Source organism: Falsiroseomonas sp. (assembly GCF_051859025.1).
In the GTDB taxonomy this organism is placed as follows: Bacteria; Pseudomonadota; Alphaproteobacteria; order Acetobacterales; family Acetobacteraceae; genus Falsiroseomonas.
Genome location: NZ_JBHYGL010000039.1, coordinates 169847 through 226528 on the forward strand (window position 1 = coordinate 169847; position 56682 = coordinate 226528).

The 56682-nt window shown below is 70.2% G+C and carries 50 protein-coding genes (2 of these 50 only partly in view); 25 read left to right on the top strand and 25 right to left on the bottom strand.

Annotation, left to right across the window (positions count from 1 at the left end):
- From ACTIE5_RS26730 to phnD, 4 genes are all read left to right on the top strand, one after another.
- Positions 1 to 1081: the 3' portion of an amidohydrolase family protein gene (locus ACTIE5_RS26730; RefSeq protein WP_439552781.1), read on the top strand. It extends 416 nt beyond the left edge of the window; 1081 of the gene's 1497 nt are visible here — the last part of the coding sequence; its start codon lies beyond the left edge, outside the window; the stop codon is at positions 1079 to 1081.
- 13 nt (positions 1082 to 1094) lie between these two features.
- Positions 1095 to 1874: an SDR family NAD(P)-dependent oxidoreductase gene (locus tag ACTIE5_RS26735; RefSeq protein WP_439552782.1), complete on the top strand. Its 780-nt coding sequence runs from the start codon at positions 1095 to 1097 to the stop codon at positions 1872 to 1874.
- Positions 1875 to 2001: 127 nt separating this feature from the next.
- The gene (locus tag ACTIE5_RS26740; RefSeq protein WP_439552783.1) at positions 2002 to 3441 is read left to right on the top strand and encodes a dihydroorotase; all 1440 of its coding nucleotides are present in this window, start codon (positions 2002 to 2004) and stop codon (positions 3439 to 3441) included.
- 87 nt (positions 3442 to 3528) lie between these two features.
- Positions 3529 to 4497 (top strand): phosphate/phosphite/phosphonate ABC transporter substrate-binding protein, encoded by a 969-nt coding sequence (gene phnD / locus ACTIE5_RS26745; RefSeq protein ID WP_439552784.1) that lies wholly within the window; start codon positions 3529 to 3531, stop codon positions 4495 to 4497.
- 43 nt (positions 4498 to 4540) lie between these two features.
- Here phnD and ACTIE5_RS26750 read toward each other — a convergent pair whose 3' ends face one another.
- Complete coding sequence (locus tag ACTIE5_RS26750) at positions 4541 to 5536, bottom strand: Bug family tripartite tricarboxylate transporter substrate binding protein (protein ID WP_439552785.1); 996 nt, start codon at positions 5534 to 5536, stop codon at positions 4541 to 4543.
- A 312-nt stretch (positions 5537 to 5848) separates the two neighbouring features.
- On the opposite strand from ACTIE5_RS26750, the gene ACTIE5_RS26755 reads away from it, so the two are divergent.
- A complete protein-coding gene (locus tag ACTIE5_RS26755; protein ID WP_439552786.1) occupies positions 5849 to 6589 on the top strand; it encodes an aspartate/glutamate racemase family protein in 741 nt (246 codons plus the stop codon).
- 1 nt (position 6590) lies between these two features.
- On the opposite strand, the gene ACTIE5_RS26760 is transcribed toward ACTIE5_RS26755, so the two are convergent.
- The 4 genes from ACTIE5_RS26760 to ACTIE5_RS26775 form a co-directional block, all read right to left on the bottom strand.
- A complete protein-coding gene (locus ACTIE5_RS26760) occupies positions 6591 to 6992 on the bottom strand; it encodes a hypothetical protein (protein ID WP_439552787.1) in 402 nt (133 codons plus the stop codon).
- A 305-nt stretch (positions 6993 to 7297) separates the two neighbouring features.
- Positions 7298 to 8122, bottom strand: a complete 825-nt coding sequence (locus tag ACTIE5_RS26765; RefSeq protein WP_439552788.1) for a cold-shock protein — start codon at positions 8120 to 8122, stop codon at positions 7298 to 7300.
- 115 nt (positions 8123 to 8237) lie between these two features.
- The gene (locus ACTIE5_RS26770; RefSeq protein WP_439552789.1) at positions 8238 to 9533 is read right to left on the bottom strand and encodes an NAD(P)/FAD-dependent oxidoreductase; all 1296 of its coding nucleotides are present in this window, start codon (positions 9531 to 9533) and stop codon (positions 8238 to 8240) included.
- The gene (locus tag ACTIE5_RS26775) at positions 9530 to 9949 is read right to left on the bottom strand and encodes an AtzH-like domain-containing protein (protein ID WP_439552790.1); all 420 of its coding nucleotides are present in this window, start codon (positions 9947 to 9949) and stop codon (positions 9530 to 9532) included. The genes ACTIE5_RS26770 and ACTIE5_RS26775 overlap by 4 nt, the downstream gene beginning before the upstream one ends.
- A gap of 195 nt (positions 9950 to 10144) precedes the next feature.
- On the opposite strand from ACTIE5_RS26775, the gene ACTIE5_RS26780 reads away from it, so the two are divergent.
- From ACTIE5_RS26780 to ACTIE5_RS26800, 5 genes are all read left to right on the top strand, one after another.
- Positions 10145 to 11413, top strand: coding sequence for a family 1 glycosylhydrolase (locus tag ACTIE5_RS26780; RefSeq protein ID WP_439552791.1), 1269 nt, complete (start codon positions 10145 to 10147; stop codon positions 11411 to 11413).
- A 217-nt stretch (positions 11414 to 11630) separates the two neighbouring features.
- Positions 11631 to 12473 carry a transporter substrate-binding domain-containing protein gene (locus ACTIE5_RS26785; protein ID WP_439552792.1) on the top strand — a complete coding sequence of 281 codons (843 nt, stop codon included), beginning with the start codon at positions 11631 to 11633 and terminating at the stop codon, positions 12471 to 12473.
- 2 nt (positions 12474 to 12475) lie between these two features.
- Positions 12476 to 13798, top strand: coding sequence for an ABC transporter substrate-binding protein (locus ACTIE5_RS26790; RefSeq protein WP_439552793.1), 1323 nt, complete (start codon positions 12476 to 12478; stop codon positions 13796 to 13798).
- Complete coding sequence (locus ACTIE5_RS26795; RefSeq protein ID WP_439552794.1) at positions 13791 to 14588, top strand: substrate-binding periplasmic protein; 798 nt, start codon at positions 13791 to 13793, stop codon at positions 14586 to 14588. The genes ACTIE5_RS26790 and ACTIE5_RS26795 overlap by 8 nt, the downstream gene beginning before the upstream one ends.
- A 50-nt stretch (positions 14589 to 14638) precedes the next feature.
- Complete coding sequence (locus ACTIE5_RS26800) at positions 14639 to 15430, top strand: substrate-binding periplasmic protein (RefSeq protein ID WP_439552795.1); 792 nt, start codon at positions 14639 to 14641, stop codon at positions 15428 to 15430.
- 17 nt (positions 15431 to 15447) lie between these two features.
- Here ACTIE5_RS26800 and ACTIE5_RS26805 read toward each other — a convergent pair whose 3' ends face one another.
- Complete coding sequence (locus ACTIE5_RS26805; protein ID WP_439552796.1) at positions 15448 to 16152, bottom strand: hypothetical protein; 705 nt, start codon at positions 16150 to 16152, stop codon at positions 15448 to 15450.
- 229 nt (positions 16153 to 16381) lie between these two features.
- On the opposite strand from ACTIE5_RS26805, the gene ACTIE5_RS26810 reads away from it, so the two are divergent.
- Entirely contained in the window at positions 16382 to 17461 is a 1080-nt protein-coding gene (locus ACTIE5_RS26810; protein ID WP_439552797.1) for a glycosyl hydrolase family 8, read from the top strand.
- A gap of 58 nt (positions 17462 to 17519) precedes the next feature.
- On the opposite strand, the gene ACTIE5_RS26815 is transcribed toward ACTIE5_RS26810, so the two are convergent.
- The 14 genes from ACTIE5_RS26815 to ACTIE5_RS26880 all read right to left on the bottom strand — a co-directional run bounded on the left by ACTIE5_RS26815 (position 17520) and on the right by ACTIE5_RS26880 (position 36335).
- On the bottom strand, positions 17520 to 18317 hold the full coding sequence (locus tag ACTIE5_RS26815) for an FAD binding domain-containing protein (protein WP_439552798.1): 798 nt from the start codon (positions 18315 to 18317) through the stop codon (positions 17520 to 17522).
- A 12-nt stretch (positions 18318 to 18329) separates the two neighbouring features.
- On the bottom strand, positions 18330 to 20711 hold the full coding sequence (locus ACTIE5_RS26820) for a xanthine dehydrogenase family protein molybdopterin-binding subunit (protein WP_439552799.1): 2382 nt from the start codon (positions 20709 to 20711) through the stop codon (positions 18330 to 18332).
- 96 nt (positions 20712 to 20807) lie between these two features.
- A complete protein-coding gene (locus ACTIE5_RS26825) occupies positions 20808 to 21314 on the bottom strand; it encodes a (2Fe-2S)-binding protein (RefSeq protein WP_092960688.1) in 507 nt (168 codons plus the stop codon).
- A 119-nt stretch (positions 21315 to 21433) separates the two neighbouring features.
- Positions 21434 to 22477, bottom strand: a complete 1044-nt coding sequence (locus ACTIE5_RS26830; RefSeq protein WP_439552800.1) for an ABC transporter ATP-binding protein — start codon at positions 22475 to 22477, stop codon at positions 21434 to 21436.
- On the bottom strand, positions 22474 to 23466 hold the full coding sequence (locus ACTIE5_RS26835; RefSeq protein ID WP_439552801.1) for an ABC transporter ATP-binding protein: 993 nt from the start codon (positions 23464 to 23466) through the stop codon (positions 22474 to 22476). The genes ACTIE5_RS26830 and ACTIE5_RS26835 overlap by 4 nt, the downstream gene beginning before the upstream one ends.
- Before the next feature lie 5 nt (positions 23467 to 23471).
- Entirely contained in the window at positions 23472 to 24404 is a 933-nt protein-coding gene (locus ACTIE5_RS26840) for an ABC transporter permease (protein WP_439552802.1), read from the bottom strand.
- Positions 24401 to 25342: an ABC transporter permease gene (locus tag ACTIE5_RS26845; RefSeq protein WP_439552803.1), complete on the bottom strand. Its 942-nt coding sequence runs from the start codon at positions 25340 to 25342 to the stop codon at positions 24401 to 24403. Before ACTIE5_RS26845 ends, ACTIE5_RS26840 begins: the two co-directional genes overlap by 4 nt.
- 118 nt (positions 25343 to 25460) lie before the next feature.
- A complete protein-coding gene (locus tag ACTIE5_RS26850) occupies positions 25461 to 27065 on the bottom strand; it encodes an ABC transporter substrate-binding protein (protein ID WP_439552804.1) in 1605 nt (534 codons plus the stop codon).
- A 148-nt stretch (positions 27066 to 27213) separates the two neighbouring features.
- On the bottom strand, positions 27214 to 28809 hold the full coding sequence (locus ACTIE5_RS26855) for an ABC transporter substrate-binding protein (RefSeq protein WP_439552805.1): 1596 nt from the start codon (positions 28807 to 28809) through the stop codon (positions 27214 to 27216).
- A complete protein-coding gene (locus ACTIE5_RS26860; protein WP_439552806.1) occupies positions 28809 to 30368 on the bottom strand; it encodes an ABC transporter substrate-binding protein in 1560 nt (519 codons plus the stop codon). Before ACTIE5_RS26860 ends, ACTIE5_RS26855 begins: the two co-directional genes overlap by 1 nt.
- A 61-nt stretch (positions 30369 to 30429) precedes the next feature.
- A complete protein-coding gene (locus tag ACTIE5_RS26865) occupies positions 30430 to 32022 on the bottom strand; it encodes an ABC transporter substrate-binding protein (RefSeq protein WP_439552807.1) in 1593 nt (530 codons plus the stop codon).
- 105 nt (positions 32023 to 32127) lie between these two features.
- Positions 32128 to 33729 (bottom strand): ABC transporter substrate-binding protein, encoded by a 1602-nt coding sequence (locus ACTIE5_RS26870; RefSeq protein WP_439552808.1) that lies wholly within the window; start codon positions 33727 to 33729, stop codon positions 32128 to 32130.
- Positions 33730 to 33936: 207 nt separating this feature from the next.
- Positions 33937 to 35475: an aldehyde dehydrogenase family protein gene (locus ACTIE5_RS26875; protein WP_439552809.1), complete on the bottom strand. Its 1539-nt coding sequence runs from the start codon at positions 35473 to 35475 to the stop codon at positions 33937 to 33939.
- On the bottom strand, positions 35475 to 36335 hold the full coding sequence (locus ACTIE5_RS26880; RefSeq protein ID WP_439552810.1) for an NAD(P)-dependent oxidoreductase: 861 nt from the start codon (positions 36333 to 36335) through the stop codon (positions 35475 to 35477). The genes ACTIE5_RS26875 and ACTIE5_RS26880 overlap by 1 nt, the downstream gene beginning before the upstream one ends.
- A gap of 147 nt (positions 36336 to 36482) precedes the next feature.
- Here ACTIE5_RS26880 and ACTIE5_RS26885 point away from each other — a divergent pair, with 147 nt between their 5' ends.
- From ACTIE5_RS26885 to ACTIE5_RS26900, 4 genes are all read left to right on the top strand, one after another.
- Complete coding sequence (locus ACTIE5_RS26885; protein WP_439552811.1) at positions 36483 to 36947, top strand: GtrA family protein; 465 nt, start codon at positions 36483 to 36485, stop codon at positions 36945 to 36947.
- A gap of 125 nt (positions 36948 to 37072) precedes the next feature.
- Positions 37073 to 38569, top strand: coding sequence for an exopolysaccharide biosynthesis polyprenyl glycosylphosphotransferase (locus ACTIE5_RS26890; RefSeq protein ID WP_439552812.1), 1497 nt, complete (start codon positions 37073 to 37075; stop codon positions 38567 to 38569).
- 31 nt (positions 38570 to 38600) lie between these two features.
- Positions 38601 to 39590, top strand: coding sequence for a glycosyltransferase family 2 protein (locus tag ACTIE5_RS26895; RefSeq protein ID WP_439552813.1), 990 nt, complete (start codon positions 38601 to 38603; stop codon positions 39588 to 39590).
- Positions 39591 to 39601: 11 nt separating this feature from the next.
- Entirely contained in the window at positions 39602 to 40621 is a 1020-nt protein-coding gene (locus ACTIE5_RS26900) for a glycosyltransferase family 2 protein (RefSeq protein WP_439552814.1), read from the top strand.
- 24 nt (positions 40622 to 40645) lie between these two features.
- On the opposite strand, the gene ACTIE5_RS26905 is transcribed toward ACTIE5_RS26900, so the two are convergent.
- A complete protein-coding gene (locus ACTIE5_RS26905) occupies positions 40646 to 41404 on the bottom strand; it encodes a WecB/TagA/CpsF family glycosyltransferase (protein ID WP_439552815.1) in 759 nt (252 codons plus the stop codon).
- 92 nt (positions 41405 to 41496) lie between these two features.
- Complete coding sequence (locus tag ACTIE5_RS26910; RefSeq protein ID WP_439552816.1) at positions 41497 to 42789, bottom strand: outer membrane beta-barrel protein; 1293 nt, start codon at positions 42787 to 42789, stop codon at positions 41497 to 41499.
- A 139-nt stretch (positions 42790 to 42928) separates the two neighbouring features.
- On the opposite strand from ACTIE5_RS26910, the gene ACTIE5_RS26915 reads away from it, so the two are divergent.
- From ACTIE5_RS26915 to ACTIE5_RS26940, 6 genes are read left to right on the top strand one after another with little or no spacing between them, the layout of a single operon-like run.
- Positions 42929 to 43318, top strand: a complete 390-nt coding sequence (locus tag ACTIE5_RS26915; RefSeq protein ID WP_439552817.1) for a hypothetical protein — start codon at positions 42929 to 42931, stop codon at positions 43316 to 43318.
- A gap of 16 nt (positions 43319 to 43334) precedes the next feature.
- Positions 43335 to 45083: a type I secretion system permease/ATPase gene (locus ACTIE5_RS26920; RefSeq protein WP_439552818.1), complete on the top strand. Its 1749-nt coding sequence runs from the start codon at positions 43335 to 43337 to the stop codon at positions 45081 to 45083.
- Positions 45080 to 46501, top strand: coding sequence for an HlyD family type I secretion periplasmic adaptor subunit (locus ACTIE5_RS26925; protein WP_439552819.1), 1422 nt, complete (start codon positions 45080 to 45082; stop codon positions 46499 to 46501). Before ACTIE5_RS26920 ends, ACTIE5_RS26925 begins: the two co-directional genes overlap by 4 nt.
- Before the next feature lie 34 nt (positions 46502 to 46535).
- Positions 46536 to 46841 carry a hypothetical protein gene (locus ACTIE5_RS26930; RefSeq protein ID WP_439552820.1) on the top strand — a complete coding sequence of 102 codons (306 nt, stop codon included), beginning with the start codon at positions 46536 to 46538 and terminating at the stop codon, positions 46839 to 46841.
- A gap of 10 nt (positions 46842 to 46851) precedes the next feature.
- The gene (locus ACTIE5_RS26935) at positions 46852 to 47859 is read left to right on the top strand and encodes a glycosyltransferase family 2 protein (RefSeq protein WP_439552821.1); all 1008 of its coding nucleotides are present in this window, start codon (positions 46852 to 46854) and stop codon (positions 47857 to 47859) included.
- A complete protein-coding gene (locus ACTIE5_RS26940) occupies positions 47856 to 48776 on the top strand; it encodes a cellulase family glycosylhydrolase (protein WP_439552822.1) in 921 nt (306 codons plus the stop codon). Before ACTIE5_RS26935 ends, ACTIE5_RS26940 begins: the two co-directional genes overlap by 4 nt.
- Here the strand turns inward: ACTIE5_RS26940 and ACTIE5_RS26945 are convergent.
- Positions 48759 to 49817, bottom strand: coding sequence for an acyltransferase family protein (locus tag ACTIE5_RS26945; RefSeq protein WP_439552823.1), 1059 nt, complete (start codon positions 49815 to 49817; stop codon positions 48759 to 48761). The two genes, ACTIE5_RS26940 and ACTIE5_RS26945, sit on opposite strands and share 18 nt — an antisense overlap.
- Before the next feature lie 75 nt (positions 49818 to 49892).
- Between ACTIE5_RS26945 and ACTIE5_RS26950 the strand changes: the two genes are divergently transcribed.
- Together ACTIE5_RS26950 and ACTIE5_RS26955 are read left to right on the top strand one after the other, a co-directional pair.
- Complete coding sequence (locus ACTIE5_RS26950) at positions 49893 to 51257, top strand: O-antigen ligase family protein (protein ID WP_439552824.1); 1365 nt, start codon at positions 49893 to 49895, stop codon at positions 51255 to 51257.
- Positions 51254 to 52300 carry an acyltransferase family protein gene (locus ACTIE5_RS26955; protein WP_439552825.1) on the top strand — a complete coding sequence of 349 codons (1047 nt, stop codon included), beginning with the start codon at positions 51254 to 51256 and terminating at the stop codon, positions 52298 to 52300. Before ACTIE5_RS26950 ends, ACTIE5_RS26955 begins: the two co-directional genes overlap by 4 nt.
- Before the next feature lie 57 nt (positions 52301 to 52357).
- Here the strand turns inward: ACTIE5_RS26955 and galE are convergent, their stop codons facing one another.
- Complete coding sequence (galE, locus tag ACTIE5_RS26960; RefSeq protein WP_439552826.1) at positions 52358 to 53359, bottom strand: UDP-glucose 4-epimerase GalE; 1002 nt, start codon at positions 53357 to 53359, stop codon at positions 52358 to 52360.
- Positions 53360 to 53364: 5 nt separating this feature from the next.
- Positions 53365 to 55632 carry a polysaccharide biosynthesis tyrosine autokinase gene (locus tag ACTIE5_RS26965; protein WP_439552827.1) on the bottom strand — a complete coding sequence of 756 codons (2268 nt, stop codon included), beginning with the start codon at positions 55630 to 55632 and terminating at the stop codon, positions 53365 to 53367.
- A 208-nt stretch (positions 55633 to 55840) separates the two neighbouring features.
- Between ACTIE5_RS26965 and ACTIE5_RS26970 the strand changes: the two genes are divergently transcribed.
- Positions 55841 to 56413 carry a polysaccharide biosynthesis/export family protein gene (locus tag ACTIE5_RS26970; protein ID WP_439552828.1) on the top strand — a complete coding sequence of 191 codons (573 nt, stop codon included), beginning with the start codon at positions 55841 to 55843 and terminating at the stop codon, positions 56411 to 56413.
- A gap of 32 nt (positions 56414 to 56445) precedes the next feature.
- Positions 56446 to 56682, top strand: the 5' end (the start) of a protein-coding gene (gene mepA / locus ACTIE5_RS26975; protein WP_439552829.1) for a penicillin-insensitive murein endopeptidase. The gene runs 579 nt beyond the window's last position; only the first 237 of its 816 coding nucleotides appear in the window; it begins with the start codon at positions 56446 to 56448; its stop codon lies beyond the right edge, outside the window.

Below are 56682 nucleotides of genomic sequence, written 5' to 3' on the forward strand. Positions count from 1 at the left end.
TGCCTACGCCACCGTCGGCCTGCGCGCGATCCTGGCGCCGATGGTCAGCGACCTCACCTTCTTCCAGGCGACGCCCGGCCTGCCCGAATCCCTGCCCGACAGCCTGCGTCCGCGGGCCGAGGCCATGCGCATGCCCGCGCCGCAGCAGATCCTGGACGCGATCGCCGCCGCGGCGAAGTCCTGGTCCTATGGCTCGAAGGGCATCGTGCTGGGCTGCGCGCCCACCATCCCCCTGCATTGCACCGACGACTTCATGAAGGGCTGCCGGACGCTCGCCGCCGAGCACGGCATGCGGATGCAGACCCATGTCGCCGAAAGCCGATTCCAGGCGGCCGGTGGCGTGTTGCGCTACGATGGCGCGACAATGCTGGAACACATGGACCGGCTCGGCCTGGTGGGGGATTGGTTCAGCGTCGCCCATGGCGTCTGGCTGACGGACAGCGACCTCGACCTGCTGGCGAAGCGCGGCGGCGGCCTTTCCCACAACCCCGGCGCCAATATGCGCCTCTCCTCCGGCATCGCCCCGGCGCGCAAGGCCATCAGGGCCGGCGTGACGGTCGGCATCGGCACGGATGGATCCTCCTCCTCCGATAACCAGAACATGTTCGAATCCATGCGCCTGGCCGCCTTCGCTTCCCGCCTCTGGGAGGATTCGGAGGATGACGACTGGCTCGGCACGGCGGAGACGGTGCGCCTCGCGACCGCCGGTTCCACGAAGCTCCTCGGCCTCGATGGCGGGGTGATCGAGGCGGGGCGCGCCGCGGACCTCGTGCTGCTCGACCTCGACCACATCAACTGGGCGCCGCTCAACGATGCCGCCAACCAACTGGTCTGGACCGAGGATGGCGCCGCCGTCGTCGATGTGATGATCGGCGGCGAATGGAAGCTGCGGGACCGCAAGGTGCTGGGCCTCGATGAGGCGAAGCTGGCGGCGGAGGCGAACGAGGCCGCGGAGCGGCTGCGCGGCGTGAACGCCGAGGTGAAGGCCTGGTGCCACGAGGTGGCGCCGCATGTCGCCTGCCATTGCCGGTCCCTCGCCAAGGGCTGGACCAAGTCGAAGCGCCTGTTGCGCGCGGAATAAGGGAATCGCCGTGATGCTGCTGAAGGACCGCGTGGCCGTCGTGACCGGCCCCGCCAAGGGAATGGGCGCCGCCTGCACCAAGCTGCTGGCCGAACATGGCGCAGATCTCGCGCTGGTCGGCCGCGACACCAAGGCGATCGAGGAAGTCCAGGCGGAATGCCGCGCCCTGGGCCGCCGGGCGGAGATTTTCTTTTGTGACCTGATGGATTCCGCCAGCGTGGACACGATGGCGACGTCGGTGCTCTCCGCCTTCGGCCGCTGCGACGTCCTGGTCAACATCGCCGGCGGCCGAGGCCCCCTCGGCAAGACGTTCTGGGAGACGACGCCGCAGGAATTCGACGATATCCTGCGCCTGAACGTCACCGGCTGCTTCATGACGATGCGCGCCTTCGCGCCCAGCATGATCGCGGCGAAACGGGGCAAGATCGTCAATGTCGGCGGCACCTTCGGCCTGCGCGGCCGCGCCGGGCGCAGCGCCTATTCCGCCAGCAAATGGGGGCTGCGCGGCATCACCAAATCAGCGGCGCTCGAACTCGGGCCCTACGACATCAATGTGAACTGCGTCTGCCCCGGCATGGTGGAAGGCCCGCGCTTCGAACAGGTGCGCGCGACCATGGCGCGGAAGGAAGGCATCAGCATCGAGGATGCCCGCCGCAAGCACGCTTCCGAATACGCGCTTCAGCGGATAAGCACCGACATGGACGTCGCGAATGCCGTGCTGTTCCTGGCCTCCGACATGTCCCGCCAGACCACGGGCCAGGACCTCGCCGTCGATGGCGGCTGGGTGATCTGAACCTTTTCCAAGCCCTCAAACGCCGGGCGCGCGCATCCGCGCGCTTGGCTTCGCGGCACTTGCCGCGGGCCGCATTCGCGGCCTCGGCCCGCATCGCGGGCCGCCCAGGAAGGAACCGCACGACGCCATGACCGACACTACCTTCCTCGCAGATCTCCTCATCACCGGCGGCACGGTGGTGAATGAGACCGGCCGCTTCACCGCCGATGTCGCGGTGAAGGACGGCCTCATCGCCTTCGTGGGCCACCCGGCCTTCGCGCCCAAGGCCGCCACGACCATCGATGCGCGCGGAAAATTCGTCATCCCCGGCGCCATCGACGTCCACACCCATATCCGCGAACCCGGCATGGAGCAGAAGGAGGATTGGCGCACCGGCACCCGCGCCGCCGCCGCCGGTGGCGTCACCACCGTCTTCGACATGCCGAACACCGAACCCGCCATCGCGACGGTGGAGGCCTTCAACGCCAAGCGCCAGGCCGCCGAACGCCAGGCCATCGTCAACTACGGCCTCTACGGCATTCTCGACGAACGCTCGATCGACCATCTGCCGGCGCTGGCAGAGGCCGGGGTGATCGGCTTCAAGCTCTTCTACGGCAACACCACCGGCAACAACCCCGCCCCCAATGACGGCGCGGTGCTGGAGGGGTTCGAGATCCTGGCCGAACTCGGTCTCCGCTGCTCCATCCATGCCGAGAACTCCCCGATCCTGTTCTGGCGGGAGAACCGGATGAAGGCGGCGGGCCGCGACGACGCCTTTGCGCATCTGGCCGCCCGCACGGATGTCGCCGCGCTGGAAAGCCTCAACCGCTCCATCACCCTGTCGGAATGGACGGGCGCGCGCATCCACATCGTCCATGAAAGCTGCATGCGCAGCATTCCCATCATCCGGGACGCCAAGGCGCGCGGCGTGCCCATCACGGTGGAGACTTGCCCGCAATACGTGATCATCGCGGCGGAGGATCTGACCGACGACGCCGCCCGCATCGGCCGCCTCAACCCACCGATCCGGGAAGGACGGCAGCGGGAGCCAATCCTGCAGGCGCTGCTGGACGGCACGATCGACATCCTCGGCACCGACCACGCGCCGCATGCGATGGAGGAGAAGCAGCGCCCGTCCTTCTGGGACAATGCCTGCGGCTTCCCGGGCGTCGAGACCTCCATGCCCCTCATGCTGACCTTCGTGCATGAGGGGCGGATGACGATGGAGCAGTATGTCCGCATGGCCGGCAGCGGGCCCGCCAAGGCCTTCGGCCTCTATCCCCGCAAGGGCGTCATCCAGCCCGGCGCGGATGCCGACATCGCCATCGTCGATCCCGCGAAGCGCGGTACCATCCGCGGCGCAGACCTCCACAGTGAACGCAGCCGCTTCACGCCCTTCGAGGGGATGGAGACGGTCGGCGCCCCCGTCGCCACCATCGTCCGCGGCCGCGTGGTGATGCAGGACGGCAAGGTGCTGGATGCGCCGGGCTGGGGAAGGATGGAACGGCCCGCGATGCCGAAGCCGGAGCCCCGCAACCTGGCCGCCTCCACCAGGGCGATCCTCCGGCCGGATTCGTATTCCTGGTAGCGGCAAGCCGCCGATTCCGCCCTGGCGGATCGGCGGTCCTGTCGCAATATGGTCAACGAACCGTCATCCCAGCCGGAGCCGCTCGCCATGCCCTTCCCCCGCCGCTCCCTCCTGGCCGCGAGCCTGCTCGCGCCCATCGCCGCCGGCGCGCAGACGCCCGCCGCCCGCTTCCCCATGCCGGAGCGGGGCCGCCGCCCCTGGGCGCAGCAGATCAGCACGCTGCGCATCGGCGTCCTGGGCGGAGAGAATGAGGCCGACCGCATCGGCCGCTATGGCGGCTATGCGCGGCTGATCGAGGAGACCTTCGGCGTCCCCGTCCGTCTCTTCCAGGCCAGCGACTATGGCGGCGTGGTCCAGGCCTTCGCCGGCCGGCACATCGAGATCGCGAGCATGTCGCCCGCCGCCTATGCCGCCTCCTGGATGGAATCCAACGGCAATGTCGAGCCCATCCTGAAGACGCAGGAGGCCGATGGCAGCACCAGCTACATCGCCGTGATGTACACCCGCGCCGACAGCGGCATCACCAGCCTGGAACAGATGCGCGGCCGGTCCATGGCCTGGGCGGACCCGAACAGTGCCAGCGGCTTCCTGATCCCCCGCGCCGCACTCCGCCAGGCCGGCGTGAACCCGGAAGCCTTCTTCGGCCGCACCGGCTTCGCCGGCGGGCATGAACAGGCCATCGTCGCCGTGATGGGCCGGCAATTCGATGCCGGCGTCACCTGGGCATCCGGCGTCGGCAATGCGGAGGATGGCTTCAACCGCGGCATGCTGCGCGCGACGGCGGAGAAGGGGATGATCAACATGCGTGACATCCGCATCATCTGGCGCAGCGGCCCGATCGAGAACGGCCCGATCGTCGTCCGCAAGGATCTGCCCCAGTCCTTCAAGGACGACATGGTGGCCTTCCACCTGGCCCTGCCCGCCGCGGCGCCGGAGATCCACCGCGCGGTGGAACGCGGCAACGTCATCGGCTGGGTGCCCGCGCGGCATGAGGAATACGAGCTTTTCCTGCAGATGCGCCGGGAAGAAGCCGCGGAGCGCCGCCGGCGTAACTGAGGCGCCTTGGCGGGGGGCGGCACGCAGCCGCCCCCCGGCCCGATCAATCGACCGTCGCCCGCGCGTCCCGCACCACCTGCGCCCAGCGCGCCACGTCACGCTCCTGCACCGCACGGAACTCGGCGGGGGTGCGGACCGTCGGCGGGTCGATGCCCTGGGTGTCGATCAGCCAGCGGCGGAACTCAGGCTCCTCGATGATCTTCACGATCTCCTCGTTCAGCCGGCGCGTGATCGCCTCCGGCAGGCCGGGCGGGCCGAAGACGCCGTACCAGGTCGTGCTCTCGAAATCCGGCAGGCCACAGGCCTCCGCCACCGTCGGCACATCAGGCAGAGCTGCGATGCGCGCCCGCGTCGTCACCGCCAGGCCGCGCACTGCGCCCTGCTGGATCATGCCCATGGCGGGCCCGACCTGGTTGAAGAAGAAGTCGGTCTGCCCGCCCAGCAGCGACGTCACCGCCCCCGGCTGCCCCGGGAAGGGCACATGCACCACGTCCAGCCCCGCCCGCGCCGCGAACAAGGCGCCCGCGAGGTGGGTGGAGGCGCCATTCCCCGTGCTCGGATAGTTCAGCGCCCCAGGCCGCGCCTTCGCATCCGCGACCACGTCCTGGCAGGTCCGGTAATTCGGCCGCCGCTCGATGCTCGTCGTCATGATGTTCGGCACGTCGCCGAGATGCGCGATCGGCGTGAAGTCCGTCATGACGTTGAAGGGCAGCCGCCGGTAGAGCGCCTGGTTGATGGCGTGGGTGCCGGCGGTGGCGAACAGGATCAGGTAGCCATCCGGCCGTGCCTTGGCGACGACGTCGGACGCGATATTGCCCCCCGCGCCCACCCGGTTGTTCACCACGACGGGCTGGCCGAGTGCCCGGCTCAACGGCCCCGCCAGGCGGCGCTGGTAGATGTCCACGCCCGACCCGTTGGGGAAGCCCGCCAGGAACTCGATCGGCCGGTTCGGCCAGGGTGCCTCCTGCGCCATGGCCGCCGGCGAGGCGCAGCCCAGCAGCGCGAGGAAGGGGGCAAGCAGGCGTCGACTGATGCTCATGGTGACTCCCGGCCCGAGGCGCCTCAGGCAATGATCTCAAGCTCCGCGGCCGTCGGGGCAGGAACGCCGGGGGATGACGACGGCCAAGGGGCCGCTGTCGCTTCCATCGGTGTCCCGCCACAGGCGACCGCGGTCGATTTGATAGATGAACCGGACACCGGCGCCGGGCGCAACCCCGCTTCTCGTGTGCGCCGTGGACGAGCCTCGATCATCGCGGCCAAGCGGCAATCGGCACGCGATGGCGGTTCGTCGTTGTCCGCCCGCCGCGGTGGCCTGCTTGCCGGACGGCACGCGCCGCGCGACGCTTCGTGCATGAACAGCCCTTCCCCTGCCCCGCGGATCGCCCGCGGTGGCCGATCCATCTATGGCGCACCACTCGGCATCCTGATGCTGGAGGCGCGCTTCCCCCGAATTCCCGGCGACATGGGAAACGGCACGACCTGGCCGTTTCCCGTGCTGTTCCGCGTGGTCCGCGGCGCCAGCCCCGAACGCGTGGTGCTCAACGGCGCCCCAGGCCTGCTGCCCGCCTTCATCGACGCGGCGCGGGACCTGGTGGACCTGGGTGCGGAGGCCATCACCACGAATTGCGGCTTCCTGTCCCTGTTCCAGCGCGAACTCGCCGCCGCCGTCCAGGTCCCGGTCGCGACCTCATCGCTCATGCAGGTGCCCTGGGTGCAGGCCACCCTGCCGGCGGGCAAGCGGGTCGGCGTCATCACCGTGAACAAGGCGTCGCTGACGCCGGCGCATCTGGAGGCCGCGGGCGTCCCGCTCGACACGCCGGTGGAAGGCACGGAGGGGGGGCGGGAGTTCTTCCGGGTGCTCATCCAATCCGCCAAGGTGGACATGGATGTGGATCTGGCGGAGCAGGACATCCTGGCCGCCGGCCGCGCCCTGGTGGCCCGCCATCCGGAGGTCGGCGCCATCGTGCTGGAATGCACGAACATGCCGCCCTACGCGGCCGCGCTGCAGGCGGAGATCGGCCTGCCGGTCTATGACATCTACACGATGATCAACTGGTTCCACGGCGGGCTGAGGCCACGCCGCTTCGGCTGACCTACCGGTCCGTCTGACGCTGCATCAGGGAAGCCAGGCGCTCGACCTCCGTCTGCGGATCGGCGTCGGTGATGGGGGGCGGCTCTGTTCCCTCCGCCTCTCGCGGGTCGGGGCTGGATGGCTCCCCGGGCTGGTCGAGCACCCGCAGCACCTGGTCGCGCAGCACCGGGAGTTCCCCTGCCTCCCGCGCCCGTTCCGCCGCGATGGCGACGATGCCGGCCACGGCGCGGGCCAGGACCAGCGTCGGCGTATCCGCGCCTGGCGCGGCAGGGGCCGGGTTCCAGCCATCGGGGGTTGCCATGTCGCGCCACCGCAGGGCGCCGAAGGTGTCCTGGCGGCGGGCGGCCCGGAGCGCGGGACCGATGCCGCTGCCGGGGGAGCCTGGGAATGGCGTCACGTTCATCGCGGGTTCCCTTCGGGTTTTTCCCCGGGCCGGGACTGCCCCGGGGCCCTCGGAACGTTCCGGGGACCGACCTGAGATTTGCGCGGCGGTGGTAAACCGTTCGTAAAGAAAAACAGCCTCTGACGCCGACGAATCGCGAAAGTGGTTAACAGATCGAAAAATAACCGCGCTCCCGCGCCGCCACCCTGCTCATGGCAAGAAAAAAGCCCCGGCCGCCTGCGCGACCGGGGCTCCAAGCCCTCTCATGAGAGGGCCGGATCGTGCGGTTCAGGCTCGCCCACGTTCCCGCGACGAGCCTTCGCGCCCTATTCCTTCAGGTTGACGGCCTGGCGGCCGCGCTGGCCGTCACGAACGTCCAGGTTCACCTTCTCACCCTGCTGAACGTCGGCCTTGCCGGCACGCTGCAGGACGGAGGAGTGCAGGAACACGTCCTGGCCACCATCGTCCGGGGTCACGAAGCCGAAGCCGCGGACCTGGTCGAACCACTTCACCGTGCCACCCACGGCATAGGTCGGGCCACCTTCGTCGCCACGGCCACCGCCGCCATCGCGACGCGGCGGGGGACGGTCGCCGAAGCCACCGCGGGGGGCGCCGAAGCCGCCACCACCACCGCCGAAGCCGCCGCCACCACCGAAGCCACCACCGCCGCCGCCGAAGTCACGGCGCGGGGGACGGTCGCCGAAGCCACCACCACCGCCGCCGCCGAAATCACGGCGCGGGGGACGGTCGCCGAAGCCACCGCCGCCGCCACCGCCGCCGAAATCACGGCGCGGGGGACGGTCGCCGAAGCCACCACCACCACCGCCGAAATCACGGCGCGGGGGACGGTCGCCGAAGCCGCCCGGCCGCGGCGGGCGATCGCCGCCACCGCCGCCGCCGCCGCCGGCACCCTTGATGACGGAGTAGATGCGCGTGACCAGGCGCCGGCCCTGACGGTCCGTCCCGATCTCGCACGTCAACTTGTCACCGGTATCCGGCGGCTCGATGCCCGCCTCGGTCAGCGCCGAGGCGTGGAAGAAGACGTCCTGCCCATCGGGACCGAGGACGAAGCCGAAGCCCTTGCGGGCATTGTACCACTTCACTTCGGCTTCGACGGACCCGGCGCCGCCCTGTTCGTTGTCGGGAAACACGATGTTATGCGATCCGTACTTGTGGACACGACCCGACACGATGCAGGGCCGCCACCATGCAAGATGGCATCCCGGCGCAAGGAAAACCAGCAAAATTGCGGCCGGGAACTCTTTGTCAAGAGAATCGAGCAGGCCGGAACGCTTCAACGGCCACTTCGGGTCGCCGCCCCGCCAGCAACGCCATCACAAGCCGCGCCGTCCGCGGCGCCGCCACCAGCCCCACATGCCCGTGTCCGAAGGCCAGCAACACATCGGGCGACGCGCCGGAAGCCCCGATGCAGGGAAGCCCGTCCGGCATGGAAGGCCGGTGCCCCATCCACACCTTCACGCGATCGGCCGGCAGATCCCTCGGCAGGCCCGGGAAGCTGCGCAGCAGGTGGTCGCGCAGGATCTCCGCCCGCTTCCAGTTCGGCGCCGCCTCCAGCCCCGCGATCTCGACCTGCCCGGCACAGCGCAGGCCCTTGTCCGTCCAGGTCACGGACATCTTGCCATCATAGGGCATCAGGGGGGTCCGCGGCCCCACCGGCGGGTCCACCACCATCGCGTGGTAGCCACGCTCCGTCTCCAGCGGCACGCGAGACCCCGCGGCGGCGGCCAGCTTCCGTGAATAGGCGCCGGCGCAGATCACCGCCTTGTCGCAGGCAACCTCGCCCGCCTCCGTCTCCACCGCGCGCAGGCGTCCGTCCTGGATCCGGAAGCCCGTCGCCGCCTGGCGCCGCAGTTCCGCCCCTTCCGCCCGCGCCTGCGCGACCAGCGCGGCCACATAGGCGCCGGGGTCGCGGCAATGCCCGCCTTCCTCCACCAGGGCGGCGAAGGTGTAGCGGCGATCAAGGTCGGGTTCCCGCTGCCGCATCTCATCGGCACCGAGTTCCAGCCACTCCACCCCGACCTTGCGCCGGATGCGCCAGGCCATGGCCTCGCTCTCGAACTGCGCGCGGTTCTCGTAGATGTAGGCCAGGCCGCGGCGCTCGATCAGGTGGCCGACGCCGGCCTCCTCCGCCAGTTCCTTGTGCAGCGCCGGCGCGTCCACCAGCAGCGGACGCAGGGCACGGGCCGTCGCCTCCACCTTCTGCTCCGTCCAGCCGGCCCAGAGGTATCGCGCCAGCCAGGGCAGCACGCGCGGCAGGTAGGACCAGCGGATGGCCAGCGGCCCCAGCGGGTCCGCCAGGAATTTCGGCACCTTCTTCCAAAGGCCGGGGGATGAGGGCGGGATCACCGACATGGGGCTGAGCCAGCAGCCATTCCCATAGCTCGCCGCCTGTTCGCCGCCGGGCTCGCCGGGTTCCAGGATCGTCACCCGGAACCCCTCCCGCAGCGCCGCCAGCGCCGTCGCCGCGCCTACGATGCCGGCGCCGATCACCACCAGGTGCGGCCCGCCGCCCGGCACCACCTGCATGTCAGCGGCGCTCATGGCTTCCCCCCGGCCGGCTTCTCCTGCCGGCCCGGATCGACGCCCGCCAGCAGCGACACATGGGCGGACACCACGCGCCAGCCCTCGCCGGGGATGCGCGCCATGATCTTCGTCTCCCGCCCGACCAGCCCGGTGCCCACCCGTTCGTATTCCAGATGCGTCGCCACGACGTCCGGCCCGAAGGCCGTCATCTGCACCCGCTTCTGCACCCGCCGGGCATAGGCCTTCACCCCCGCCCGGAAGGCGCGGATGGCGTCATGGCCATAGAGGATTTCCGTGATCCCGAATCGCACCGTGCGCGGATCGGCCCAGAAGATGGCGTCCAGCTCCTCCGTCCGGTTCGCCATCAGCGCAGCCTCGTAGCGGTCGAAGACGGCCCGCGCCTCCGCGATCACCGCCGGGTCGTCGATCCGCACGCCATGCTCTCCCCTATCGTCCGTACGCCAGCCTGCCCCCAAGGGGCCCCGATGCAAAGGGACCGCCTGGAGAGGCAAAGAATCAGCTTCACTTGATCGTGAAAAATATCGTACACAATAGGCTGTGACCGGAGGGAACCCGGCACGGCCCGCCAGCCACCCTTCCACCGGCCACCGTCAACGGACACCCGGACCATGCTCGACGCCGCGATCAGCCTCGAAGCGCCCCTCCGTCCCCAGCTCGCGCCCCATCATGGCTTCCTCTTCGCCACGGGGATCGAGAATAGTGCCCCCACCATCGATGGCGGGCGCATCCGCCGCGACCAGCTGCGCGAATGCGGCCACTACGACCGCTGGCAGGAAGACCTGGCGCTGGTGAAGGAGCTGGGCTGCGACGCGCTCCGCTACGGCCCGCAACTCCACACCACGCTGCGCGGCCCCGGCCTGCATGACTGGGCCTTTGCCGATGCCGGCTTCGCGGAACTCCGCCGCCTCGGCATCCGCCCGATCGTCGATCTCTGCCATTTCGGCGTGCCCGACTGGATCGGCGATTTCCAGAATCCGGACTTCCCCCGGCTTTTCGCGGATTACGCCGGCGCCTTCGCGCGCCGCTTCCCCTGGGTACAGCTCTACACCCCGGTGAATGAGATGTTCATCACCGCCGTCTTCTCCGCCCGCTATGGTTGGTGGAACGAGCAGAAGACGGATGACCGCAGCTACGTCACCGCCATCAAGAACATCGTCCGCGCCAATGTCCTGGCGATGCGGGAGATCCTGAAGCACCGCCCCGACGCCATCTTCATCCAGTCCGAATCGACGGAGGCCTTCCACGCGGAATGCCCCCGCGCCGTCCCCCACGCCGATTTCCGCAATGCGGAGCGCTTCCTGACGCTCGACCTCAACTACGGCCGCCGGGTGGACAGCACGATGTACGAATTCCTGATGGACAGCGGCATGACGCGGGAGGAGTACCATTTCTTCCAGCGCGAAGCCCCGCCCCTGAAGCGCCACTGCGTCATGGGCAATGACTGGTACCAGACCAACGAGCATCTGCTGAACGCCGATGGCCATGGCCGCTGGGCCGGGGAGGTCTTCGGCTACGACACCGTGACGCGGGACTACCACGCCCGCTACGGCCTGCCCGTCATGCACACGGAAACCAACCTCGATGAAGGCCCGCGCGGCGACGAGGCCGAGCATTGGCTGTGGAAGCAGTGGTCCGGCATCCTGCGCCTGAAGCGCGAAGGCATCCCCGTGCTCGGCTTCACCTGGTATTCGCTGACGGACCAGATCGACTGGACGCATGCGCTGCGCGAGCAGCGCGGCGATGTGAATCCTCGCGGCCTCTATGACCTCGACCGCAAGCCCCGCCGCGTGGGCCTGGCCTATCGTCGCCTGATCGAGTCCTGGCGGGACGTGCTGCCGACGCAGAGCCTCTGCCTGCAGGTGCCACTCGCGGCCTGATCCGGCACGGCCAAGCCGAAACCCGATCCGCCACCGGCCGCGATCCGGGGCGCGCTTGCCGCGCCCTTGGAGGCCAGTCGCAGAAAGCATGGGATCGTCGCCGGTTTGATACGCATCAATTGCGGCAGTGTCGTGCCGCCTTTACACTCCAGGCGACACCGGTTGGCGGCCCCAGCGGCCAAGACCGGCATTCCGATCTCGCCCGGACACACGCCGCTTGCGCTCGCCCACCTCCATGCCGGGCCCATCCTCCCGCCCCCTGCGGCGGCGTGCGCTTTTCCAGCTGGCGCTCCCGGCGCTGCTCCTGCCCTTTCGGGCGCATGCCCAGGCCGATGGCGATGGGTCCCTGGCCCGGCCCCGGTCTCGCGGCCGCCTGATCGTCGCGATCGGCCCCTCCATGGCGCTGCCGGCCGAACCGCGCGGTGCCGGCTACCGGCTGCACGACCCCTTCAACACCGCGGCCGCCGCCATGATCGCGGAGGAACTGGGCATGGTTGCCGAGGTCATCGCCCTGACCGGCACGGGCATGCTGCCCGCCCTGCTGTCGGGCCAGGCCGACATCGCGCTTCCCGCCCTGCTCACCCGCCGCACGGCAAGCCGTGTCATGCTGTCCCACCCGCATGCGATCCTGGATGCGGTGATCCTGTCCGCCCTGCCCGGGCGGCTGCGCGGCCCCGATGCGCTGGCGGGCCTGCGCGTCGGCCTGCTGGAAAGCCACGCCTATGCCTTCGGCAGGGATGCCGGGCTGCCCGGCCATGCCCTGGTCAGCCTGCTGCCCGACCTGCCGGCGATGGAGGAAGCCCTGCTGGCGCGGCAGGTGGAAGCCGCGCTGCTGCCCGCACCCCAGGCGCGCGCGCTGGTGGCGCGCAACCCGGGCTCCGGCCTTGCCGCCCGCTTCGCGCTTCGCCCCTTCACCTATGCGGCCGCGGTCCGCTTCGGCGACCATGACCTGCTGCGCGCGGTGAATGCCTGCCTCGCCGACGCCCTGCATGACGGCAGGCTGGCCGCGCTGTTCCGGCGCGAAACCGGGCTCGTCCTTCCACCGCTCGCCCCGCTCTGACCATGCATCTCCCGCGCCGCTTCCTCGCCCCGCTGACCCTCTCCACGCTGCTGGCGCCCTCGACGCCGCGCGCGCAGCCCCAGCCGGCACCGGGCCGGCCCGTCACCCTCTTCGCCTGGTCGGCGGTGGAGCCGCTGCTGCGGCCGGAGATCGCCGCCTTCGAACGGGCCAGCCAGCGGCGCCTCCGCCTGCTGCACCTCCCCTGGGCGGCCTACCGGGAAGCCCTCGCCTCCCGCCTCATGGGGGAGGCGGAGATCGATGTCTGCGCCATGTCGGACCTGTGGCTGCCGGAATTCGCCCATCGCGGCTGGCTGGCGCCGCTGGATGGCCTGCCGGGCGCGGAGGCCATCGCGGCCGAAACCCGCCCCGCCTGCAACCAGGGCATGACCTGGCGCGGCCGCCGCTACGGCGTTCCCTACTACACCGACAGCATCGTCTTCCTCTGCAACCGCGCCATCCTGGACCGTGCCGGCATCGCCGCCCCGCCGGAAAGCTGGGATGAGGTGGTGGACCAGTCGCTGTTCCTGCAGCGCCGGGGCCTGGTGCGCCACGCCCTCGCTTTGCCCCTCGCCCCCGATCCCTGGCTGACGGAGATCCTCACCGCCCTCGTCTATGCCTTCGGCGGCAGCCATGTGGATGCAGACCTCGATCCGGTTATGCAGGAGGAGGACAGGGGCGCGGTCCGTGCCATGCGCTTCCTGCGCGATGCGATCCACCGGGACGGCATCCTGCCTCCCACCACGCCGCGGCTTTCGGAACCCGATATCCTCGACGCCATGGCGGATGGCGAAGCCGCCTTCTGCCTGGCGCCCAGCTACCGGCTGCGCAGCCTGAACGACCCCGCGCAATCCGCCGTCGCCGGCAGCATCCGCGTGGCGATGATGCCCCGCGGCGGCCCCCGCGGCACCCAGGAAAGCTGCGGCTGGGTCCGCTTCTTCGCCGCCACGCCCAGCGCCCTGGCCTCCGCCCCCCGCCGCGCGGGCGTGGAGGCGGTGATGGCTTTCCTGGCCGGCCAAGGCCCGGGGGAGCCCCACGCCATGCAGAAGACCCTCCTGCTCGAAGGCGGCCTTCCCTTCTGCGCCCTGCCGCTGCTGGCGGACCCGGCGGTGGAGGCCGAGCAGGCGCGCTGGTCCGGCGACAGCGCCATCCTCCGCCGCCAGGCCATGCTGTCCCGCCCCAAGGATCTGTTATCCCCCTGGCTGAGCGACTGGATCAGGGCCACCGTGCCGGATGTCGCGGCCATGCTGGCGGGGCAGGCGGCGCCGGAGGATGCGCTGCCCCGCATGGCCGCCGCCTGGGCCACCCTGAAGGCCAGTCATGGCTGAACCCCGCCGCCGCGCCCTGCTCGCCGCCCTTGCCGCCACGCCGGCGATCCTGGCCCGCGCGGCGCGGGCACAGCCATCCCCGGCGCCGATCCGCGTCCCGGTGCTGGAAAGGCTGCGCGCCGGCATCGACCTGGAAGGCACTGCCACCGCGCATGACGGCGCCACCACCGGGCCCGGCGGCCTGGCGGTGGAAGTCGGCGAATTCATCGCCGATGGCCTGGGCGTGACGCTCGACCTGGTGCGGACCACCGCCACGACCGCGGTGGCGGATCTGTGCGCCGGCCACTTCGACCTGCTGCTCAACGCACCCCCCCTGACCATCGAGGCGGCGCGGGAGATGCTCTACGCCGATCCCTATGCCGCGCTGGACCTGGTCGCGATCGCGCCGCGCCCGCTGCAGCTGCGTTCCATTGCCGCGCTCCGCGGCCGCCGCGTGGCGGCCCAGGCGGGGCATGCGTTGCACCTGCTGCCGTCCCGCGTGCCGGTGGACCGGATGGAGGTCATCGCCCTGCCGGACCTGCCAGCCCTGGCGGCCGCGCTGGCGGACCGGCGGTCGGAGGCGGCCATCGTCACCTCCCCGATCGCCAGCGCGATGGTGGCGATGCACCCGGCGCTGGAGGTGAAGCTGACACTCGGCACGGTCTGGGTCGCCCCCGCCTGCCGCTTCGGGGACCACGACCTGCTGCAGGCCGTGAACACCATGCTCTACATCGCGCGCCAGGAAGGCACGCTGCAAGCGCTGCACCAGGCGGCCTATGACCGGCCGCTGCCCCGGCCCCCTTTCTTTTGATGGCCCCCCTCCGCCCGATGCCCCACCCCCTGCCCCGCCGGATGCTGCCGATGCTGGCCGCCGGCCTGCTCGCCCCCGGCCTGCTCGCACCCCGCATGGCGCAGGCGGCCGGCGAGGCAACCGGCACGCTCGGCCGCATCCTGCGAACCGGCATCGTCCGGGTCGGCGTCTGGCTCGAAGCGCCCCCCTGGGGCAGCTACGACCACAACGGCACGCCCGATGGGGCGGAGGTCGCGCTGGCCCGGCTGCTGGCCCGCGATCTCGGCGTCCGCCTCCGCCTCCAACGCCTGGGGGTGCGCGACCGACTCCCGGCGCTGGAGGAGGACCGCGTGGACATCCTGGCCGCGCTGGTTCCGGTGGTGCCGGCCACCCGCCGCCATGTCGCCTTCGCCTCCCCGCATGGCGATCTCGTCGTCTCCGTCGCCACCCGCCGGGGCAGCCCCGTGCGATCAGTGGCCGATCTCGCCGGGCTTCGCGTGGCACTGCCGGACAACACCTTCGCGGCGGAGGAAGCGCGCACCCTTCTGCCGCCCGACACGACGCAATTGCTGATGCGCGACCTGGTCGCCTGCATCGACGCGGCCGCCCATGGGCGGGTGGATGCCGCGGTCAGCTATGGCTGGCTGCTGCGGGACCTGTCGCTGTCCCGCCCCGACCTCGATATCGAACCGCGCTTCACGCTGGCGCACGCGCACCACGCGCTCGCCATGCGGCTCGGCGATCCGGACCTGCTGCGCTTCGTGAACACCTTCCTCCATCTGCGCGGCGCCGACGGCTCGCTCGCGGAGATCCACGAACGCTACCTCCGCGGCACGCCGGATGTGGGGCCGGTCTTCCGGTAAGCCGGCCCGCGCCGGTGTCAGCGCTGCTGACGGATGCCCAGCCTCCGCCGGACTGACGCGAAGGACCCCTCTACATCGATATTGGCGATGACCACCCCCACCCCGGTCGCCCGCGCATTGGGATCGGCCATGCCGAAGACCGGCCGGTCAGGCGGCTCCTGCGTCGCGATCACTTCCGTGGAGGGGCCATCCGCCAGATCCTCCCGCCACCGCTGCCGCCACACCACCACGGAACCGCCCCGCACCTGCTCCGGCCACATCTCCGTCTGCAGGGCGGGGCCCATCGCGGTCGCCGCCTGTTCGAAGACCTGCGTCACGGTCAGCCGCGTATCCACGCGCTGATAGGCTTCCACCCTGGTCACGCGATGCCCGCGCTGCGGGTCGTTGATGAGGAAGACGCGGATCGAGGGGCAGACCAGCTGCGCCCCCCGCGGCATGCAGTCATCGTCATCGGGCACCGCCAGGATCAGCCGGCTGAGCCCATCCGGCGGCAAATCCCGCTGCTGGTCGATCACGAGGCCGCCTTCCAGCAGCACCTCGATCGCCTCCGCGGCCGACATGTCGAGTTCCACCTGCCGCGCGACGGACAGCACCCGGAGCGTGGGGAAGCCATCCACGGGCGCGGCATCGGCCGGCGGCGTGGGCGTTCGGTCCTGCGCGCGGGCGGCGGGCGCTTGCGCGCCCAGCATCATCAGCGCGACCAGCCAGGCAAGGCGAGGCATCCGGCTACTCCATGCTGGCCATCATCTCGCGCAGCTTCTCAGGAATCGTCCAGCGACAAATTGAGACACAGCAAGAGATCGGCAACAAAGTCGGCTTTCCCCGGGGGCTGAAATCCCTCACGGTGCCCCCGCGATGATGCGGAAAAAACCGCCCCCGGCCCCGGTGTGCCCCATCGGGAGCGATCGGCTCCAGCCTGCCCTGACGGCAGGGCGGCGTGGCCTGCTGCTGGTGGCCGCAACCGGCACGCTGGCGCTGGCAGCCACGCGAAGCCGCGCCCAGCGCCCGCCCGCCGCCCGGACCCAGGCGGCGACGGAGCCGGCCGGCATCGGTACGCCCCAGGATGACTGGGCCGAGTTCCGCCGGCGCTACCTGCTGCCCGAGGGGCGCGTCGTCGATACCGGCAATCGCAACGTCTCCCATTCCGAGGGCCAGGGCTACGCCTTGCTCGCCGCCGTCAGGGCGGATGACCAGGGCAGCTTCGGCCGGATGCTCGGCTGGACGCTGGCGAATTTGAAGCGGCGGGAGGACAACCTGTTTTCCTGGCGCTACCAGCCGGACCAGCAGCCCAACGTCACCGATCCGAACAATGCCAGCGATGGTGACCTTTTCATCGCCTGGGCGCTGCTGGAAGCCAGCGCGCGGTGGGGCAGCGCCGATTACCGCCGCCGGGCCATCTCCATCGCGCGGGACCTGCTGCGGTCCTGCGCCGTGCAGGTCCAGGGGCGCTGGGTGCTGCTGCCTGGCGCCTATGGCTTCCAGGGCCGGGCCCGCACCGTGCTCAACCTGTCCTACTGCGCCTTCCCCGCGCTGCGGGCCCTGGGCCGGGAAGTGGGGGACCCGGTCTGGGGACGGATCGAAGCCGATGGGCTGGCCCTGCTGGCCCAGGCGCGCTTCGGCCGCTACGGCCTGCCGCCGGATTGGCTCGAACTGCGCCCGAATGGCGATATCGCGCCGGCGGAGGGCTGGCCGGCCCGCTTCTCCTTCGACGCCGTGCGCATCCCGCTGAATGTCGTCTGGGCCGGGCAGACAGACCACCCCTGCGTCCATGCGGCCATCGGGTTCTGGGCCGATCCGGACCACCGGGCGATGCCGGCCTGGACCGACCTGCGTTCCGGCCATCCGGCGCCCTATCCCGCGCATTCCGGGATCGTCGCCGTGGCCAGGCTCTCCATCGCCGCGGTGCTGGCCCGGGGCGATGCCGGCGTGATGCCCCGGATCGGAGCGGCGCCCGACTACTACGCGGCGGCGCTGACGATGCTGTCCCGCATGGCCTGGCGGGACCTGCAACTGACGCCCGCCATGCGATAGGCATGAAAAAGGGGGCGCGCCCTTCGGCACGCCCCCCGGGTCGCAAGCCTGCCCAGGCTCAGCCCGCGTCGACGACCGCGCGCTTGGCCATCACCGTCACGAGGTGGGCGCGGTATTCGGCGCTGCCATGGATGTCGCCGTTCATGCCGCCGGCATCGACCTTGATGCCCGCCACCGCATCGGCGGACCAGTTGGCGGCCAGGGCCTTTTCCATCGCCGCTTCGCGGAACACGCCGTTGTTGCCGGCGCCGTTCACGGCCACGCGCACACCAGCCGGGCCCTTGGCGACGAAGACGCCCGCCATGGAATAGCGGCTGGCCGGGTTCTTCATCTTGGCGTAGCCCGCCTTCTCCGGCACCGGGATGTGGATCGCCGTCACCAGCTCCCCGGCCTCCAGCGCCGTCGCGAACATGCCCTGGAAGAAGTCATCCGCGCTGATCGTCCGGCGGTCCGTCTGGATGGTCGCCCCCATCGCCAGCAGCGCGGCGGGATAGTCGGCGGAGGGGTCGTTGTTCGCGACCGAACCACCCATGGTGCCGCGGTTGCGGACCTGCGTATCCCCGATGCTGGCCGCCATGGCCGCCAGCGCCGGGATCGAGGCCTTCACCTCGGCCGAGGTCGCGACCTCATAGTGCTTCGTCAGCGCCCCGATGACGATCTTGCCGCCTTCCCGCTTCACGCCGTGGAGGTCCGCGATGCCGGACAAATCCACCACCGAGGTCGGCTTGTTCAGCCGCAGCTTCAGCGCCGGCAGCAGCGTCATGCCGCCGGAGATCGCGCGCGCATCCGGGTCCGCGGCCAGGATCTTGACCGCATCGGCGACGGAGGACGGCTTGTGGTATTCGAAATCATACATGGCTCTCGTCCCTCACTCGGCCGCCATGCGGTGGCCGTTGATGATGTTCCAGATCTTCGCCGGCGTCGCCGGCATCTCCACATGGTTCACGCCGAAATCACGCAGCGCGTCAACCACCGCATTCATCACCGCCGGCGGGGATCCGATCGCCCCCACCTCCCCGCAGCCCTTCACGCCCAAGGGGTTGTGGGTGCAGAGGGTCGTGTGCGTGGCGACCGAAACCGGCGCCAGATCATCCGCCCGCGGCATGGTATAGTCCATCATTGACCCGCTGATCAGCTGGCCTTCCGCATCATAGATCGCGGCCTCCAGCAGCGCCTGGCCGATGCCCTGGGCGACGCCGCCCTGCACCTGGCCCTCCACGATCATCGGGTTGATCACCCGCCCGACATCATCCACCGCCGTGAAGCCGACAACCGAGACCTTCCCGGTATCCGCGTCGATCTCCACCTCGCAGATGTGGCAGCCGCCGGGATAGGTGAAGTTCTTCGGGTCGTAGAAGGCCGTCTCATCCAGCCCCGGCTCGATCTCATCGATCGGGTAGTTGTGCGGCACATAGGCGGCCAGGCTGATGTCGGTCAGGGACTTGGTCTTGTCCGTGCCCGCCACCCGGAAGGTGCCGCGCTCGAACTCCACATCGTCAACGCTGGCTTCCATCAGATGCGCCGCGATCCGCTTGCCCTTGGCGATGATCTTGTCCATCGCCTTGTCCATGGCGGAGCCACCGACGGCCAGCGACCGGCTGCCATAGGTCCCCATGCCGAAGGGCACCTTGGCGGTATCCCCGTGCACGATATCCACATTGGCGATCGGCACGCCGAGCTTGTCCGCCACCAGCTGCGCCAGCGTCGTCTCATGCCCCTGGCCGTGGCTATGCGTGCCCGTCAGCACCGTCACGCTGCCAGTGGGATGCACGCGGATGGTGCCAACCTCATACAGCCCCGCCCGTGCCCCCAGGCTGCCGACCACGGCGGAGGGCGCGATGCCGCAGGCCTCCACATAGGTGGAGATGCCGATGCCGCGCAGCTTGCCCTGCTTCTTCGCCGCCGCGCGCCGTTCCTCGAACGTCGCCCAGCCCGCCGTCTCCAGCGCGCCGGCGAGGGTCGAGAAGTAGTCGCCGCTGTCGTATTGAAGCGCGACCGGAGTCTGGTAGGGGAAGGCGTCGGTCGGGATGAAGTTCTTCTTGCGGAACTCCACCTTGTCCATGCCGATCTCGCGCGCCGCCACGTCCATCAGGCGCTCGAGCAGATAGGTCGCCTCCGGCCGCCCCGCACCACGATAGGCATCGACCGGCACGGTGTTGGTGAAGACCGCCTTCACCTCCGCATAGATCACCGGCATCGCGTAGACGCCCGACAGCAGCGTCGCATACAGGTAGGTCGGCACGCAGGGCGCGAAGGTGGAGAGGTAGGCCCCCATATTCGCCAGCGTGTGCACCTTCAGCCCGAGGATTTTTCCGTCGGTATCCAGCGCCAGTTCCGCGGTGCTCACATGGTCACGGCCATGCGCATCCGACATGAAGCTTTCGGTGCGGTCGGCCGTCCACTTGATCGGCCGCTTCACCTTGGCCGAGGCCCAGGTGACGATCGCTTCCTCGGCATAGTGGTAGATCTTGCTGCCGAAGCCGCCGCCGACATCGGGCGCCACCACGCGCAGCTTGCTCTCCGGGATGGACAGCACGAAGGCGCCCATCAGCAGCCGGATCACATGCGGATTCTGGCTGGTGGTGTAGAGCGTGTAGTCCCCGCTCATGCTGTCGAACTCGCCGATGGCCGCGCGCGGCTCCATCGCATTCGGCACCAGGCGGTTGTTGGTGGTGGCGAACTTCACCACCTTCGCCGCCTTCGCGAAGGCGGCCTCCATCGCCGCCTTGTCGCCGATATGCCAGTCGTAGCAGAGGTTCCCCGCCACCCCGTCATGCACCGCCGGTGCCCCCGGCGCGATCGCGGCCTCGGTCGAGGAAACGCCCTGCAAGGGAGCGTAATCCACCACGATGGCTTCCGCGGCATCCCGCGCCTGGGCGCGCGTTTCCGCCACAACCACCGCGACGGGGTCGCCGACATGGCGGACCTTGCCCTCCGCCAGCACCGGGTGCTTCGGCTCCGCCATCGGCGTGCCGTCCTTGTTGTGGATCTGCCAGCCGCAGGGAATGCCGCCAATGGCGGCCATATCCGCGCTGGTGAAGACCGCGAGCACCCCCGGCATGGCCTTCGCCGCCGCCGTGTCGATCCCCTGGATCGTGGCATGCGCGTGCGGGCTGCGCAGGATGAAGGCGTGGGTCTGGCCCGGACGATTGATGTCGTCCACGTAGTTGCCGCGACCCTGCAGGAACCGGAAATCTTCCTTGCGGCGCACGCTGGCGCCGATGCCCTCGAAGGGCTGAACCGCATTCATGGACTTATCCTCCCCGTTGACGTGCAACAGGCTGGCCCGCCGCCGCGCGGCCCTCTCCCGGGGCCTTGGCGCGGCGGAGCACCCAACCGGCGAAGACTACTCAGCCGCGGCCGGCGTCAGTTCCGCGGTGCGGCCCTGCATCACATCGCTGGCGGCCGCGATCGCCTTGACGATGTTGTGGTAGCCCGTGCAGCGGCAGAGGTTGCCCTCCAGGCCCTCACGGATCTCCTTCTCGCTCATCCCATCGGGGTGCTTGTTCACCAGGTCGATGGCGGACATGACCATGCCCGGCGTGCAGAAGCCGCACTGCAGGGCGTGGTACTCGCGGAAGGCTTCCTGCATCGGGTGCAGCGTGCCATCGGCCGCGGCCAGGCCCTCGATGGTCGTGACATCCGCACCCTCGCACTGCACGGCCAGGATGGTGCAGGACTTGATGCTGTCACCGCCCATATGGACCACGCAGGCACCGCACTGGCTGGTATCGCAGCCCACATGCGTGCCGGTCAGCCGCAGCTTTTCCCGCAGCAATTCCACCAGCAGCGTCCGGGCCTCGACCTCGACCGTGTGCTTGGTGCCGTTCACCGTCAGACTGACCTGCGGCATCGCGCCTCTCCCCAGATTCGATTGACCGGCCCCGGATGGGGGCCGCTCCCTGGAGGGGAGAGTCGCCCTCGCCCCGCCGAACGTCAAGCGGCGCGAGGGTGACTCAATGGCGTGAAGGGCTACCCGAGCGCCAGAAGCTGCGCACCCTTGGCCCCCGCCAGCGGGTTCTCCGCCGCCGGCCGGTCATGCAGGTGGCAGGCGGCGATGTGCCCTTCCGCCAGCGCATCCGCCACGGGGCGAAGCTGAGGCTCCTCCGTCCGGCAGCGGTCGAAGGCATAGGGGCAGCGGGTGTGGAATCGGCAGCCCTTGGGCGGGTTGATCGGGCTCGGCACATCCCCCTTGAGGATGATCCGCTCCCGCTGCGCCCCCGGCATCGGCACCGGCACGGCCGAGAGCAGCGCTTCCGTGTAGGGGTGCTTCGGCGCCCCGAACAGGGACCGCTTCGGCGCCACCTCCACGATCTTGCCGAGGTACATGACCGCGACCCGATGCGTCATGTGCTCCACGATCGCCAGGTCATGGCTGATGAACAGCATCGCCAGCCCGAGCTCAGTCTGAAGGTCCTGCAGCAGGTTGACGATCTGCGCCTTGACGGAAACGTCGAGCGCCGAGACGGCCTCATCGCAGATGATGAGATCAGGCTCACCCGCCAACGCACGCGCAATACCGATGCGCTGGCGCTGGCCGCCCGAGAATTCATGCGGCCAGCGATTGATGGCGTCCCGCGGCAGCCGGACCTTGTCCATCAGCCCCTCGAGCCGCTTCTCAAGGTCCGCCGAATCCTTCGCCAGCCCGAAATTCCGGATCGGCTCCGCCAGGATGTCCCGCACCTTCATGCGCGGGTTCAGGCTGCTGAAGGGGTCCTGGAACACAACCTGCATCTTCCGCCGCAGCGGCCGCAGCGTGCCGTTCGGCATGTCGTCGATCCGGTCGCCGCCCAGGATCACCTGGCCGCCCGTCAGCGGGAACAGCCGCAACAACGCCTTGCCGACCGTGGACTTGCCGCAGCCGGATTCGCCCACCAGCGACAGCGTCTCCCCCTTCATGATGTCGAAGGAGACACCATCCACGGCATAGACATAGCCCGTGGTCCCGCCGAGGAACCCCGCCTTGATCGGGAAGTGCTTCTTCAGGTCGTTGACCTGCAGGATCGGGGTGCTCATGCCGCGACGACCTCCTCACGCAGCGCGTAGTGGCAGGCCGCGACATGGCCTGGCGCCTTCTCCTCCAGCGCCGGCGCGTATTGCGTGCAGAGGTCCGTGACCTTCGGGCAGCGGGAAGCGAAGACGCAGCCCGGGATCTTCTTCTTCAGGCTCGGCACCAGGCCCGGAATTTCCGCCAGCCTGGTTTCCTCACCGGTCAGGGACGAGCCCAGCTTCGGCATCGATCCCAGCAGCCCCTGCGTGTAGGGGTGGCGCGGGTTGCGGAACAGCGGCCCGACGGCAGCCTCCTCCACCTTCCGGCCGGCATACATGACGATGACGCGCTCCGCGACTTCCGCCACCACGCCGAGGTCATGGGTGATGAGGACGATGGCCGCACCGACGCGGTGCTTGAGGTCCTTCATCAGCTCCAGGATCTGCGCCTGGATGGTCACGTCCAGCGCCGTCGTCGGCTCATCGGCGATGAGCAGCTTCGGGTTGCAGGCCAGGGCGATGGCGATCATCACGCGCTGCCGCATGCCGCCGGAGAGCTGGTGCGGATATTCCTTCACGCGCCGCTTGGCTTCGGGAATGCCGACGAGGTTCAGCATCTCCACCGCCCGGTCCTCGGCCTCCTGCGCGGAAAGCCCCTGGTGCAGGCGCAGCGTCTCCCCGATCTGGCGGCCGACGGTCAGCACCGGGTTCAGGCTGGTCATCGGCTCCTGGAAGATCATGCTGATCTCGTTGCCGCGGATCGCCCGCATCTCCTTGTCGGAGGCTTCCAGCAGGTTCTTGCCGTTGAACCGGATGGCACCGGCGATCTTGCCGGGCGGTTCAGGGATCAGCCGCAGGATGGACATGGCGGTGACCGACTTGCCGCAGCCGGATTCACCGACGATGGCCACGGTCTCCCCCGCATTGACGTGGAAGTTCACGCCATCCACCGCACGGTTGATGCCGTCTGGCGTGCGGAAATGCGTCTGCAGGTTCTCGACTTCGAGCAGGGCCATCTTGTTCAGAGCCTCTTGGCCATACGGGGGTCGAGAGCATCACGCAGGCCGTCACCCAGCAGGTTCACGGCAAGCACGGTGATGGAGAGGAACACCGCCGGGAAGAAGACGATGTAGGGCTTCACCTGCCACAGCGCCCGGCCCTCGGCCATGATGTTGCCCCAGGACGGGATGATGGGCGGCGTGCCGGCGCCGATGAAGCTCAGGATGGCTTCGGTGATCATGGCGCTGGCGCAGATATAGGTCGCCTGCACCGTCAGCGGCGCCAGCGTGTTCGGCAGGATGTGGCGCAGGATGATCATCGGCGTGCGCGTGCCGGACGCCACCGCCGCATCCACATAGGGCTGCTCGCGCAGGCTCAGCACCACGCCGCGCACCAGGCGCGACACGCGCGGGATTTCCGCGATGGTGATGGCCAGCACCACATTGCCCACGCTGCCGCGCGTCAGCGCCATCAGCGCGATCGCCAGCAGGATCGGCGGGATGGACATCATGCCGTCCATGAACCGCATGATGATGCTGTCCGCCAGCCGGATGAAGCCGGAGATCAGCCCGATGGTCAGGCCGATGAGGGAGGCGAAGAAGGCGACCGAGAAACCCACGGTCAGCGACACCCGCGCGCCATGCAGCACGCGCGAATAGACATCGCGCCCCAGCATGTCCGTGCCGAACCAGAATTGCGCGGAGGGTTCGCGCGTGCGCAGCGCCGGGGCCAGCGATGTCGGGTCCCGATGCGCCAGGAAGGGCGCGAAGACCGCGACACAGACCATCAGCAGCACCAGCGTGCCGCCGATGGCGATGGTGGGGTTCCGGCGCAGGAAGCCGATGAAGCCCTTCTTGGCCTTCACCGGCGGCATGATGTCGCCCATCTCCGGGGCGACATTGATGCCGGGCGGAATCGTGGCGGGGCGGCCGCCATCCATGGTCGCGGTGCTCAATACCGGATCCTCGGGTCGAACAGGGTATAGGCCAGGTCGATCGCGAGATTGACCAGCACGTAGATGAAGGAGAACAGCAGCACGACGCCCTGGATGACCGGGTAGTCGCGCCGCAGGATGGCATCCACCGTCAGGCGGCCGAGGCCCGGAATGGCGAAGACGCTTTCCGTCACCACCGCGCCGCCGATCAGCAGCGCCATGCCGATGCCGATGACGGTGACGATCGGCACCGCCGCGTTCTTCAGCGCATGCATGAACAGGATGGAGCGCTGCCCCACCCCCTTCGCCTTGGCGGTGCGGATGTAGTCCTGCTGGAGCACTTCCAGCATCGTCGCGCGCGTGATGCGCGCGATCAGCGCGATGTACACCGAACCCAGCGCCACCGCGGGCAGGATCAAATTCTCCATCCAGGGGAAGAAGCCGCGGCTGAAGGGCGTGTAGCCCTGCACCGGCAGCCAATCGAGCTCCAGGGCGAAGATATAGGCCAGCACATAGCCCACCACGAAGACGGGCACGGAGAAGCCCAGCACCGCGAAGCCCATGACCGCGCGGTCGATCCAGGTGCCCTGCCGCCAGGCCGCCACCACGCCCATCGGCACGGCGATGGACACGGCGAGGATGAGCGTCACGATCATCAGCGAGAGCGTGGGTTCGATCCGCTGCCGGATCATCGTCGCGACCGGCAGGTTGGTGAAGATCGAGGTCCCGAGATCACCCCGCAGGATGTCCCAGAGCCAGGCCCCGAACCGCACCAGATAGGGGCGGTCGAGGCCAAGGCTCGCCCGGATGCGCTCCACATCCGCCGGTGTCGCCTGATCCCCCGCGATCACCGCGGCCGGATCGCCCGGGGCGATGTAGAGTAGGGAGAAGACGAACAGCGCCACGATCGCCATGACGGGGATCGTCGCGAGTACGCGGCGGACTATGTAAGCGAACATCCGGGCAGGCTTCCTTCAGATCAGGCCCTGTGAAAAAGTCGAGGTTGAGCATTAATGCCCGCGGTAGTCGTTGACCCTCGCCTCCAGGTCGCGCTTTCGGGCATTAATCCACAACCTCTCAGGTCTTGCTGACGCCCCAGGGGAAGGGAATCGGGCCCTTCACGATGCCGGAGACGTTGCTCCGCCACGCCTGGTAGGACAGGAAGAAGCCGGTCGGCGCATAGACCACATTGTCCATCGCCGCACGATTGAGACGGCCGATGACCGTCCGCTCCTCCGCCAGCGTGCTCGCCGCCAGCCAGTTCGGCACCTCGGCCTCCACCGCCGGCACGTTCGGCCAGCCGAACCAGGCACCGTCGCCATTCGCCCGCACCGCGTTGTAGACGACGGGGTTGATGGCGTCCGCACCCGCATGCCAGGTGTGGAACATCGACCACCCGCCCTGGCCGGGGGGGTTCTTCATCGCGCGGCGCTGGCCGACCGTGCCCCAATCCGTCGCGACGAAATCGACATTCATGCCCATCCGCTTCAGCAGATCGGCAGTGATGTCGCCCATCGCCTTGGTGATGGGCTGGTCCTGCGCGACCACGCAGGTGACGGGCTCGTTGTTGTACCCGGCCTCGGCCAGCAGCCGCTTGGCGAGGTCCATGTTCCGCGGACCCTTGAGGATGTCGCCACCCTCCTCCGTGTACAGCGGCGTGTTCGGCGTGAAGAAGCCGGGCAGCGGCGACCACAGGTTCCGGTCGTTGCCGACCAGCGCCGTCATGTAGTCCTCCTGGCTCATCGCGGCCAGGACGGCGCGGCGGATGCGCACGTCGTTGAAGGGCTTGTGCAGGTGGTTCATGCGGAAGGCGCCGATATTGCCCAGCGGGTCGGCGATATCCACGCGGATGTTGCGGTTGCGGCGCAGCACCGGCACCAGGTCCGTGATGGGGTTCTCCCACCAGTCGATCTCGCCGTTCTGCAGCGCGGCCGATGCCGTCGCGGGGTCGGGCATGATCACCCATTCCACGCGATCGACCATCATCCGCTTGCCGCCGGCCAGCCAGCTCGCGGGCTCATTGCGCGGCACGTAGCCATCGAAGCGCTGGAACACCGCCTTGGCGCCCGGCACCCATTCATTCAGCACGATGCGCATCGGGCCGGAGCCGACGAACTCGTTGATCTGCGTGAAGCTGTCGAAGCGCGTCGCGATGCGTTCCGGCATGATGAAGCACATCGGCGTGGCGTTCTTGCCCAGCGCCATCTTCATCTTCGGGAAGGGCAGCCGCAGCGTCCAGCGGAAGGTGGTGTCATCCACCGCCACCAGTTCCTGGTTGATCGCGCGCAGCAGCTGGCCCATCGGGTCGCGCGGCATCCAGCGGACGATGGACGCTACAACGTCCTTCGCCAGCACCGGCGTGTTGTCGTGGAACCGCAGGCCCGACCGCAGCTTGAAGGTCCAGACCAGGCCGTCGGAGGAGACCGTCTCCCCCTCCACCATCTGCCGCTGCGCTTCCAGCTTGTCGTCGAAGCCGTAGAGCGTGTCCCACACCAGCACGGCGGCGTTGCGGACGACGTACTGCGTGCCCCAGATCGGGTCGAAATTGGCCAGATTGGCCTGCGGCACGAAGCGCAGCGTGCGCGCATTGGCGCCCTGGGACAGCGCCGGGGCGCTGAAGCCCCCGCCGGCCGCGACGGCACCCGCCGCCACACCGGTCTTGATGAACGCCCTGCGATCCATTCGAAGCAACCCCCTGTTATGAGCTCGCCGCCCTTGTTGTGGGCAGACTGCCTTATCCCTGTGCTGCGCGCCAGCACCCCCCGCCCGGGACTCGGCAGGGAGACGCGTTACGACCAAGCCTGTCAGCACATCCCGTGCCAGCCGCGCCCTAGGCTCGGCGAACGCCCCAGAACAGCGCCGGCCCGCCCTTCACCACGCCCGTGATGCTGCGGCGATAGGCCATCAATGGCAGCACCTGGCCGAGCGGGATGAACGGCACTTCCTGCCAGGTCACGCGCTGGATCTCGCGCGCGATCGCCTGTTCCGCCGCGAGGTCCGTGGCCTCGAACCACGCCTCGCGCAGCTCCTCCAGCCTCGGCAGCGTCGGCCATCCCGCCCAGGCATTGGTGCCGTTGCCGCGAATCGGCATGTGGCTGCCGGGCACGGAGACATCGAGCCCTTCCCAGGTCGTGCAGAAGGCGCTCCAGCCGCCCGCATCGACCGGCCCGCGATTGGTGCGCCGCTGGATATGCGTGCCCCAATCCATTGCCTGGAGGTCGACGTTGAAGCCGATCCGCCGCAGCATGTCGGCCGCAACCTCCGCCAGATTCTGCAGCACCGGCAGGTCCGTCGCGGACAGCATCACGACGCGCTCCCCACGATACCCGGCCTCCCGCAGCGCCCTTCGCGCGGCTTCCAGGTCCCGCGGCCCGGACAGCACGGACAGCCCCTCGTCATTCGCCAGCGGCGTGCCTGGCGTGAAGACGCCGGCAGGGATGGTGGATAGCGCGGGGTCCGTCCCGATCGCCGCGTTCATGAAGGCGCGCTGGTCCACGGCCGGCAGCACGGCGCGGCGGATCGCGGGATTGTCGAAGGGCGGCTGCAGGAAGTTGAATCGCAGCACGCCAAGGTTGCCGGCGGTGTTCACCAGATCAGTCTGGATCTCCCGGTTCCGCCGCAGCAGCGGCAGCAGGTCCGGCAGCGGCGTTTCCCACCAATCCACCTCGTTGTTCTGCAACGCGGCGCTGGCGGTGGAGGGATCGGGCATGACGATCCACTCGACCCGGTCGAAATGGACCTGCTTCCCACCGGCGAGGAAATCCGCGGGCTCGCTCCGCGGTGCATAGCCGGCGAAGCGCTCATAGATCATGCGGTCGCCGGGGCGGAACAGGTCCTGGCGGAAGCGGAAGGGCCCGCTGCCGGTGTAGTCCGTGATCTGCGTGAAGGGATCGGTCCGTGCCACGCGTTCAGGCATGATGGCGCAGATGTTGGCGGATGGCTTGCCCAGCGCGAAGGCGAGGCCCGGCCAGGCCTTCTTCAGTCGGATCTCGAAGCGCGAATCATCCAGCGCCGCGATCCCGTCCATCAGCCCGTCGAGTCGCTGCCCCAGCACATCCCGCTTCGCCCAGCGCTGGATGGAAGCGACGCAATCCCGCGCGGTGACGGGCGCGCCATCATGGAAGCGCAGGCCCGGCCGCAGCGTGATGGTCCAGCGCCGCCCTTCCTCGGTGATTTCATGCCCCGCCGCCATCTGCGGCCGCGGCCGGAAATCGGCGCCAAGCCCGTAGAGCGTGTCGTAGATCATCAGCCCGTGGTTGCGCACCACCACGGCCGTGGACCAGACAGGATCGATGTTGGAGAGGTTGGCCTGCGGCACGAAGCGCAGCGTGCGCGCATTGGCCTGCGCATCCGCGATTCGCGGCGCTGCCAGCGCGCCCCCCGCCAGCAGCAGCGCCGAACGACGAGAAACCTGCATCATGGCCATCACGCCTTCCCCATATTCCAGAACACGGTCGCCGGCGCGCGGAACACGCCGGTGACGTTGCGGCGCCAGACGCTGGGCTGCCAGTAATAGCCCAGCGGCAGGTAGTGCATCGTCTCCATCGCGCGCCTGTTCAGCGCCTCCGCGATCCGCCGATGCTCCGCCGGCGTCGCGGCCGCGACCCAGTCGGCGCGCAGCCGCTCGATCTCCGCATCATCCGGCCAGCCGAACCAGGCATTCGGGCCATTCGCCCGCAGGAACAGATGCGTCACCGGCAGCGTCAGCGACTGGCCGGACGACGTGGTGTGAATGATGCTCCAGCCGCCGCGCTCCACCGGTTCCTTGCTCGTGCGCCGCTGGATCAGCGTGCCCCAGTCGGCGGCCACCAGCTCCAGGTTCATGCCGAGCCGCTTCAGCAGATCCGCCGTCACCATCGACAGCGTGTTGATCTGCGGATAGTCGCCGGGCGCGATCAGCACCACCTTCTCGCCATTGTAGCCAGCGGCCGCGAGCGCGGCCTTGGCGCGGTCGATGTTGCGCGTGCGCAGGATCTCGCTGCCCACGTCATTCGCCATCGGCGTGTCGCAGGTGAAGACCCCCTCGCACACGCCCCAGCCCGCGGGATCGCTGCCGGCGACGGAGGTCAGGTAGTCCCGCTGGTCCAGCGCCATGGCGACGGCGCGGCGGATGGCGGGATTGTTGAAGGGCGGGTGCAGCGTGTTGAAGCGCGCGATGCCGTAGGTGCCGTCCATCAGCCGCTGTTCCACGACCAGTTCGCGGTTCCGCCGCATCAGGCCCAGCAGGTCGTGCAGCGGGTATTCCCAGTAATCCTGTTCCCCCAGCATCATCGCATTGGCGCTGGTGGCGGGGTCCGTGATGACGGTCCATTCCACGCGGTCGATCCGCGGCACGCGCCCGCCGGCCAGGCCGTCCACCGCCTCCTGCCGCGGCACATAGCCATCATGCTTCGCCCAGACCGATCGCTGACCGGGGTTCCATTCATTCGGCAGGAAGCGGAAGGGCCCGCTGCCGATGGCTTCGCGCACCTGCGTGAAGGCATCGGTGCGCGCGATGCGTTCCGGCATGATGAAGCAGGGGAATTGCGTCTGGCCGAGTGCGGCCAGCAGCAGCGGCACGGGCCGGTGCAGCCGGAAGCGGAAGCGCCGGTCATCCAGCGCCGTCACCTCCGCGACCGAGGGCTGCAGCACCTGCATGAAGGGATCACGCTTCGACCAGCGATCGATGGAGGCGACGCAATCGCGCGCCGTCACCCTCTCCCCATCATGGAACAGCAGCCCGGTCCGCAGCGTGAAGGTGACGCTGAGGCCGCCATCGGCCACCTCCCACCCCTCCGCCATCTGCGGCCTGATCTCGCCCTTGGAATCCTGGGCGCAGATCTGGTCGTAGATCATGAAGGCGTTGTTCCGCGTGACCACCGCGGTGGTCCATACGGGATCGAGCGAGGTGAGGTTCGCCTGCGGGATCACGCGCAGCGTGCGCGCGGCCCCTCCCTGCGCGCCCACCACGCTCGGCATCGCCACCCCGGCGGCCGTTGCCGCCATCAGTCCACGCCTGCCGATCATCGCTGCCTCCGTCTTCGGGTTCACGCACGCCCGGATCGCGTCAGGCGCGCCGCAGCCCCCAGAACAGCGCCATGCCCTTCACCCGATCCGCCAGGTTTCGCCGATGCGCGGTCATGGACATGTAGGCGCCGACGGGGATGTAGGGCAGTTCGTCCATCGCCACCGTCTGCAATTCGCGCGCGATCCGCTTCTGTGCATCGAGGTCCGGCGCCACGAACCAATCGTCGCGCAGTTCCTCCAGCCGCGGCATGTTCGGCCAGCCCGGCCAGGCATTCGTGCCGTTGCCGCGCAGCGGGAAATGCGCGCTGGGATCGACGAAGTCGAAGGAGGAGAAGCTGGTGAACAGCATGCTCCATCCGCCCCGCTCCACCGGCTCCCGCGACGTCCGCCGCGTGACGGTCGTGCCCCAGTCGCTGAAGGCGTTGTCGGCATTGATGCCGAGGCGACGCAGCAGATCGGCGCCCACCTGCGTCATCGCCGATGGCGCCAGGATGTCCGTGGGCCCGATGAGGCGCGTGAGCTGGTTGGTGTAGCCCGCTTCCCGGATCAGTGCCCGGGCGCGCTCCACGCTGCGCGGGCTCTTCAGCCCCTCCAGCCCCGCATCATTCGCCAGCGGCGTGCCCGGCGTGAAGACGCCCACATTTTCCATGTAGAGCGACGGGTCAGGGCCCACGATCGCGCTCATGAAGTCCGACTGCACGATCGCCGGCAGCAGCGCCTGGCGCATCCTCTTGTCGTTGAAGGGGGGATGCAGGTGGTTGAAGCGCATGATGCCGATGAGCGGCAGCGGGTCCACCGCCTCCACCACCACATTCCGGTTCCGGCGCAGCAGCATCTGAATCTCGGGCGGCGGCTGCTCGTACCAGTCGATCTCGCCGGTCTGCAGCGCGGCGGCGGCGGTGGAGGCATCGGTGATGATGTGCCATTCGACGCGGTCGAAATGCGCCACCTTCGGCCCTGCCGTCAGGCTGGTCCGGCCCGTCGGCGTCGGGCTGTAGTCGGCGAAGCGGGAATAGACCGCCAGGCTGCCGGAATTGAATTCCGCCGGCACGAAGCGGAAGGGCCCGCTGCCGACCGTCTCCCGGATCTGCTGGAAGGGATCGGTGCGCGCGATGCGTTCCGGCATGATGAAGGCCGGGCTGTTGGACACCTGCGCCAGTGCCGAGGTCAGCATCGGGAAGGGCCGCTTCAGCCGGAAGACGATCTGCCGGTCGCCGGACGCCTCCACCGCATCGACGAAGGTTTCCAGCTTCTGCCCGATCGGGCTCCGCTTCATCCAGCGCGCCAGCGATGCGACGCAATCCGCCGCGCGCACCGTCTCCCCGTCATGGAATTTCATGCCGGCGCGGATGGTGATGGTGACGCGCAGGCCACCATCGCTGGTCACGGCCCCTTCCGCCATCTGCGGCTGGGGGCGGAAATCCGCATCCATGCCGTAGAGCGTGTCGTAGACCATGTAGCCGTGGTTGCGGGTGATGTTGGCCGTGGTCCAGATGGGATCCAGGCTCGTGAGGTTCGCCTGTGGTACCATCTTCAGCACGCGGTTCTGCGCGGGCTGCGCGATGGCGGCGTGGCTCAGCGACGATCCCGCGGCCACGGCGGCGCCTGCCTTCAGCAGGTTCCTGCGATGCATTCCCTTGTACTCCCGATCACCCTGTCGCAGGGGATGAGAACAGGGGACAGCCGATCCCGCAAGCCGGGTGGCGCGGGGGAAATCAGCCCCCCGCGCCCATGCTGCTCACGCCTTCTGCACATTCCAGAACAGCGGCAGCCCCTTGAGCACGCCGCTGATGCCACGGCGGTATGCCGTCGCCTGGAAATACTGGCCGAGCGGCAGGTAGGGCACTTCCTGGAAGGCCACTTCCTGGATCTGTCGCGCGATGCCCTGCTGCGCCGCCAGGTCCGGCGCATCGAACCAGGCGGTGCGCAGTTCCTCGATCCGCGGGATGGTCGGCCAGCCGAACCAGGCGGCCTGGCCATGGCCGCGCAGGCTCTGGTGCACGCCCGGGTTGAACATGTCGACGCCGGCCCAGAAGGTGCAGAACATGCTCCAGCCGCCGCGCTCCGGCGCCTCGCGGCTCGCGCGCCGCTGCACCACCGTGCCCCAGTCGGTCGCGACATAATCGACATTCATGCCCGCGCGCCGCAGCATGTCGTTCGTCACCTGCGCCAGCGCGTTCAGCGACGGGAAGTCGGAAGCCGCGATCAGCGTCACCCGTTCGCCGTTGTAGCCGGCGGCCGCGAGGTCGCGCTTCACCTTCTCCATGTCGCGCGGGGTGGTCAGCGCATCCAGCCCCACATCGGAGGCAAGCGGCGTGCCCGGCGGGAAGAAGCCGATATTCTCCCGCCACAGGCTGCGATCCGTGCCGATCACGGCGGTCATGAAATCCGCCTGGTTGATGGCACCCAGCAGCGCGCGCCGCACCGCCGGCTTGTCGAACGGCGCATGCAGGTGATTGAACCGCGCCACCGCCATCAGCCCCGTGGGGTCCGGGATTTCCAGCACCACGTTGCGGTTGCGCCGCAGCACCGGCTGAAGGTCGCCCGTCGGCTGTTCCCACCAATCCATCTCGCCGTTCTGCAGCGCGCCCGATGCCGTCGCCGGGTCCGGCATCACGTGCCATTCGACGCGGTCGAGGAAGGTGCGCTTCGGCCCCGCGGTCCAGGTCGGCGTCCCCTCGCTGCGCGGCACATAGCCATCGAAGCGCGTGTAGACGATGCGCGCGCCCGGCACGCGTTCGTTGGCGGCGAAGCGGAACGGGCCGCTGCCGATCAGGTCGCCGCGCAGCGGCGTGTTGGGGTCCTGGCTCGCCAGGCGTTCCGGCATCATGAAGGCCACGGGGGTGGAGGGCTTGCCCAGCGCCTCGAACATCAGCGGGAAGGGGCGCCTCAGGCGGAACAGGATGGTCTTGTCGTCCGGCGCCGAAAGCTCATCCGTCACGGACAGCAGCACCTGGCCCAGCGCATCCCGCGCGCCCCAGCGGCGGATGGAGGCCACGCAATCCCGCGCCCGCACGGGTTCGCCATCATGCCAGCGCAGCCCATCGCGCAGCGTCATCGTCACGCGCTTGCCGTCATCCTCGACGACATGGCCCTGCACCATCTGCGGCTGCGGCTTGTAGTCCTGGTCGAAGCCGTAGAGCGTGTCCCAGATCATGTAGCCGTGGTGGCGCGTGACGTAGGCCGTGGTCAGGATCGGGTCCAGCACGGCGAGGTCCGCCTGCGGGATGAACTTCAGCAGGCGCGATGCGCCGCTTGTGCCCTGGCCGAGTGCCGGCACCCCCATCGCGGACGCACCGAGGACCGCACCGGCCCCGGTCAGGATTTGACGACGCTGCATGGTTCTCGGTGCCCCCCGGCATGGCCTGGCCGCCCGCGGATGCGGGCGCCCTTCAATCCGGCGTAAGGAACAGAGTTACCGGGCGGGATGCAAGGGGAGAGGTGAACCCCCCTCCCCCACGCCCGCCAGGACCTTATCCCCCACGCCCGCCGGGACCTTATCCCCCCACGCCCGCCGGGACCTTATCCCCCCACGCCCGCCGGGACCTTATCCCCCCACGCCCGCCGGGCGATGCCCGAACCCCAGCGCCGGCACCGCCGCCGTCTCCACCCACACCGCCTTCGCCTGGGTATAGGCCATCAGCGCCTCCTGGCCCGAGGACCGTCCATGCCCACTGGCGCCGAAGCCCCCGAAGGGCACGCTGACATGGATGGTGCGGTAGCCGTTGATCCAGAAGGTCCCCGCCCGCACCGCCGCCGCCACGCGATGCGCGCGGCCCACATCGCTGGTCCAGGCCGCGCCCGCCAGGCCGAAGGGCGTGGCATTGGCGATGGCGATCGCCTCCGCCTCATCCTCGAAGGGAATGGCCGCGACGACGGGGCCGAAGATTTCCTCCTGTGCCACCCTCGCCTGGTTGGTCACACCGGCCAGGATCGTCGGCGGCACCCAGAATCCCGCCTCGGGCAGCGCGCGGCCGCGCGGCGCGGTGAAGACATCCGCCCCCTCCGCCGCCCCGGCCGAGACCAGCGCCCGGACATGCTCGAACTGCCTTGCGTTGCAGACCGGCCCGGCCTCCGTCGCGGCATCCAGCGGATCACCCAGCCGGATGCGGGACGACGCTTCCGCCAGCATCTCCACGAAGCGGTCATGCACGGATCGCTGCACCAGCAGCCGCGACCCCGCGACGCAGGATTGCCCGCTGCCCGCGAAGATCGCCTGCTGCGCACCCTGCACCGCCGCCGGCAGGTCCGCATCGGCGAAGACGATGTTGGCGGATTTCCCGCCCAACTCCATCACGCAGGGGATCATCCGCGCCGCGCAGGCACCCGCGATCCGCGCGCCGCTAACGGCGCCGCCGACAAAGGTCACCATCGCGACCTCGGGCGCGCCGAGCAGCGCCTCACCGCTCGTTGCCCCCGCCCCCGCCACCACCTGCACCAAACCCGCGGGCAGCCCGGCCTTTACCGCGAGCAGCCCGAAGGCGGCGGAGGTCAGCGGCGTGTATTCGCTGGGCTTCAGCACCACGGCATTGCCCGCGGCCAGCGCCGGCAGCACGTTCCACCCCGCGGTGAACAGCGGCGCGTTCCAGGGCGTGATGGCCAGCACCACCCCCATCGGCTCCCGCCGCACGGTCACGAAATGGCCGGAGGGGACGGGCACGACCCGCCCCTCCACCTTGTCGCACCAGCCCGCCCAGTATTCCGCCATCTCGGCGACGCGCGCGACCTCGCCCCGGCAGTCCCGCAGCGGCTTGCCGGTATTGGCGCATTCCAGCAGGGCCAGCGCCTCCGCCTCCGCCCGGATCGCGGCGCCCAGCGCCCAGAGCCGGCGCCCGCGCTCCGCCGCGCTCAGCGCGATCCACACTTTCTGCGCGCGTGCCGCGCCGGCGGCGGCCTCCCGCGCCACCCCCGCGCCAGCGTCCCGATACCCCAGCAGCGGCAACCCCGTGGCGGGGTCATCCAGCGTGAGGGCAGCGCCCTGCCCCTCCACCACCTGGCCATCCACCACGCAGCCGACCCTGCCACCCAGCAGCGCCGCCACCCCCTGCGCCGCGACGGTCGCCGCCGCGAATGCCGCATTCGCCATCACGCCGCCGCCCCCGGCGCCGCCAGGATTGCCGCCGGCACCCGGTTGAAATCGGCGCTGTCCGCGACCTCCGTCTCCTCCCACAGCGCGGCCGCCGCGCCGCAGGCATCCAGCCTGGCGCCGACCGCCTGGGCGAGCCCCAGCGCCAACCGCACATCCTTCCGCATCAGCCCGGCCGAGAACCCCGAATCGAAGCCCCCGCTGGCGATCCATTTCGGAAAGTTCACCTCCGTCGCCGCGGAACGGCCGGACGCCGCATTCACCACCGGCAGCAGCGCGGCCATGTCGACCCCCGCGGCCTGCCCCATGCGCAGCGCTTCCGCCGCCACCGCCAGGTGCGTCGCCACCAGCAGGTTGTTCACCAGCTTCGCCACCTGCCCCGCGCCAGGCCCGCCGACCGGGATGATCTTCGCCGCCATGCGTTCCAGCACCGGCCGCGCGCGCTCGATCGCCGCGGCATCGCCGCCCAGCATCATCGCCAGCGTCCCCGCCGCCGCGCCCGCCGGGCCGCCGGAGACCGGCGCATCCAGGTAACCCACGCCCATCGTCGCGGCCAGCGCGTGGAAGCGACGCGCGGCCAGCGGGTCCAGCGTGGAGGTATCCACCACCACCGCACCCTTCTCCAGCGCCGGCAGCAGCGCGGCCAGCACCGCCTCCACCGCGCGCTCCTGCGGCAGGGACAGGATCACCACCGGCGCCGCAACGCCCGCGACCGCCCCCGCGATCGTGACCCCCTTCTCCAGCGCCGCCGCGACGGAGGGCCCATGCAGGTCGAACCCCGTCACCGCCGCGCCGGTCCCGGCCAGCCATCCCGCCATGCCCAGCCCCATATTGCCGAGCCCCACGATCCCGATCCGCATCAGTCTTCCATCCAGGCCACTCTGCCGTGAGGGTCGCAGCCCGCCCATGCGCCGGCAAGGCAGGGGGGCCTGCCGCTTTTCCGTCACCATGCCGTGGTTTGTGCCTGCTCTGCCTATTCGTCATGCTGCAGTGCAGCAGGAGCATGCATGTCCGACCAGACCCTCAACGGCCCCCTCCACCGCCTGGCTGCCCGGCTTGGCCCGGCGCGCTTCGCCACGCTGATGCAGTTCCTCCGCTTCGGCGTCGTCGGCACCGTCGGCTTCGTGGTGGATACGGCCGTGCTCTATGCGGGGCTGGCGGTCGGGCTCGGCCTCTATTCCGGCCGCGCCGTCTCCTATGTGGCGGCGGCGACGACGACCTGGGCGCTCAACCGCGCCTGGACCTTCAGGGGCCGCGGCCAGGGGCCGGTCGCGCGGCAATGGGCGCTGTTCCTTGTCGTGAACCTGATCGGATTCGCATGCAACTACGGCACCTATGCCGCGCTCGTCGCGGGGGTTCCGGCCGTGGCCGAGCACCCCGTCATCGGTGTCGCGGCCGGTGCCCTGGCCGGCATGGTCGGGAACTTTCTCCTGTCGCGACGTTACGTATTCGTGGATGGCAACGGGGCCTGACGGCCCGGGAGCCAGCCTTCGATAGCCCCTGAACAAGATACGGCAGGATGCGCATCTCGACCCCCCAGGCCGCCCCCACCATGCGCCCCGTTGTTCCCGTCCACGCCACCAGCGGAGCCGCTTCCATGCCGAAGCGAAACCAGGCCAGCCGCGCGCCGGATGAAGGCCGTGGCGGCACCGTCACGCCGTTCCTCGCGGGGATCGGGGCGGACCCGTTGCCCGATGCGGCGCAGGCCTATGCGCCGCCGGTACCACCGGTGGTCGTGGCCGCCCTCGTCGTGCTGCTGGACCTTGTGGCGGTCGGTGGCGCCGGACTGCTGGCCGATGCCCTCATCAACAGCGCGGGCGCGCGCCATGCGGCGATGACCGGCCTTCTCGCAGGCCTCGCCGTTGCCTTCGCCGGGGCGCTCGGCGCCTATGACCATGCCGCGCTGCACCGTGCCGGCCCCCAGCGCAGCCGGGCGCTGCAGGGCCTGGCGGCGGCGCTCCTCGTTCTCGTCCTGGCCGCCATCGCGCTTGGCGCGCAGCAGCGGATCGATCCGGCCTGGCTCGGCACTACGGCACTTCTGGCCGGCGGCAGCCTCCTCGCCGCGCGCACCGCCGTCGCCGCCCTGCTCCGCCAGGATGGCAGCCGCAGCGCGCAGCGTGCCGTCATCCTCGGCGCCGGCCCCCAGGCCAGCCGCCTGATGGAGGCGATGCGCCGCGAGGGAGGCAGCGGCCTGCGCCTCCTCGGCCTGGTCGATGATCGCAGCCCCCGTGCCGATGGCGAACCGCTGCCGAGTGGCCTCCGCCGGCTTGGCGGCATGGCGCAGCTCGGCGCCATGATCCGCGCCGGACAGGTGGAGGTAGTAGTGCTCGCCCTGCCCTGGTCGGCCGAGACGCGGATCGCCGCCGTCATGGAACAGCTCAGCGCCTTTCCGGTGGAGATCCGCCTCGCGCCGGACCTGCTGGCGGATCGCCTGCCTGCCGGCCGCCGCCCCGCCGGCCCGGTTCTGCTGCGCGCCCGCCCCATCTCCGGCCTCGGCGCCGCGGTGAAGGTGGCGGAGGATTACGCCATGGCGATCCTGGCATTGGCCATCGCCGCCGTGCCCATGCTGCTGATCGCCATCGCCATCAAGCTGGACAGCCCCGGCCCGGTCTTCTTCCGCCAGCGCCGCACCGGCTTCAACGACCGTCCCTTCGACGTGTTGAAGTTCCGCACCATGTATGCGGAGGCGACGGATCATGAGGTGCTGCGCCAGGTCCGCGCCGGCGATGCGCGGATCACCCCGGTCGGCGCCATCCTGCGCAAGACCTCGCTGGACGAACTGCCGCAGATCTTCAACATCCTGAAGGGCGACATGTCCTTCGTCGGCCCCCGCCCGCACGCCCCCGGCACCCGCGCCGCCGGCCGGCGCTTCGATGAGGTCGTGGCCAACTACGCCGCCCGGCACCAGGTGAAGCCCGGCCTGACCGGCCTGGCCCAGGTGCGCGGCTGGCGGGGCCCGACCATCACGGAGGAACAGATCATCCGCCGGGTGGAAAGCGACCTCGAATACATCGAACGCTGGTCGCCCTGGCTTGATATCACGATCATCCTGCGCACCTTGCTCGCGGTGGCGTGCATGCGGAACGCGCTCTAGCGCCCGCATGCCCCAGCGGGAGATGGAAACGATGCAACGCCTTGATGCGCTGGCCGACCACGCCTGGGATGGCGCGCGCCCGCCCGCGCCCCGCATCGCCGTCCTGGTGCCCTGCTACAATGAGGAAGTGGCCATCCCCCGCGTGGTGGCCGCCTTCCGCAACGCGCTGCCGGAAGCCACCGTCTTCGTCTATGACAACAACAGCCGCGACCGCACGCGGGAAGCGGCGCTGGCCGCCGGCGCCGTCCTCCGCACCGAACGCCTGCAGGGCAAGGGCCATGTCGTGCGCCGGATGCTCGCGGACATCGAGGCCGATGTCTACGTCCTGGTCGATGGCGACGACACCTACGATGCCGCCGCCGCGCCGGCCATGATCCGCCTGATGCTGGACGAAAGGCTGGACATGGTGACGGGCACGCGCGTCACCGATGCCGCCGCCGCCTACCGGCCCGGCCATCGCCTGGGCAATGCGGTGCTGACCGGCGTCGTGCGCCTGATCTTCGGCAACCGCATCTCCGACATGCTCTCGGGCTACCGCGTCTTCTCCCGCCGCTTCGCCAAATCCTTCCCGGCCCTGGCGGCGGGGTTCGAGACGGAGACGGAATTCACCGTCCACGCCCTCGAACTCAGCATGCCGGTGGGGGAGGTCGTGACCGCCTATCGCGAACGCCCACCCGGCAGCATGTCCAAGCTGAACACCTGGAAGGACGGCTTCCGGATCCTGCGGACCATCGCGCTGCTGGTGCGCCGCGAACGCCCGCTGCCCTTCTTCGCGCTGTTGGCGCTGGCGCTGGCGCTGCTGTCCCTGGGCATCGCCATCCCCGTGTTCCAGACCTTCCTCGCCACCGGCCTGGTGCCGCGGCTGCCCACCGCCGTGCTCTCCACCGGCCTGATGCTGCTCGCCTTCCTGTCGCTGGCCTGCGGCCTGATCCTGGATACCGTGACGCGCGGCCGTATGGAGGCGAAGCGCATGGCCTACCTGGCCATCCCCGCCCCCGATTTCGCGCTCCCCCCGAGATGACGGAAACCTCCATGACGAACCGCCCGGCCTATCCCCCGCCGCAGCACATCGCCGGTGCCGTCGCCCCCCGGCAGCCAGTCGATGCCGATGTCATCATCCTGTCGATGGAACGGGCGGAGGAAACCATCGCCGCCATCGCCTCCGCCCGCGCGCAGCAGGGTGTCAGCAAGCATGTCTGGATCGTGGACCAGGGCAGCAGCGACATCGCCATGGCCCGCCTGCGCGCCGCCGTGCAGGGCGCGCCGGATGCCACGCTGGTGCGGCTCGATCGCAACCACGGCGTCGCCGGCGGCCGCAACCGCGCCACCGCCCTCGGCCGCGCGCGGATCGTCTTCGCGCTCGACAATGATGCGGAATTCGCCACGCCGGACACGCTGGCCCGCGCCGTCGCGGCGATGGACGCGGCACCCCATCTCGGCGCCATCGCCTGCCGCATCCTCGTGCATTCGACGGGGCAGGACGACCTCTCCTCCTGGGGCTATCCCAAGGGATTGCTGCCGCGGTCGGCGGAGGCCTTCGATGCCGCCACCTTCGTCGGCGCCGGCCACGCGCTGCGCCGGGCGGATTTCGAAACCGCCGGCGGCTATGACGACGCGCTGTTCTTCGCGTGGGAGGAATACGACCTCGCGCTCCGCCTCATCAACATGGGCCGCACCATCCGCTACCGCGGCGACATCGCCGTGCGCCACAAAGTCAGCGCGGAGGCCCGCGTCGCCTGGACCGGCACGCGCTGGTTCCACTTCGTGCGCAACCGGCTCTACATCGCCATGAAGCATGGCGCGAGCCCGGCCGCGCTGCTGCCGCGCTTCCTCGCCTACCAGGCCAAGGGCGCACGCAACGGCGTGGTGCTGCAAGGGCTGCGCGCCGCCCCGGCCGCGCTGGCGCTGGCGCATCGCTTCCGCCCCGCACCGGGCACCGAACATCTCTACGGCCACACCGAGACCAGCCGCGCCTACCTGGCCCGCACCGATGCCGCGCATCGCGGCACGCCGCTGCAGCGCCTGAAGCGGGAAGTGCTGTCGGGGCTGTAGCGCCCCGCGCGGCTCTCCAAGGCGCTATGCCCGGCGCCTCTCCCGCCACAGCAGCGCCAGGATCGCGGGATCATCGATGAGGTAGCGGCGCGCCAGCCGCTTCGGGTCCCGCGCCAGGCGCCAGGCCCATTCCATCCCCGCGCGCTGCACCAATGCCGGCGCGCGCCGTTCCTCGCCTGACAGGAACAGCAGGCTCGCGCCGACGCACAGCGCCGTGCCCGTGGCACCGCCCTTCGCGAGCACCGCCCGCGCCACCATCTCCTGCCGCGGCGAACCGACGCAGAGGAAGCTGAACCGCGCGCCCGACCCCGCGATGAAATCCACGGCGCGCGCGAAGGCGGCGGGATCGGCATCGAAGCCCATGGGCGGTTCGTGGTGCATCACGCGCCGCAGCCCGAAGCGCCGCGCCACCGCCTGCACAGTCCCCGGCCCGCCGCCCAGCACGGCCACGGGATCATCCGGCCGGACCACCTCCTCCAGCAGCCTGGCCGTCAGGTCGCTGCCCGGCACCACCGGCGGCGCCGCCAGCCCCATGGCCCGCGCCGCCCGCGCCACCACCCGGCTGTCCATCAGCCGCCACGCCGCATCGCGATACAGCGGCCCGTAACGGCCGGGATCGCGTGCCAGCCGGACCAGGTGATCCGCATTGGGGGTGACGAGATAGGCGAAGGGCGTGGCCGCATCGCGCGCCGACAGCAGGGCGAGCGCCGCCTCGGCGTCCCGCGTCTCGAAATCCAGGCCGAGCAGGCGGATCGGCGCGGGGTCTTCTGTCTGGACGTTCAAGGCGGGGCTCCCGGCGGCTGAGTGCCACCGGGAAGCACCCGGCGGCGCTCATCCCAACGCGGATGCGCCGCCGGCCGTTACAGCCCCCGTCATCACAAGGCGATGCGCAGCCGCAACTGGATCAGGTTGCGGTCGAATTCCTGCACGCCGGAGGATGAATCCAGCCGCCGCGCATGCTGGTAGGAGCCCACCAGGGACACGTTGCGGTTCAAAAGGTAGCGGGCGGACAGGATGGCGAAGCCGTCCGTCGCCTTCTCGCTCGGCTGGTCGTATTCGCGGCGATCCAGGCCGAGTTCGACGCCGAGGATCACGTTGCGCAGGTATTCATGGTCCACCCGCACCTGGCCCAGCGTGCGGGTGAAGCTGGTGGCGTTGTTGCGGATCGATTCCTCGATCGTCCGACGGCCCTGGAAGGTCACGGTGGTCAATTGCGTCGGCTGCCAGGTGACGTCGCCCTCGAAGGCCGGGCCGGACAGCGTCTTCAGCCCAGGCCCGTCATAGTCCCGCTGCCGGTAGCCGATCGCGACGCGGGCGCGCCAGACGCCATCGAAATCATAGGTGAAGCCGGCCAGCCCCTCATAGGTCATGCTGTCGCGGCCGGATTGCGCGCTGGACTGGTACTTGATCTCCTGCACCCGCCCGATGACGTTGATGAAGCGCCCGGGTGCCAGCGCGTAGGACAGGCCCAGCGCGCCGAGCGTGGAGTTGAAGTCGAAGCGGGAGACATCGCCCTGGCGTTGCCCCGATGGCTGCTGCTGCGGCCCGCCGAGGTCCACATCGTCGAAGCGGTAGCCACGCCAATTGCCGATCGCCGTCACGCCGATGCGGTTGAAGCGCGTCGTCGCCTGGCCCTGCACCTCGTCGTAGTAGTACGGGATGGGGCGGGACAGGCCGGCCTGCTGCACATCGACGCTGCTGACCTCCAGATGCTCCTGCACCCGGTTGTAGCGCCCTTCGAAATTCGTCTCGGCATTCAGGTCGTAGCGGCCGAACAGGCCGACGGCGTAGTCGGTCCAGTCCTGGGCGGTTTCCTCGATGTAGCGCCGCTGCTCGATCCGCGCCGTCGCGCCCACCGCATGGGTGGACCAGTCGCTGTTCAGCGATGTCTCGCCGATCCAGGTCGCGTAGCCATCCGCGGTGCGGCCGCGGCGGGTGCCGAACAGGTTGTCGTCATACCCCATGCCGAGTTCGGCGGCCGCATCCAGCCGGAACGCGCCCAGCCGCACGCCCAGCGGGTCGTAATCCTCCCTTGCCCGGTCGGCGACGGTGACGCCGCGCTGCGTCTCGCCGCGCGGCACGGCTTGCGCCTCGACCCGGCACGCGAGGGTTGAGGAAAGGCCTGCGAGCAGCAGGCCGGCGACGAACCTGTAACGATCCTGATGCACCCTGTGACTCCGGTTTGTGCCCCCGCCTGGGCGTGCTACCACGGCACAATTCCAGCGTCGCTTCAACGGAACGACATATCGTTCTCACGGATTGTTCATGGCTGATAACGATACCAGGGCTGAACGGGTTTTGCCGGCGATGGCCGAAACAAACAGCGATGCCCGGCCGAGCCCACCCCTGCCAGTGCTGGCCAGCTTCCTCAGCCCCGGCGACGACCACCGGCTGCGGGACCTGCTGGCCTTCGCCATGGCGGTGGAGGCCGGACGGCCGCTGGCGCCGAACGGCGTGGACGGCCTGCGACGGGAAGCCGATGCGGCGCTGGAGGGCTACGCCTTCCGCAGCCTGCACAACCGGGTGGAGGAGATCCGCATGGCCGCCGTGGTGGAACATGTCGGCCGCCTGCGTTCGCCGCCCGGCTTCGTGACGCTCGTCATGGCGAACCTTGTCGCGCTGGCGCTGCTGGCTGGCGGCGCGCTGCTGGCATGGCGCCACTACGGCCCGGCGGTGCTCGCCTGGATCGGGGTCTGACACCGTGCTGAGGCCCATGCCCCTGATCCCCGGCCAGCCGGAACGGATGCCGGATACGGTGCTGTCCCGCGCCATTGCCGCCGGCAAGTCCCAGCTGGTTGCGGTGGCGCTGTTCAGCGGCGTGGTGAACCTTCTGCAGCTTACCGTCTCGCTCTACATGATGCAGGTCTTCGACCGCGTCCTGTCCACCCGCAGCCTCGATACGCTCTACTACCTCACCGCCATCGCCATGTTCGCGCTGCTGGTCATGGCGGTGCTGGACGGGCTGCGCGGCCAGATCATGCAGCGCCTCGCCACCTGGATCGAGGGCAAGGCCGCGCCGGAAGCCTTCATCCGCGCCATCGAAAGCCAGCTCCGCGGCCGCCCCTACCGGATGGAGGCGCTGCGCGACCTGGCGGTCTGCCGCGGCTGGCTGGGCTCCCCCGCCTCCCTCACCGTCTTCGACGTTCCCTGGGTGCCGATCTACCTGGCCGTCATCTTCGCGCTGCACCCGACGCTGGGCTGGATCGCGCTCGCCGGCGCGGTGCTGCTGTTCGGGCTGACGCTGGCGAATGAATGGGCCACGGGCGCGCTGCTCCGCCAGGCCAGCACCGCCGGCATGGCCAGCCAGCGCCGGGCCGAAAGCATGGTCCGCAACGCTGAGGTGATCGACAGCATGGGCATGGCGCCCGCCGTGCTGCAGCGCTGGCGCGAAGGGCTCTCCGCCTCCGTCCCCCCGCAGGAGAAGGCGGCGGACCGCGCCGCCATGCTGCTGTCCATCACCCGCTTCTTCCGCCTGACGGTCCAGGTCGCGGTGCTTGGCGTCGGCGCCTGGCTGACGCTGGAACAGCAGCTGACCTCCGGTGCCTCCATCGCCGCCTCCATCATCATGGGCCGGGCGCTGGCGCCGGTGGAACAGATGATCGGCGGCTGGAAGCAGCTGGTGCAGGCCCGGCAATCCTATCGCCGCCTGCTCGGATTCCTCGCCCTGCCCCGCATCCGCCCCCCCGGCATCCCGCTGCCGGAGCCCACCGGCAAGGTGGCGGCGGAACGCGTCACCTTCGGCTTCCCGGGCCAGCCCGTCGCCATCATCAAGGGCATTTCGTTCGCCCTCACGGCCGGGGAGAGCCTGGCCATCATCGGCCCCTCCGCCGCCGGCAAGACCACGCTGATCCGCCTGCTGATCGGCACGCTCCAGCCCTCCGCCGGCACGGTCCGGCTGGATGGCGCCGATGTCTTCACCTGGCAGCGGGAGGATTTCGGCCGCTATGTCGGCTACCTGCCCCAGGATGTGGAACTCTTCGACGGCACGGTGATGAAGAACATCGGCCGGATGCGCGACGCGGAGCCAGAGATGGTGTTCGAGGCCGCGAAGCTCGCCGGCTGCCATGAGATGATCCTGCGCCTGCCCCAGGGCTATGACACCGAGATCGGCGATGGCGGACAGCATTTGTCCGGCGGCCAGCGCCAGCTGATCGGCCTGGCGCGCGCCATGTTCGGCAACCCCCGCTTCGTGGTGCTGGACGAGCCCAACAGCAACCTGGACGGCGACGCCGAACAGGCCCTGATCCGGGGGCTGGAGGCGCTGAAGGCCCGTAACACTACCGTCATCCTCGTCTCCCACCGGCCGACGCTGGTGCAGGGCGTGGACAAGGTCCTGCTGCTGCGCGACGGCGCGGCGGAAGCCTTCGGACCGCGGGCAGAAGTGCTGAAGCGCCTGATGCAGCAGGCGAAGCCGCAGGAAATCACCCAGCCCCCGGCCGGCCGGGCGGAGGGCACGCGATGAGCCAGGCCAATCCCCCGGCGGAGGCCCTGCCCCTCGGCCAGGCCGGCGGCGCCCAACTGCCGCTGCTCCGCCGCAGCGCCGATGCGCCACCCGCCCTCTGGTCACCGCCGGAAGCGGAACTCCCGATCGATGCGCCGCGCCCGCGCACCGGCGTGCCCGTCATGCTCGGCTACGCCATCACCCTGGTCTTCGTGCTCGGCTTCGGCCTCTGGGCCGCGCTCACGCCCCTGGCGGAAGCCGCGATCGCGCCCGGGCTGCTGAAGGTGGAAGGCACGCGCCGCACCGTGCAGCATTTCGAAGGCGGCCTCGTGCGGGAAATCCTGGTGCGGGACGGTGATGCGGTCCGCCAGGGCCAGGTCCTGATGCGCCTGGACCAGCCCCAGGCCGCGCAGCAGACGGAAACGCTGCGCAGCCAGCGCTGGGCGCTGCTGGCGCATGATGCGCGGCTTGCCTCCGAACTCGCCCGCGCCACGGACGTGACCTTCCCGGCGGAGCTCACCGCCTCCGCCGGCCTGCGGGCGCAGGAATACATCTCCGGCCAGCGCGCCCTGTTCCAGACCCGCACCCTGTCGCTGGAAAGCCAGCTCCAGGTGCTGCGCGCCCGGATCGACCAGCACAACGCCACCATCGCCTCCGCCGAGGGCCAGATGGACGCCCAGCGCCGGATGCTCGTGCTGCTGCGGGCGGAGGAAACAGCCACCGCCCAGCTGCTGCGACAGGGCCTGGCGCGCCTGCCCCAGCTGCTCGCCCTGCAGCGCCAGGTGGCATCGGTGGATGGCAACATCACCGACATCACCAACCAGATGGTCCGGTCCCGCGCCCAGATCGCGGAAGCCGAGCGCGACATGCAGCGCATCATCGACCAGCGCATGCAGGAAACCTCCACCGAGCAGCGCGACGTCCGCGTCCGCCTGGCGGAGGCGGAGGAGAGGCTCCGCGCGGCGGAGGACGTCTCCACCCGCATGGAGATCACGGCGCCGGATGCCGGCACGGTGCTCAACCTGCGCGTCTTCACCATCGGCGCCGTCATCCGCCCCGGCGATCCGGTGCTGGATTTGGTGCCGGAGAATGACCGCCTGATCGCGGAAGTGAACGTCCAGCCGAACGACATCGACGTGGTGCATACCGGCCTGCAGGCGGAAATCCGCCTGCCCGCCTTCAAGCAACGCCTGGTGCCCTACCTGCACGGCCACGTGACCTTCGTCGCCTCCGACGTCACGCAGGACGACCGGCGCGGCACGGCCTATTATCGCGTCCAGGTCCAGCTCGACGAAGCCCAGCTCGCCAGCCTGGAAGGCGTCACGCTCCGCGCCGGCATGATGGTGGAAGCGCAGATCCAGACCGGCACAAGGTCCTTCGCGCGCTACCTTCTGCAGCCCGTCTTCGACAGCTTCCACCGCGCCTTCCGCGAACAGTGATCGCGCGACCAACCTCAGCCATAGGAAACGTCCCATGACCGCCCTTCCCACCGTCTTCGGCGACGGCGTGATCGATGTCCACGTCGCCAGCGGCGTCGCCCGCATCACCCTCGGCGCGCAGACCGGCGCCACCGCCGCCGGCGGCGCCGATGCCAAGCCCGTTCCTTCCGCCCTTCTTGTCGTGCCGGTCCTGCAACTCCCGAACCTCGCGCGCGTCCTGGTCGAAGTGACCAAGCAGATCGAGGCCCGCGCGAAGGAAGCCATGGCGGCGCAGCAGAAGCCGGCGGAAACGCCGGCCGGCGGCGACCAGGTGGCAGGAGCCTTCCGCTTCAACGGATGAAGGAGCCAGGGTGGCTGACGGATACATGGCGGGCTTCGAACCTCCAGCCCTGAGCGTCATCATCTGCACCCATGCCAGGCCGGCCTATCTCGAGGCCTGCCTGGCTGGCCTCGCCCGGCAACAGGGCGTCCGGCTTCTCCGTGATGCCCCTATCCTGATGGGCGGCGCCGTGCCCAGCGCCCCGCCCGCGGAACCCGCGATCGAGCTGATCGTCGTGGACAGTGCCTCCCCCCACGCCGCGCAATCCGGCATCGCCCGCCTGGCCGCGGGTGCCGGGGCGCGGCTGGTGCGCACTGGCACGCCGGGCCTGTCCGTGGCCCGCAACCTCGGCCTGAAGGCCGCGACGGCGCCCTGGACCGCCTGGCTCGACGATGATGCGGTGCCGGAGCCCGATTGGGCCCAGCGCCTGATCGCCGCCATCCGCGCCTTGCCGGACCAGGCCGTCGCGATCGGCGGCCGCATCCTGCCGGCCTGGGAAGCCCCCCTGCCCGCCTGGTGGCCCCAGGGCCTGCGCGGCGCGCTGACCATCGTAGAATGGGACGGCAGCGGGGAAGCCACGGGCAACGCCACGCTGCCCCAGGGCGCCGCCATCTATGGCGCCAACATGGCCTTCCGCCGCCAGGACCTGCTGGCCGTCGGCGGCTTCCCGGAGGAGTTGGGCCGCGTCGGCGACCGCCTGCTGTCGGGGGAGGAGGAGGAAGCGCTGGCGCGCCTGCAGGCCCGGGGCGGCCGCGTCTTCTACGATGGCGGCGTCACGGTCCGGCACAGCATCCAGGCCGGCCGGCTGCGGCCATCCTGGCTGGTGTCCCGCCTGCACTGGCAGGGCGTGACGGATGCGCTGCGGGACCGCCGCCGCAGCTGGCCCCGCCGCGCGCCCGGCGCGGCGGCGAAGCTGCTGCTCCAGGCGCCGCTGCTGGCCTGGCCGCGCGATTCCGCCGGCCTTGTCGGCGCCCGTTGCGGCGCGGCCTACAACCTCGGCTACCTCCGCGGCACCCTGGCCGGCCAGGCGGCGCCATGACGCCGCCCACCGCCACCCGCCGCGCCCTGCTCGCCACCGGCGCCGTCCTGGCCGCCGGCCCCTCGACTGCGCAGGCACCGACGTTCCGGGACCTGCTGCCCACCCTTCGCCTCGGTGCCAATCTGGAACGCTGGTTTCCCGTCGCCGCCGCGCAGCGCCCCCGGCGCCTCGGCCCCGGCTGGTGGCAGGATCTCCGCGCCGCCGGCTTCGACCATGCGCGCCTCTTCATCCCGCGCGACGCCGGCGCGGGTGAGGATGTGCCGCGCCTGTTCCTCCAGGCCATCGAGGACGCAGCCACGGCCGGCCTGCCCATCATGCTGGGCCTCGCCGATCTCTATGAGCCCTGGAGTCCCTGGGACGACGCCGCCTGGCGCGTCATGCAGGCCCGCGCGCGACTATTCGGCACGGCGACGGACCCGGCGCGCGTGGCGCTCGCGCCCCTCAACGAACCCGCCTTCGACAACCCCGGTGCCTGGACCCCGGTGCGGGACCGGCTGCTGGCCACCGCCCGTGCCGCCGCGCCGCGCCATGCGCTGGCCTGGGGCGGGCATGAATGGTGTTCCTGGCGTTCCCTCCTCCGCCAGGTCCCGCCCGCGGACCCGCTGACCATCGCGGAGGTGCATGACTACGAAGGCGGCGCCACGCCCTGGGTGGCGGAACGCTTCGGCGCCGTCGCCGCCTGGCGCGATCGCCATGCCGTGCCGGTCATCGTGGCCGAACTCGGCGGCGCGCTTCCCCATGCGGAGGATGAGGCCGCCTGGGCGCGGGACCTGTCCGTGGCGCTGCCGGTCCTCCGCCGCCTCGGCCTGCCCGCCACGCTCTGGGCCGTGACCCATGGCGGCCATTGGCGCATCCAGCAGGGGGAGACCCCCCGCCCCCGCCCCCTTCTGGCGGAGGCGCTACGCCCCCGCCGCTGACGTCCGGCGCGCCAGCCACCGCGCCGCCGGCACCTCGATCACCCGCCAGGCGATCCAGCCCGCCACGAAGGTCGCGCCGAGCGCCACCACCATCAGCAGCAGCCGCCCGCTTGCGCCGGGCTGCACCAGCCGCAGCACGAGCACGAGCGCGGATTCGACGAAGACCCAGCTGAGATAGACGCCGAAGGAAGCCTCGCCGAGCTTGTGGACGATGCCGCCCTCATCCTGCCCCTCCAGCAGCGCCGCACGCGCCACCAGGCTCGCGAGCCCCGCCACCACCACCGCATCGACGCTGATCCACAACCCCGCCGGCACCAGCGCCACGCCCAGCGTCGCCGCCCATCGCGGCACGGCGCCGCCCTGCACCAGCCGCGCCAGCGCCATGCCCGCGACGAATTCCAGGAAGAAGCGCGGCAGGCCGAGATGCAGCGTGTGGTTCAGCTGCAGCACCGGGTCCATCGCCCCCAGCGCCAGCAGCCCGATGCCCCCGATGGCCAGCAGCAGCCACAGCACGCCCGATGGCGCGGCGATGACGCCCGCCAGCAGCAGCGGGAAGGCGATGTAGCCCGCCAGGATCACGGACAGCGCCCAGGACGGGTAGTTCCAGGCATGCAGGGACGTCGTCTCCCAGCCATGCAGCAGCAGGGCCTGCAGCACGAATTCCCGCGTGCCGAATCGCTCCGGCGCATTCACCGCCAGCCCGGCCGCGGAGGCAGCCAGCACCAACGCCAGCAGCGCGAACAGCAGCGCCAGGTGCAGCGGCATGACGCGCACGATCCGCCCGCGCATGAAGCCCGCCCAGCCCGCGAACCCCATGGGCGGCCGATGCGCGTAGCCCAGCACCAGCGCGAAGCCCGACAGCAGGAAGAAGCCATCGACGCCGAGATATCCCTTCAGCGCGACACTCTCCAGGAAGCCCATCCCGCGCAGCGCGCGCAGCGGCAGTTCCAGGTGGTAGACCAGCACCCAGCCGATCAGCAGCACGCGCAGCCGCGTGAGCGCCGGGCGGCGCGGCGCCGCCGCCTTCGCATTCACTCCCATGCGTGATCCCAGCTTGAAGGTTTACACTGAAAGCTGATTGGGAAACGTCCCCGTTCGCGTGCACAACGCCACGGCATGCGCACCGTTCCACCCTCGCTCCTCGCCCTTCTCCTCGCGCTCCTCGCAGCCGCCGCGCTGCTGGCGCTCGCGATCCTCGAACCGCAGATGGCGCTGGCCGTCATGCCGGCGGCGGTCGCGCTGATGGTGGCGCTGCTGTTCTATGAAGCGCCGCTGCTCGCTGTCGGCCTCCTCGTCGTCGTCTATGGGCTCGCCGTCGATGTGCAGCTGGACCTGGTGGCGACGGGCGGCGCCGCGGCGCTGGGCAGCGCGGTGGTGAAGCTGGTGCCCTTCGCCATCGCGGCGATGCTCTGCATGCGCTACGGATTCTCGTCTGCCATCAACTGGCCCTTCCTGGCCTTCACCATCGTCGCGATGATCAGCATCGTGGTGCTGCCGATGGGCCGCGTTTCCACCAATGCGGAGATGGTGCGCAGCTTCATCGGCTCCGTCGCGCCCTTCGTGCTGGCTTTCGCCGCAGCGCCGCGGCGGGTATGGTCCAGCTTCTGCAAGGGCATCGTGTTCATCCCGCTGCTGAGCGCCGCGGCCGCCTTCCTGGTTTGGCCGACCGGCCTGCAATCCCCCTTCGACGCCAATTGGCGCTTCCAGGGCATGCATTCGCCGCCCTTCCTCGCGGGATTCGCGGTCACCGGCGTCTTCGCTTCCACCCTCGAATATCTCCGCACCGGTCGCACGCGCTGGCTGCTGCTGACCGGCGCGGTGCTGGCAGTGCTGCTGGCGACGCAGGCGCGCGCGCCGCTGATCGCCGTGATGCTCTTCCTCGGCATCGTCTTCCTGCTGGCAGATCGCCGCGTGCTGCCGCTGAAGCGCAAGGTGGATCTGGTGATGGGCGGCATGCTGCCCGGCGCCATCCTGCTCGGCCCGGTCGCCATCTTCGCGGCCGATCGCTTCTTCGGCGACGATGACGTCAACCTCTCCGGCCGCGACGTCATCTGGCCCTACTTCATGGATGCGATCGACCAGCGCCCGCTCTTCGGCTACGGGCTCGGCGCCGGGAAGCTGATCGTGGATCCCGAGGATCCGCGCATCCGCCTCATCCGGTCCAACGCCGCGCACAATGAATACCTGCGCCTGTCCGTCGATGCCGGCATCATCGGCTGCGCGCTGATCTTCAGCGCCATCGTCGCCTGGGTCTGGATCGGCACGCGCCGCGCCGCGCCGGCGGATCGCCTGGTGCTGCGCGCCGCCATCGTCGGCGCCCTGCTGCATAGCGGCTTCGACAACACGCTGATCGCCAGCACCGCCGTCGCGCAATTCACCTGGTTCGCCGCGGCGCTGGCCCGCGCCAGGCTTGAACAGCGCGAAAGCATCCCGGCCGGCCTGATGCGGGAAGACCTCGCCCGCCGCCTGCGCGCGGCATGAGCCGCACGGCCGTGGCGATCCCCGCCTTCGTCGCCACCGCGCCCGCCCGCGCGCCGCGCGAAAGGCGGCTCGACCTCGATCGCGCGAAGGGCGTGGCGATCCTCATCGTCGTCTTCGGCCACATCGTCGCCGGCGCCCCGCCGCCGGGCGCGGAGTGGTGGGACCTGCTGCGGACAGCGATCTACGCCTTCCACATGCCCTTCTTCCTGTATCTGTCCGGCACCGTCTTCGGCCTGATGGGCACGCAGCGCACGCCGCTGCCGGGCATGCCCGCGCTGGCGTCCAAGCGCGCCGCGCGGCTGCTGCCGCCCTTCTTCCTCTTCGGCCTGCTGATCCTGTTCGGCAAGCTGGCGGCCGAGCAGTTCGTCCATGTGGACAACCAGCCGGACGGCCTGCTGGGCGGCCTCAGGGACCTTCTGTTCACCACGGCGCGCAGCCCCGCGACCTCCGTCTGGTATCTCTGGGTGCTGTTCGTGTGTTCCATCGCCGCGCCGCCGATCTGGCGCCGCATCGGCGCGCCGGGCCTGGTGCTGATGGGCCTGCTGCTGCTGGCGCTCGATCCGCCCTCCATCCTCTACGCGGACCGCCTGGCGCGCCACGCCGTCTTCTTCGCCATCGGAATCTGGGCGGCGGAGCGGGAGGCGCTGCTGCTGCCCCTCTTCACCCGTTACCTCGCGCTGTGGTGGCTGGCCTTCGTCGCGGCGTTGCTGCTGGCGGTGTTCGGCCCGCTGGAGGGCGATCTGGCGCTGCTGGTCTGCGGGCTGCTCTCGATCCCCGCGCTGCACGGGGCGATGCGCGTCGGCCCCATCACGCGCTGGCAATGGCCGCTCGCGCTGGGGGCGGCCAGCATGGTCATCTACCTCTTCAACACCATCGCCATCGGCGTCGCCAAGGCCGCGCTGATCCTGGCCGGCATCGGCTGGACGGCATCGGGTTTCTGGATCCACATCCCCGTGCTGACGGCGGCCGGCGTGCTGCTGCCCATCCTCGGCAAGCGCCTGGTGCTGCGCCACATCCCGGTGCTGGACCGGATGACGAGCTGACATGAAAAAGGCCGGGGGATCGCCCCCCGGCCCCAACAGCCCGACGGGCGGCGATGGTCACGCCGCCCGCTGCGCCCCTGCATATCCCTTGGGGTGCTTCACCCGCCAATCCCAGGCGGTCTTCACGATCTCATCCAGCCCCGGGAAGCGCGGGCTCCAGCCCGTCTCCGCCCGCAGCCTGGCGGAACTGGCCACCAGCGTCGCCGGGTCGCCTTCCCGCCGCGGGCCCAGGTTGTGCGGCACCGGGCGCCCACCCACGCGCTCCACTGCCTCGATGACCTGCTTCACCGAATAGCCGGTCCCGTTGCCGAGGTTGTAGCGAACCGACCGTTCATCCAGCACCGGCAGCACCCGCAGATGCGCATCCGCGAGGTCCGCGACATGGACGTAGTCACGCACCCCCGTGCCATCCGGCGTGTCGTAGTCGGTGCCGAAGACCATCAGTGGCGGCCGCATGCCGAGTGCCGCATCGATCGCCAGCGGGATCAGGTGGCTTTCCGGCTCGTGATCCTCCCCGGCCCGCCCCGCCGGGTCCGCCCCCGCCGCGTTGAAATAGCGCAGGCAGGCGAAGCGCAGGCCGTGGATCTTCTCCGCCCATTCCAGCGCCCGCTCGCACATCAGCTTGCTCTCCCCATAGGGGGAGACTGGCCCGAGGCGCTGATCCTCATCGATCGGGATGCGCTCCGGGAAGCCGAACAGCGCGGCGGTGGAGGACAGGACCAGCTTCCGGCAGCCATGGCGCACGGCGGCATCCGCCACGGCGGCAAGGGCGGACAGGTTTTCCGCCATGTAGCGCAGCGGCATCTTCATGCTGTCGCCCACCAGCGACAGCGCGGCGAAATGCAGCACCGCGTCGAAGCGGCCGCCGCCGAAGGCCTCCGCCAGCGCCTTCGGATCCTCGCAGCGCCCATCGACCAGCAGTGCGGAGGTCGGCACCGCCTCCCGGTGCCCCTTGGAGAAATCGTCCAGCACGACGACCTCCTCCCCCCGGTCCAGCAGGGCCAGCACCGTGTGGCTGCCCACATACCCGGCCCCGCCGGTGACGAGATAGCGACCCAAAGACCCTACTCCCTGAAGTAGCCGCTGTAGCGGGGATGATAGACCTCGCTGTCGGCGTAGCCGGACCGGCGATGGGATTTCGCATCCACCTGCGTCAGCGCCGCGCCCACGATCCGGGCCTTGGCGTCTTCCAGCAAAGCAAGCGAGTTCCGCACCACGGATCGCGGCGTGTCCCGCCATTTGACGCAAAGCAATGTGGCATCCGCAAGACGGGCAACCACCCGCGCATCCGCCATGGCCAGCGCCGGCGGCGCGTCCAGGATCACCAGGTCATAGTCCCGCCGCACCCGTTCCAGCAGGGATGCCATCGCCTCCGACATGAACAGCCCCAGCGAATGGATCTCCGCCGCACCCGCGGTGATGTAGTCGAGCCCCGTGAGGTGATCGCGCCGCACGATATCCTCGTAGCGCGCCTGACCCAGCAGCAGCTCCGTCACGCCGGCCGCATTCTCCGCCCGGAAGGCGCGGCCGATGGAGGGCTGGCGGATGTCGCAATCCACCAGCAGCACCTTCTCCCCGTTCATCGCCGCCGACCGCGCCAGGGCGATGGAGGTCGTGGTCTTGCCCTCCCCCGGCCGCGCCGCCGTGATCACGACCACCTTGGGCGGGTCGGACCCCAGCCACAGCGCGGCGCGCAGGTTGCGCATGGATTCCGAGAAGGGGCTGAGCGGCTTGCGCGCCACATAATCCTCGACCCGGTTCCGCCCGAGGATGCCGCGCCGCAGCATCGGCACCAGCGCCACGCAGGGCAGGCCGAGCGCCGACCGCACATCGTCACCCGTGCGGATCGTGCTGTCCGCCTGCTCCAGGAACCACACCAGCAGCAGCCCGAACAGCGCACCCAGCGCCGCCGCCGCCGCCACGAACAGCGTGGGCTTGGGGAAGGACGGCATGCCCGGCACCGTGGCCGGGGACAGGATGCGCGCATCCGGCTTCTCGATCGCCGTCTGGCTGACGGTGGACTGGCTGCGTTCCAGCACGGCGCGCAGCAGGCTCCGCGCCGCTTCCGTCTCCCGCTCCAGCGCGTTCAGGCGGATCTCGGCGCCCTGGGTGCGGGCCATCCGCTCCTCCTGCTGCGCCAGGCTGCCTTCCAGGCTGGTGACGCGGGCGCGCGCGGCGCGCACCTCCGCATCCAGCGCCTGCACCACGCGCCCGGTCTCGCCCCCCACCGCGCGTTCCGCGGCGGCCAGGCGGGATGCGGCGGCGCGCACATCCGGGTGCCCGCTGCCCAGCGTCGCCGCCAGCCGGTCCAGCTCCCGCCGCGCCTCGTCCCGCGCCTGGCGCTGCGCGACGAGGTTGGCGGAGCCGAGGGAGGCCATGTCCGCGCCACCGCCGCCGCCCCGCGCCGCGTTGAAGCGCGCCTCGGCCGTCGCCAGCTGGTTGCGCGCCTCCACCAAATCCTGCGTGATGCGGCTGATCTGTTCGGTGCCGAGCCCCGCATTCACGCCGCGCGTCAGGCCCGATGTGCTGCGCAGTTCCGCGATCTGGCTTTCGTTGCGCTGCACTTCCGCGCGCAGCTGCGCGATGCGGCCATCCAGCCAGTCATTGGCGCGCCGCACGGCGGTGAACTTCGCTTCCAGCTGGTCGGCGATATACAGCTCCGCCGCCAGATTGGCCGCCGCGGCCGCCAGCTGCGGGTCTTCCGAGGTGAAGCGGATCTGCAGCACGCGGCTGTTGCGCACCACCTGCACCTCCAGCCGCCCCTGCACGAATTCAGCCGCCTGGATCTCCGCGATCTCGCCCGTCGGCACGCCCGCGATCGGCCGGGGCGCGATCACCTCCGCCAGGTCCGGCAGCGCCGGCTCCACCCAGCCCGCGAGTGCGGTCCGCACGCGGAAGGGGATCGTCCCCGCCCTTTCACGATCCTGCAGCCACCAGGCGAATTCGCGCCGCTCCGTCAGGTTGAAGCGCGCCACGATCCGCCGCGCGACGGACAACGACCGCACGATCTCCACCTGGCTCGCCAGCACGGCGTCGGTGGTGCTCTCGTCCCGCAGGATGCTCTGCAATTCGCGCGCGGCGTATTCCGTCGGCTCGAACATCGCGGTCGCGCCGGCGGTGTAGCGCGGCGTGATGTTCTTGGCCGCCACGAGTGCCAGCAGCGGGAAGATCAGGATGCAGGCCAGCAGCACCAGCCGCCGGCGCTGCAGCGCGCCCAGCAGCGCCGTGACGTTCAGCCCCTCCGGCTCGATCGGCGCGGCCGGCGGTGCGGCGCGCGGCGGGGCGCGGCGATCCGCAGGCATGCGTTGGTCGGCGACCGGTCTGTCGAGCATCGGCGTGGAACTCCCCCGGCGGCGCCCGAGTTGCCTGCCACTCGCAGGTCGCGCCGCGCTGCACCAACCGGTGCGACCCGCATCGGTTCCGCGCTTCCGCAAACAAGACCGTGATGACCCGCCTGCGGAAGGAAACGCGAAGCCTTCCCGCGCGTCCCTCCGCCGGACTGCAACCACACCGGACTGCAACCACAGGGGACCGCCCGCCATGATGTCACGCCGCCTCACCCTCATGCTGCCGCTGCTGCCCGCCCTCGGCCTCGCCGCCTGCGCCAATCCGGGGCTGGACCTGCCGCCGCTGCCGGATGCCAGCCGCTCCTCCTACCGCCTGGGCCCGGAGGACCAGCTGCGCGTGACCGTGTTCAACGACCCGCGCCTGACGGGCGAGTTCCGCGTCACCGATGCCGGCACCATCGCCCTGCCGCTGATCGGTTCCATCCAGGCCGCCGGCCGCACGACGGCGGAGGTGGAGCGCGCGGTGGAGCAATCCATGCGGGAGAAGAACCTGTTCCGCGACCCCTCCGCCGCGGTGGAGGTGATGACCTATCGCCCCGTCTTCGTCCTCGGCCAGGTTGAGCGCGGCGGCCAGTTTCCCTATCAACCGGGGATGACAGCCCTCACCGCCGTCGCCGTCGCGGGCGGCTTCAACTACCGCGCGCTCCGCGACTACGTCTCCGTCACCCGGGTGACGGAGGAAGGCCGCGCGCAGGAATTCCGCGCCAGCCGCCAGGCCCTGCTGCAGCCCGGCGACGTGGTGACGGTGTTCGAGAGGCGATTCTGAGAACCGCCCTTCGCATCCTGGCCCTGGCGGCGGTGCTGGCCGCCGGTGGGGCCGAGGCCGCGGAGGGCCCCATTGCCCGCGCCGCCGAATGGGCGGCGCTGTCCCGCCCCACGCCCGGCCCGGCGCGGTCCATCGGCACCACCAACCTCGGCTGCATGGCGGGCGCCGTGGCCCTGCCGCCGGAGGGCCCGGGCTGGCAGGCCATCCGCACCAGCCGCAACCGCCATTGGGGCCATCCCGCCACCATCGCGCTCGTCGTCCATGTCGCC

Excerpts from the sequence above, each read along its gene's own strand:
- ACTIE5_RS26895 (WP_439552813.1), top strand. The coding sequence starts at position 38,601 with ATGCAACGCCTTGATGCGCTGGCCGACCACGCCTGGGATGGCGCGCGC.
- ACTIE5_RS26845 (WP_439552803.1), bottom strand. The coding sequence starts at position 25,342 with ATGTTCGCTTACATAGTCCGCCGCGTACTCGCGACGATCCCCGTCATG.
- ACTIE5_RS26885 (WP_439552811.1), top strand. The coding sequence starts at position 36,483 with ATGTCCGACCAGACCCTCAACGGCCCCCTCCACCGCCTGGCTGCCCGG.
- ACTIE5_RS26835 (WP_439552801.1), bottom strand. The coding sequence starts at position 23,466 with ATGGCCCTGCTCGAAGTCGAGAACCTGCAGACGCATTTCCGCACGCCA.
- ACTIE5_RS26900 (WP_439552814.1), top strand. The coding sequence starts at position 39,602 with ATGACGAACCGCCCGGCCTATCCCCCGCCGCAGCACATCGCCGGTGCC.
- ACTIE5_RS26930 (WP_439552820.1), top strand. The coding sequence starts at position 46,536 with ATGACCGCCCTTCCCACCGTCTTCGGCGACGGCGTGATCGATGTCCAC.
- ACTIE5_RS26735 (WP_439552782.1), top strand. The coding sequence starts at position 1,095 with ATGCTGCTGAAGGACCGCGTGGCCGTCGTGACCGGCCCCGCCAAGGGA.
- ACTIE5_RS26920 (WP_439552818.1), top strand. The coding sequence starts at position 43,335 with ATGCCCCTGATCCCCGGCCAGCCGGAACGGATGCCGGATACGGTGCTG.
- ACTIE5_RS26755 (WP_439552786.1), top strand. The coding sequence starts at position 5,849 with ATGAACAGCCCTTCCCCTGCCCCGCGGATCGCCCGCGGTGGCCGATCC.
- ACTIE5_RS26945 (WP_439552823.1), bottom strand. The coding sequence starts at position 49,817 with ATGGGAGTGAATGCGAAGGCGGCGGCGCCGCGCCGCCCGGCGCTCACG.
- ACTIE5_RS26850 (WP_439552804.1), bottom strand. The coding sequence starts at position 27,065 with ATGGATCGCAGGGCGTTCATCAAGACCGGTGTGGCGGCGGGTGCCGTC.
- ACTIE5_RS26780 (WP_439552791.1), top strand. The coding sequence starts at position 10,145 with ATGCTCGACGCCGCGATCAGCCTCGAAGCGCCCCTCCGTCCCCAGCTC.
- ACTIE5_RS26915 (WP_439552817.1), top strand. The coding sequence starts at position 42,929 with ATGGCCGAAACAAACAGCGATGCCCGGCCGAGCCCACCCCTGCCAGTG.
- ACTIE5_RS26955 (WP_439552825.1), top strand. The coding sequence starts at position 51,254 with ATGAGCCGCACGGCCGTGGCGATCCCCGCCTTCGTCGCCACCGCGCCC.
- ACTIE5_RS26815 (WP_439552798.1), bottom strand. The coding sequence starts at position 18,317 with ATGTATGATTTCGAATACCACAAGCCGTCCTCCGTCGCCGATGCGGTC.
- phnD (WP_439552784.1), top strand. The coding sequence starts at position 3,529 with ATGCCCTTCCCCCGCCGCTCCCTCCTGGCCGCGAGCCTGCTCGCGCCC.
- ACTIE5_RS26760 (WP_439552787.1), bottom strand. The coding sequence starts at position 6,992 with ATGAACGTGACGCCATTCCCAGGCTCCCCCGGCAGCGGCATCGGTCCC.
- ACTIE5_RS26790 (WP_439552793.1), top strand. The coding sequence starts at position 12,476 with ATGCATCTCCCGCGCCGCTTCCTCGCCCCGCTGACCCTCTCCACGCTG.
- ACTIE5_RS26740 (WP_439552783.1), top strand. The coding sequence starts at position 2,002 with ATGACCGACACTACCTTCCTCGCAGATCTCCTCATCACCGGCGGCACG.
- ACTIE5_RS26860 (WP_439552806.1), bottom strand. The coding sequence starts at position 30,368 with ATGGCGGCAACGGCCGCCGGGGTGGCGATGCCGAGCGTGGTGGGCGCG.
- ACTIE5_RS26950 (WP_439552824.1), top strand. The coding sequence starts at position 49,893 with ATGCGCACCGTTCCACCCTCGCTCCTCGCCCTTCTCCTCGCGCTCCTC.
- ACTIE5_RS26830 (WP_439552800.1), bottom strand. The coding sequence starts at position 22,477 with ATGAGCACCCCGATCCTGCAGGTCAACGACCTGAAGAAGCACTTCCCG.
- ACTIE5_RS26865 (WP_439552807.1), bottom strand. The coding sequence starts at position 32,022 with ATGCATCGCAGGAACCTGCTGAAGGCAGGCGCCGCCGTGGCCGCGGGA.
- ACTIE5_RS26795 (WP_439552794.1), top strand. The coding sequence starts at position 13,791 with ATGGCTGAACCCCGCCGCCGCGCCCTGCTCGCCGCCCTTGCCGCCACG.
- ACTIE5_RS26925 (WP_439552819.1), top strand. The coding sequence starts at position 45,080 with ATGAGCCAGGCCAATCCCCCGGCGGAGGCCCTGCCCCTCGGCCAGGCC.
- ACTIE5_RS26805 (WP_439552796.1), bottom strand. The coding sequence starts at position 16,152 with ATGCCTCGCCTTGCCTGGCTGGTCGCGCTGATGATGCTGGGCGCGCAA.
- ACTIE5_RS26965 (WP_439552827.1), bottom strand. The coding sequence starts at position 55,632 with ATGCTCGACAGACCGGTCGCCGACCAACGCATGCCTGCGGATCGCCGC.
- ACTIE5_RS26870 (WP_439552808.1), bottom strand. The coding sequence starts at position 33,729 with ATGCAGCGTCGTCAAATCCTGACCGGGGCCGGTGCGGTCCTCGGTGCG.
- ACTIE5_RS26890 (WP_439552812.1), top strand. The coding sequence starts at position 37,073 with ATGCCGAAGCGAAACCAGGCCAGCCGCGCGCCGGATGAAGGCCGTGGC.
- ACTIE5_RS26940 (WP_439552822.1), top strand. The coding sequence starts at position 47,856 with ATGACGCCGCCCACCGCCACCCGCCGCGCCCTGCTCGCCACCGGCGCC.
- ACTIE5_RS26875 (WP_439552809.1), bottom strand. The coding sequence starts at position 35,475 with ATGGCGAATGCGGCATTCGCGGCGGCGACCGTCGCGGCGCAGGGGGTG.
- ACTIE5_RS26825 (WP_092960688.1), bottom strand. The coding sequence starts at position 21,314 with ATGCCGCAGGTCAGTCTGACGGTGAACGGCACCAAGCACACGGTCGAG.
- ACTIE5_RS26820 (WP_439552799.1), bottom strand. The coding sequence starts at position 20,711 with ATGAATGCGGTTCAGCCCTTCGAGGGCATCGGCGCCAGCGTGCGCCGC.
- ACTIE5_RS26800 (WP_439552795.1), top strand. The coding sequence starts at position 14,639 with ATGCTGGCCGCCGGCCTGCTCGCCCCCGGCCTGCTCGCACCCCGCATG.
- ACTIE5_RS26770 (WP_439552789.1), bottom strand. The coding sequence starts at position 9,533 with ATGAGCGCCGCTGACATGCAGGTGGTGCCGGGCGGCGGGCCGCACCTG.
- ACTIE5_RS26750 (WP_439552785.1), bottom strand. The coding sequence starts at position 5,536 with ATGAGCATCAGTCGACGCCTGCTTGCCCCCTTCCTCGCGCTGCTGGGC.
- ACTIE5_RS26880 (WP_439552810.1), bottom strand. The coding sequence starts at position 36,335 with ATGCGGATCGGGATCGTGGGGCTCGGCAATATGGGGCTGGGCATGGCG.
- ACTIE5_RS26970 (WP_439552828.1), top strand. The coding sequence starts at position 55,841 with ATGATGTCACGCCGCCTCACCCTCATGCTGCCGCTGCTGCCCGCCCTC.
- ACTIE5_RS26855 (WP_439552805.1), bottom strand. The coding sequence starts at position 28,809 with ATGGCCATGATGCAGGTTTCTCGTCGTTCGGCGCTGCTGCTGGCGGGG.